Annotated in this window: 33 protein-coding genes, 2 tRNA genes and 5 pseudogenes (1 of these 40 only partly in view); 19 read left to right on the top strand and 21 right to left on the bottom strand. The window is 34.9% G+C overall.

The annotated features are described in order from the left end of the window. Positions 1-100: 100 nt before the first annotated feature. The 7 genes and pseudogenes from ONG75_RS07830 to ONG75_RS03945 form a co-directional block, all read right to left on the bottom strand. Positions 101-750, bottom strand: a pseudogene (locus ONG75_RS07830) (IS256 family transposase). Between the two features lie 34 nt (positions 751-784). Further along, on the bottom strand, positions 785-1,315 hold the full coding sequence (locus ONG75_RS07825; protein WP_405197644.1) for a transposase: 531 nt from the start codon (positions 1,313-1,315) through the stop codon (positions 785-787). A 23-nt stretch (positions 1,316-1,338) separates the two neighbouring features. Continuing rightward, positions 1,339-2,658 (bottom strand): annotated as a pseudogene (locus tag ONG75_RS03965) (IS4 family transposase). Between the two features lie 134 nt (positions 2,659-2,792). Next, positions 2,793-4,031 carry an IS256 family transposase gene (locus ONG75_RS03960; RefSeq protein WP_264375829.1) on the bottom strand — a complete coding sequence of 413 codons (1,239 nt, stop codon included), beginning with the start codon at positions 4,029-4,031 and terminating at the stop codon, positions 2,793-2,795. 140 nt (positions 4,032-4,171) lie between these two features. Then, positions 4,172-4,543, bottom strand: a complete 372-nt coding sequence (locus tag ONG75_RS03955; RefSeq protein ID WP_041582616.1) for a helix-turn-helix domain-containing protein — start codon at positions 4,541-4,543, stop codon at positions 4,172-4,174. A gap of 34 nt (positions 4,544-4,577) precedes the next feature. After that, positions 4,578-4,910 (bottom strand): helix-turn-helix domain-containing protein, encoded by a 333-nt coding sequence (locus ONG75_RS03950; RefSeq protein WP_041582615.1) that lies wholly within the window; start codon positions 4,908-4,910, stop codon positions 4,578-4,580. A gap of 103 nt (positions 4,911-5,013) precedes the next feature. Further along, on the bottom strand, positions 5,014-5,673 hold the full coding sequence (locus ONG75_RS03945) for a JAB domain-containing protein (RefSeq protein ID WP_012673223.1): 660 nt from the start codon (positions 5,671-5,673) through the stop codon (positions 5,014-5,016). 327 nt (positions 5,674-6,000) lie between these two features. On the opposite strand from ONG75_RS03945, the gene ONG75_RS03940 reads away from it, so the two are divergent. Then, entirely contained in the window at positions 6,001-6,837 is an 837-nt protein-coding gene (locus tag ONG75_RS03940; protein ID WP_264375828.1) for a polysaccharide deacetylase family protein, read from the top strand. Beyond that, on the top strand, positions 6,792-8,348 hold the full coding sequence (locus ONG75_RS03935) for a penicillin-binding transpeptidase domain-containing protein (RefSeq protein WP_319606832.1): 1,557 nt from the start codon (positions 6,792-6,794) through the stop codon (positions 8,346-8,348). Before ONG75_RS03940 ends, ONG75_RS03935 begins: the two co-directional genes overlap by 46 nt. Before the next feature lie 99 nt (positions 8,349-8,447). Here ONG75_RS03935 and lon read toward each other — a convergent pair whose 3' ends face one another. From lon to ONG75_RS03910, 5 genes are all read right to left on the bottom strand, one after another. After that, complete coding sequence (gene lon, locus ONG75_RS03930) at positions 8,448-10,904, bottom strand: endopeptidase La (protein WP_264375826.1); 2,457 nt, start codon at positions 10,902-10,904, stop codon at positions 8,448-8,450. A gap of 15 nt (positions 10,905-10,919) precedes the next feature. After that, a complete protein-coding gene (gene clpX / locus ONG75_RS03925) occupies positions 10,920-12,197 on the bottom strand; it encodes an ATP-dependent Clp protease ATP-binding subunit ClpX (RefSeq protein ID WP_010406852.1) in 1,278 nt (425 codons plus the stop codon). After that, positions 12,197-12,823: an ATP-dependent Clp endopeptidase proteolytic subunit ClpP gene (gene clpP / locus ONG75_RS03920; RefSeq protein WP_139686893.1), complete on the bottom strand. Its 627-nt coding sequence runs from the start codon at positions 12,821-12,823 to the stop codon at positions 12,197-12,199. The genes clpX and clpP overlap by 1 nt, the downstream gene beginning before the upstream one ends. 11 nt (positions 12,824-12,834) lie before the next feature. Then, positions 12,835-14,178 (bottom strand): trigger factor, encoded by a 1,344-nt coding sequence (gene tig, locus ONG75_RS03915; protein WP_139686894.1) that lies wholly within the window; start codon positions 14,176-14,178, stop codon positions 12,835-12,837. A 155-nt stretch (positions 14,179-14,333) separates the two neighbouring features. Then, positions 14,334-14,415, bottom strand: a tRNA-Leu gene (locus ONG75_RS03910). Positions 14,416-14,671: 256 nt separating this feature from the next. On the opposite strand from ONG75_RS03910, the gene ONG75_RS03905 reads away from it, so the two are divergent. After that, a complete protein-coding gene (locus ONG75_RS03905) occupies positions 14,672-15,271 on the top strand; it encodes a BON domain-containing protein (protein ID WP_010406846.1) in 600 nt (199 codons plus the stop codon). Positions 15,272-15,482: 211 nt separating this feature from the next. Here ONG75_RS03905 and ONG75_RS07820 read toward each other — a convergent pair. Then, positions 15,483-15,906 (bottom strand): annotated as a pseudogene (locus ONG75_RS07820) (transposase); the annotation flags it as partial. 81 nt (positions 15,907-15,987) lie between these two features. Beyond that, positions 15,988-16,839: a peptide chain release factor N(5)-glutamine methyltransferase gene (gene prmC, locus ONG75_RS03895; RefSeq protein ID WP_139686898.1), complete on the bottom strand. Its 852-nt coding sequence runs from the start codon at positions 16,837-16,839 to the stop codon at positions 15,988-15,990. A gap of 433 nt (positions 16,840-17,272) precedes the next feature. Here prmC and rpsL point away from each other — a divergent pair, with 433 nt between their 5' ends. The 13 genes and pseudogenes from rpsL to ONG75_RS03830 all read left to right on the top strand — a co-directional run. Continuing rightward, positions 17,273-17,647: a 30S ribosomal protein S12 gene (gene rpsL / locus ONG75_RS03890; RefSeq protein WP_010406837.1), complete on the top strand. Its 375-nt coding sequence runs from the start codon at positions 17,273-17,275 to the stop codon at positions 17,645-17,647. 5 nt (positions 17,648-17,652) lie between these two features. Further along, positions 17,653-18,129, top strand: a complete 477-nt coding sequence (gene rpsG / locus ONG75_RS03885) for a 30S ribosomal protein S7 (protein ID WP_264375825.1) — start codon at positions 17,653-17,655, stop codon at positions 18,127-18,129. A 21-nt stretch (positions 18,130-18,150) separates the two neighbouring features. Next, entirely contained in the window at positions 18,151-20,226 is a 2,076-nt protein-coding gene (gene fusA, locus ONG75_RS03880; RefSeq protein ID WP_264375824.1) for an elongation factor G, read from the top strand. A 12-nt stretch (positions 20,227-20,238) separates the two neighbouring features. Continuing rightward, positions 20,239-21,411, top strand: a complete 1,173-nt coding sequence (tuf, locus tag ONG75_RS03875; RefSeq protein ID WP_264375823.1) for an elongation factor Tu — start codon at positions 20,239-20,241, stop codon at positions 21,409-21,411. A gap of 12 nt (positions 21,412-21,423) precedes the next feature. After that, positions 21,424-21,496, top strand: a tRNA-Trp gene (locus ONG75_RS03870). A 10-nt stretch (positions 21,497-21,506) separates the two neighbouring features. Beyond that, a complete protein-coding gene (secE, locus tag ONG75_RS03865) occupies positions 21,507-21,716 on the top strand; it encodes a preprotein translocase subunit SecE (RefSeq protein WP_319606831.1) in 210 nt (69 codons plus the stop codon). Beyond that, positions 21,706-22,542: a transcription termination/antitermination protein NusG gene (gene nusG, locus ONG75_RS03860; protein ID WP_010406831.1), complete on the top strand. Its 837-nt coding sequence runs from the start codon at positions 21,706-21,708 to the stop codon at positions 22,540-22,542. The genes secE and nusG overlap by 11 nt, the downstream gene beginning before the upstream one ends. Before the next feature lie 2 nt (positions 22,543-22,544). Further along, complete coding sequence (locus ONG75_RS03855; protein WP_010406829.1) at positions 22,545-22,985, top strand: 50S ribosomal protein L11; 441 nt, start codon at positions 22,545-22,547, stop codon at positions 22,983-22,985. Between the two features lie 4 nt (positions 22,986-22,989). Continuing rightward, the gene (gene rplA, locus ONG75_RS03850) at positions 22,990-23,643 is read left to right on the top strand and encodes a 50S ribosomal protein L1 (protein WP_264375820.1); all 654 of its coding nucleotides are present in this window, start codon (positions 22,990-22,992) and stop codon (positions 23,641-23,643) included. 12 nt (positions 23,644-23,655) lie between these two features. Next, a complete protein-coding gene (gene rplJ, locus ONG75_RS03845; protein ID WP_007301987.1) occupies positions 23,656-24,174 on the top strand; it encodes a 50S ribosomal protein L10 in 519 nt (172 codons plus the stop codon). 26 nt (positions 24,175-24,200) lie between these two features. Continuing rightward, entirely contained in the window at positions 24,201-24,602 is a 402-nt protein-coding gene (gene rplL, locus ONG75_RS03840) for a 50S ribosomal protein L7/L12 (protein WP_007301986.1), read from the top strand. Positions 24,603-24,660: 58 nt separating this feature from the next. After that, on the top strand, positions 24,661-33,180 hold the full coding sequence (locus tag ONG75_RS03835) for a DNA-directed RNA polymerase subunit beta/beta' (RefSeq protein ID WP_264375819.1): 8,520 nt from the start codon (positions 24,661-24,663) through the stop codon (positions 33,178-33,180). Positions 33,181-33,274: 94 nt separating this feature from the next. Beyond that, positions 33,275-33,820, top strand: a pseudogene (locus ONG75_RS03830) (DUF6444 domain-containing protein); the annotation flags it as partial. 22 nt (positions 33,821-33,842) lie between these two features. Here ONG75_RS03830 and tnpC (ONG75_RS03825) read toward each other — a convergent pair. Then, a complete protein-coding gene (gene tnpC / locus ONG75_RS03825) occupies positions 33,843-35,225 on the bottom strand; it encodes an IS66 family transposase (RefSeq protein WP_264375454.1) in 1,383 nt (460 codons plus the stop codon). Positions 35,226-35,302: 77 nt separating this feature from the next. Between tnpC (ONG75_RS03825) and tnpC (ONG75_RS03820) the strand changes: the two are divergent. Then, positions 35,303-36,094 (top strand): annotated as a pseudogene (tnpC, locus tag ONG75_RS03820) (IS66 family transposase); the annotation flags it as partial. A 45-nt stretch (positions 36,095-36,139) separates the two neighbouring features. Here tnpC (ONG75_RS03820) and ONG75_RS03815 read toward each other — a convergent pair. Beyond that, positions 36,140-37,414, bottom strand: a complete 1,275-nt coding sequence (locus ONG75_RS03815; protein WP_264375732.1) for a M16 family metallopeptidase — start codon at positions 37,412-37,414, stop codon at positions 36,140-36,142. A 1-nt stretch (position 37,415) separates the two neighbouring features. After that, entirely contained in the window at positions 37,416-38,024 is a 609-nt protein-coding gene (locus ONG75_RS03810; protein WP_264375731.1) for a superoxide dismutase, read from the bottom strand. A 134-nt stretch (positions 38,025-38,158) separates the two neighbouring features. Here ONG75_RS03810 and ONG75_RS03805 point away from each other — a divergent pair, with 134 nt between their 5' ends. Next, complete coding sequence (locus ONG75_RS03805; RefSeq protein WP_264375730.1) at positions 38,159-38,692, top strand: hypothetical protein; 534 nt, start codon at positions 38,159-38,161, stop codon at positions 38,690-38,692. 163 nt (positions 38,693-38,855) lie between these two features. Next, positions 38,856-40,238, top strand: coding sequence for an IS66 family transposase (gene tnpC, locus ONG75_RS03800; RefSeq protein WP_264375454.1), 1,383 nt, complete (start codon positions 38,856-38,858; stop codon positions 40,236-40,238). A gap of 428 nt (positions 40,239-40,666) precedes the next feature. Here tnpC (ONG75_RS03800) and ONG75_RS03795 read toward each other — a convergent pair whose 3' ends face one another. The 4 genes from ONG75_RS03795 to ONG75_RS03780 all read right to left on the bottom strand — a co-directional run. Then, entirely contained in the window at positions 40,667-40,813 is a 147-nt protein-coding gene (locus tag ONG75_RS03795) for a hypothetical protein (RefSeq protein ID WP_164819305.1), read from the bottom strand. An 87-nt stretch (positions 40,814-40,900) separates the two neighbouring features. Further along, positions 40,901-41,449 (bottom strand): 16S rRNA (guanine(966)-N(2))-methyltransferase RsmD, encoded by a 549-nt coding sequence (gene rsmD, locus ONG75_RS03790; RefSeq protein ID WP_264375818.1) that lies wholly within the window; start codon positions 41,447-41,449, stop codon positions 40,901-40,903. Positions 41,450-41,553: 104 nt separating this feature from the next. Continuing rightward, the gene (locus ONG75_RS03785) at positions 41,554-42,183 is read right to left on the bottom strand and encodes a WD_0853 family protein (RefSeq protein ID WP_019236666.1); all 630 of its coding nucleotides are present in this window, start codon (positions 42,181-42,183) and stop codon (positions 41,554-41,556) included. Then, positions 42,167-42,593, bottom strand: partial view of a TrbL/VirB6 family protein gene (locus ONG75_RS03780; protein WP_264375817.1) — the 3' portion only. Its footprint extends 3,068 nt past the window's final position; the window shows 427 of its 3,495 coding nt (coding positions 3,069-3,495); the start codon falls outside the window, past its right edge; the stop codon is at positions 42,167-42,169. The genes ONG75_RS03785 and ONG75_RS03780 overlap by 17 nt, the downstream gene beginning before the upstream one ends.

Below are 42,593 nucleotides of genomic sequence, written 5' to 3'. Positions count from 1 at the left end.
ACCGGGAGTGTTCTGTAAACCATACGCGTCAAGTTAAAGCAAATTTAGAGAAGTTAAGGTGGATACGGGAGTGTTAAATAAACTGTGTCAAACCGCATTTTTAGTTCAACTCAATTTTCAATCTGCCAGGAAAGAAAACATCAAGTTGAGAGATAGTTAAAGCCCAATCATGTACAGGCATCGTCCACTTTTCCTCTGCCTTCTTTATAGCACAATATACCTGCTTATACAAGGCATTTATGCTGGTAAATGAGCCTTTGGTCTTAGTGAATTTCCTAATTTGCCTATGTAGCCCCTCTATGGGATTGGTGGTGTAGATTATCCTCCTAACTGGACCAGAATACTTAAAATAACCAGACAAGTTTTCCCAATTATTCTGCCAAAACCATAGGATACTTTGTGCCCCATTTTTCATCCAATTCCAACAGATAATTCTCGGCAATTTCCTTGCTTGAAGCTTGATATACCTTCTTTAAATCGCTCAAAAAACTCTTCGCATCTTTACTGGCCACATACTTCAGTGAGTTGCGTATCTGATGCACTATACACATCTGCACTTCCGCATTAGGAAAGACACTGTTTATAGCTGCAGGAAAGCTTTTCAGCCCATCAACGCAGGCAATAAGGATATCTTCTACTCCTCTTTCTTTGAGGTCATTTAGCACTCCCAACCAGAACTTCACTTTCAGCCAAATAAAAACCTAATACTTCTTTTTTGCCATTTTGATCTATGCCTAATATATTATACATGCATTTACTTACGCAATGCCCGTCCTCTTTGACTTTAAAAAACCATGAAAACTATCGGATATACAGACTGCAGCGGGCGACTACGCCATTCGTTGATTACTGGTAGCAATTTGTCAGTAATACTTGATATCTCTGCCGCCGATATTTTGTGATCATAAATTTCCTCAACATGTGACACTATATCTCTATAGCCCATACCACTGGCAAATGTGCTCAAAATCTTCGTTTCAAGCTCTGGATGTAAGTTTGTTTGCCTTTTTTTGACTATTTGTGGTTCGAAACTTCCTTCCCTATCTCTTGGCGTCAAAAGCTCAAATGACCCTGCGCTTGTACGTAAAGTCTTTGCATTCCTCCCATTTCTTCGATTATTCTCTTCGCTTTCAGCCGACAAGTGGTTTTCTATTTCACCTTCCAGGCTTACCTCCAGCAACTTTTTTATAAACGGTGTTAATGCTCCATCTCTTCCTGTCAACGGTCTTCCTTCTCGTATAGACGACAGGATATTTGTTTCTAATTCTTTATAATCTACCAAACCGGTAGTTCTGTTTACTACTTTCTGACTCATTGTCAAACCTCCATTTTTTTATATCAATTTATTACTTTTTTTTCGGTTTGACACAGTTTATTTAACACTCCCGTGGATTCCCTAGTTTTTCTGTACTTGTCTTTTAATGAAAACTGCGACCAAGTTATGGTAAGCTTTTTGAGAAAAATATTTAAGCCTTTAATTTTATTATTTAGTGCTAAAAATAACTCTCTAACCCGTCTTTTTAGCTCAATAAATGCCTTTGTTAAGCTAAGCTCCGTATTTTTTTTCAGTTCTGTGCAACCCACTATTCCATGAAATATAAGAATTGCACACAATTTGGCATATAGCTCACATAATACTCTGTATGGCTTTCCTCTCAGCTTATCAAGCCTTATATTACTCTTATATAATTTGAACAATAATTCAATTTGCCATCTTATTCGGTAAACTACTAGTATTTGCTCAGCATTAATCTTACTTTTTGGAACATTAGTTATAAATATCGACCAATTTAGTAACTTTTGGTTCCTTTGAGAAGATGTGTATCCATGTGATCTTGCTAACCTATTAGCCTTTCTTCTTCTAGCCATAGCTTGTTCTTCAGTTAGTTTTTTAAATATAATTCTTACTTTAACCCTTGTCTCTTTTCCTAACAATACCTCCTGTTCTAGAAAAGATCGATCTCCCAAATGTTCTAGTAAATCTATTTTTTGACCTGTCTCTATATCATATATGTTAGTATCGACGACTTATGAAATAAGCTCCTATTTCATTGATTTGTTTAAAAGAACTTGGCACAAAATAACCCAAATCAGATATTAGTAAATCGTTGTTCGATATATTGCTTAAATGGCTTCTATAACCCTCTTATTCCTTCAGTTATATTAAGCTGGTCTAATGTCTGGTTTAGGTAGTCAAAAACTAATTGTAACTTTATTCCAGACTTAGTATTGCTTTCATAACCACTGTAGCTGGTACCATAACCTTTATACATGTCTTCCATACTGTTAGGTAAGCTAATGTAGCTGCTGTCTAATAATTTAACACCTCCAAAGTGCTTCAAGATTCTGCAATCAACTTGTAAGGTATTTTTAAGTAACGTTAAAATACATTCTTTTCATAAATTCCACTGCTTCCTTGGTAAATCTAAAGTCCAGACCTTGTTTTGTTATATTTATCGAGTCTTCATTCAATAATTGACACACTGTCTCTATACTACAATTATCAACCCCTATATTACCCAAAACGATGGCTTTTATGAACGACGAGCCTTTTAGCTTCCTCTTTCTTTTTATGAACCCTGTTGTAGCTGAGATTTTATCTGCTTTTTCATTAAAAAATTCTTTGAGCTTTTTTGAGATGCAAACTATTCTTTTCATTGTATAAGTTCTCCGTTTTCTTTGTTAGATTTAAGAGAACTTATATCTTCTTTTTCTCTTCCTTACACTAAGTTTATTACCACAGTTCCTTAACTTGACGCGTATGGTTCTGTAAACTGTGTCAAACCGCATTTTTAATTCAACTCAATTTTCAATCTGTTCGGAAAGAAAATATCAAGTTGAGACACGGTTAATGCCCAATTTTGTACAGACATTGTCCATTTCTCTTCCACCTTTTTTATAGCACAATATACCTGTTTGTACAAGGCACTTATGCTGGTAAATGAGCCCTTGGTTTTGGTAAATTTTCTGATTTGTCTATGCAGGCCCTCAATTGGATTTGTAGTGTAAACCAGCCTTCTCACTGGGTCAGAATACTTAAAATAGCCAGACAAATTTTCCCAATTATTCTGCCAAGACTTTATAACCATTGGATATTTCGTGCCCCATTTTTCATCCAGCTCCAGCAAATAATTTTCAGCAATTTCCTTGTTTGAAGCCTGATATATTTTCTTCAAATCGCTCATAAAACTTTTCACATCTTTGCTAGACACATATTTCAGCGAGTTCCTTATCTGATGCACTATACATAGCTGCACCTCTGCATTAGGGAACACGCTATTTATAGCCGTAGGAAAGCTTTTCAGCCCATCTACACAAGCAATTAGAATATCATCTACACCCCTTTCTTTGAGGTCATTTAACACACCGAGCCAAAAGTTAGCTCCCTCACTTTCAGCCAAATAGAAGCCCAAAACCTCCTTTTTGCCTTCTTGATCTACACCTAATATGTTATACATGCATTTGCTTACACACCGTCCGTCTTCTTTGACTTTGAAGAACATGCCGTCCATGAAAACTATCGGATATACAGACTGCAGCGGTCGACTGCGCCATTCATTTATCACTGGCAGTAATTTGTCGGTAATGCTTGATATCTCTGCCGCTGATATTTTGTGGTCATAAATTTCTTCAACATGCGATGCTATATCTTTGTAGCCCATGCCACTTGCAAACATACTCAGGATCTTTTTTTCAAGCTCAGGATGTAGATTAGTTTGCCTTTTCTTAACCGCCTGAGGTTCAAAACTCCCATTTCTATCTCTTGGCGTGAAGAGTTCAAATGATCCTGAACTTGTATTCAAAGTCTTTGAATTTCTACCATTTCTTCGGTTGTTTTCCTCATCTTCAGACGATAAGTGATTCTCTATTTCACCCTCTAAACTTGCCTCTAGCAGCTTCTTAATTAAAGGCGTTAATGCCCCTTCTTTTCCAGTCAATGGCCTTCCTTCTCGAATAGACGACAGGATATTTGACTCTAATTCTTTATAGTCCACTAATCCAACGTATTTGTTTGATGTTTTTTGATTCATATGTAAAACCTCTATTTATATTTATTATAATATAATTTTTCGGTTTGACACAGTTTACAGAACACTCCCAAATTACCATAAAAAATTTACCTTAACTAGCATTGCTTGTAGAAGTGGATTGAAGATATATTCAGGCAATATTATTTATTGGCAAGCGCTTTTATCACTGAATGCACAATATCACGCAACGTTTCATCCTTAATTTTCCTGTATTCCCTCACTAGCCTTGATATTTCTTCACTACCCACATCGCTACAAAAGGCCTTATCGTGTAAGTCTTCAGAAGCTTTGGTAAAAAAATATGACATATCAACGGACAAAGCTTCTGCCAAATTATACAATCTATCAATTACAAGCCTTACCTCTCCAGTTTCATATCCTTGTATATGCTGAAATGAAATTCCGAGCTTTTTTCCTAAGTCTCTTTGGCTAAAACCGCATATTAACCTTCTCTTCCTTATTCTTTCACCTATTTGTTTATCAATAGGATGTTGTTCATCTTGTACAATCATTTATTAATATATTAACTGAGGTATTGAAGCAATACTAACTCTCATTGTAACTTTGAGAAAAAGATTTTACCAATATATAAACTACGCTACGTAACCTTTTGCTTTTAATTTCATTATATCCTTTGACTAATTTTAGTATTTCTTCATCATAAGTTTCATGTGAGTCGACATGCACATCAGTAAAAAAATCAGCCACATTAATCGATAGTGCTTTTGCTAAGTCGTATAGCCTACTGGCCAAAATTTGGTTTGAACTATTTTCGTACCTTTGTATTTGTCTATACGAAACGCCTATTTTCTTTCCCAACTCAGTTTGTGTTAAACCACAGTATAATCTAAGTTCTTTTATTTTTTTGCCTAATTCCACCTTTCATTACTAATTTTAGCTGCTCAAGCTTATATTGAATTTTTTAATTTATGAAGTAGAAAAAAAGAAGGAAAGTTGGAGAACTTTCCTTCCGGTCTACAGATTACAATAAACCACTATCATAAAAACTAAAGTGGCTCTTCTGTGTTACGATTATGTGATCTATTAATTTCATTCCTACATTTTCGCAGGTTGCAGCTAATGTAAGTGTGTTATCCTCATCCTCCTTTGATGGTTCTGTATCTCCACTTGGATGATTATGTGAAATTGCAATAGATGATGCATCTATCAGTAATCCCTGTTTGATTATTTCTCTCACATATAGAGGTACTCTGTCTATAGTTCCACAGTCTTGAATATACTCGTATATCAAATGACCACTTCGATCTAAGTATATTACTCGCAAGCTTTCCTTTCGTGACTGCCCTATTGCTGTTTTAAAGTATTTTAGTAGCTCTTCTCTGTTATCAAGAATCGACAGCTTTTTTAACTTACCTTTCAGTATCCTATCGAAAATCTCTTTCAGACAAAAGATACTTGCTATTGCTCCATCATTCATTCCTGTAACATTTTTTAGCTCATGAAAGTCAGCGTTAATTACCCTTCCTAAACTACTAAAGAGCTCTATTAGCTTTTTGGCCACTTCTCTTCCTTCTTCACATTCAGATAGAGTACGTTCCAGTAGCTCATGGTCAAGTAAAGACCTGCCTCTACTTGATAAAATGCGAGTTTCCAATTTTTCTTTTCTCTCACTATTATTCATAAAAACCTCCAAGGTCAACATTATATACAAATTCAACGCCAGCTTTCTGACGCAGTAGTTCTCGAGGAATAACCCTTTTGAACTCTAAATTTGCAATGTTGTCCTTGTTGCTTTAAAAGCTGGAATACCATTTGCCATGTGAATTTGTGCATTAACATTTACTGTGCTGGTTCCCTGAAGTGCAACGGTATTTATATTTGCAATCATACTATATTATATAAAGTTATTAATATAATATATTGACAAAGTAACGAAGTAAACAGTAGCTGTTAAAAGTGGTTTAATTTAGCAAAAAAGTGTAGTACTCTATCACTTTGCTGATTATATATGTTTATAAGAATAATCGCTTTTCTTTTGCTATATTCAAGCGCAGTTTTCTGTAGTGATTGTAACTTTAACTTACCATATCGTGGGCTCAATTGTGATTTGGATCTATCATATAAAAATTTAAGTAATATAAAGAAATTATTGAATAACAACGATAAGTTCGTTGCGCTTACGTTTGATGATGGTCCATCTTATAATAGATCAGGAGATATTATTAATATTCTGGAGAGCAATAAAACAAAAGCGACATTTTTTTTGCTTGGTGAACGCATAAATAAAAAAACATCTAAAATAGTAGAAAAGATCCATCAAGCAGGTCATGAATTAGGTAATCATTCTTGGTCGCATAGGAAGTTGACATCACTTTCAAGTGAGGAGCAATTGCAAGAACTGGAAAAGACAAATGTGGCAATTAAAAATGCAACAGAACAGAATGTAAAATGGTTTCGTCCACCATATGGATGTCACAATGATAATTTGATCGAAAATACTAATCGATTAAATATGTATTCCATATTATGGACAGTCGATTCTCTGGATTGGCAAGGTGATAAATCAGAGATTTTGGTTGAAAGAGTTTTAAGCAATGTACATAATGGAGCGATTATATTGTTCCATGATCACGATAACAAATCAAATACAGTTGAAGCTTTACCTCAGATTATTGAAATACTAAAAAAATCGGGTTACAAACTTGTTACCTTAAGTGAGTGGGAAGAAAGGGTTTGTGATGTAGTGAAAGCTAGAAATATGCCAATAAAAGGAGAAGGAGTGCATTCTAAAGGAATTCTATGTGGACAAAAAACAAGGTCTTCAACCGTAGGTCATTCATATTAGGTGGTATTCAGCTTACTATTTCTGCTGTTTTTAGTTATAGGTTGTATACTTTACAAGTACGAGATAGACAAAAATATGAAGTGCTATCCAATAATAATAGGATAAAAGTTGTTACTATTGTGCCTAAACGAGGCAGGATTTTGGATAGGAATAGCGTTGAACTCGCAGTAAACAAAATTTCGTATATTGTTTTATTTGATGGGCAGAAAACCTTTACTAGGGAAGTTGACTTGCAGATGTTATCAGAAATTAAACCTGATGCGACAAAATCATCAGATACAAAAATAACTGCTCTTTATAAACGTTATTACCCGTTTGGTTCGATATGTTCTCATATAATCGGATACACGAAAAGACAGCAAGGCATAAACGAAGCAGGGGTTAGTGGCATTGAATATACATATGATGATATATTAAAAGGCAGGACAGGCAAGTCTGAGCAGGAAATAAATTCTAAGAAGCGTATCATGAGAGAGTTGTCTAGCATACCTCAACAAGACGGACAAGATGTACAGCTGACAATTGATGTTGATTTACAGAAAAAAATCGCAGAGATATTTAAAGACCACCAAGGTTCCACAGTGGTAATTGATGTAAATAACGGAGAAATTTTAGCATTGTATAACTCACCTTCTTACGATAATAATCTTTTCACTAGCAGATTATCAAATGAAACTTGGGAAAGTTTAAATATTCCTTCGTTACCGCTTGTAAACCGTGCATTATCATATCAAATTCCACCTGGTTCAATATTTAAAATAATAGATGCGCTTGCGGGTTTAAAAGATGGAATAATAACACCAGAAGAAAAATTCTCGTGTAGGGGATATATGAAGATAGGTGAGCGGAAATTTCGTTGCATGAAAAGCAAAGTTCATGGATATGTATCTTTAAATGAGGCAATGGCTCTCTCATGCAACACTTACTTTTATAATATAGGAAAAAAAATAAATGTAGATTCTCTACTAGAAATGGCTAGCAAATTTGGTATAGGAAGTGGACCATTAATTGGAATGTTTAAGGAAGAAGCTCCGGGATTGTTGCCTGACATGAATTGGCGTGCACGCAAGCTATATTCAGAGTGGTATTTAGGTGATACCATTAACTTAGTTATAGGACAAGGGTATTTACTTACAACGCCATTACAGCTTGCGGTTCTTGCAGCGAGGGTTGCAACAGGAAAGGAGGTAATTCCCCACATTGAGATGAGTAAATCAGGGCAAGACTTTCTTGATATTGATGTGAATCATGAGCATCTTAGTGTGGTTCGAAAAGCTATGTTTGACGTGGTGAATTCTAACTATAGAAAAGGACTAGGCAGTATACAAATTGCTGGCAAAACCGGAACACCAGAGATAAACTCTAAAGGTGAAAGTCATAAATTGTTTATCGCTTATGGCCCCTACCATGATCCGCGCTATGCAATCTCAGTGTTTATAGAACATGGTAAAACTCCACGCCAAGATGTTGCAATTGCTAGTGAGATATTGCAATATATGCTTGAAAAATGAACTTATGAAATTGCCATATATGTTACTTGTAATTTATATATTCAAATCAGAGCTTTGAGGTTAAAAAAAAGAAACGAAAATTGCATAAACCTTTTCAATTTAGTGCTTTAATGTTTCTGATGAAGGGAAGGTATTATCCTTATTTTCTATGGAGCTAGACACACTAATTTCGTTATTATCATCAACTGAAGTAATAGGGTGCATCAAAGCAACTTTTATAACTTCATCAATATTCTCAGCAAAAATTACATTGATTTCTTCTTTTATATTTGTAGGAATCTCTTGCATATCTTTCTCATTTTCACTTGGTATAATCACAGTTTTGATTGATCCTCTTAGCGCAGCAAGCAATTTTTCTCTCAAACCCCCAATAGCCAACACTCTACCACGCAATGTTACTTCACCTGTCATAGCAACACTTTTGTTAACTGGTATATTTGTCATAAGAGAAACAATAGATGTACATACTGCACTGCCAGCAGAGGGACCATCTTTTGGCACAGCACCCTCAGGTACATGCAAATGTATATCATTATTTTGAAATTTTTCGGGTTTTATACCGAAAAATAAACAATTTGATCGCACATAACTATACGCAGCTTTTATAGACTCTTGCATAACCTCTCCAAGCTTTCCTGTGTATTTTATTTCCCCCTTGCCCGGAATTAGGACTGACTCTATCATTAAAATATCACCACCTGTTTCAGTATAGGCGAGACCAGTTACTACCCCTACCAAACTCTCATTTTCTGCAATGCCAAAGGTATACTTACGTACCCCTAGGTAATCTTGTAAATTACCAACCTCTACGGATATTTTCTTATTTTTATCAGTTAATATTGCTTTAACTGCTTTTCTCATGAGCTTTGCAAGTTCCCTTTCCATGCTTCGCACGCCGCTCTCACGTGTATATAAACGTATCAACTCGTATAATGCTTCATTAGTTATTTTCCACTCCTTCTGATGCAAACCATGCTCTTTTTTTAATTTTGGAATAAGGTGATGCGTAGCAATATTGATCTTCTCATCTTCGCTATATCCAGATAATTGTATAATTTCCATCCTATCACGCAAAGGATGTGGCAAATTTAAGCTGTTTGCCGTAGCTACAAACATTACACTTGAAAGATCAAATTCAACTTCCAAGTAATGATCCGTAAAGTGTTTATTGTGCTCAGTATCCAAAACCTCAAGTAATGCAGATGCAGGATCACCACGCGAATCAGAACCCATCTTATCTATTTCATCAAGCAGAAAAAGCGGGTTGCATGAATTAGCTTTTTTCATGTGTTGAATGATTTTACCAGGCATTGAGCCAATATAAGTTTTTCTGTGTCCTCGTATTTCAGACTCATCACGTATACCACCAAGAGATATGCGAACAAAATCTCTTCCTACTGCTTTTGCCATAGACTTAGCTAAAGAAGTTTTACCAACACCAGGTGGTCCAACTAAGCAAAGTATAGGACCCTTTATCTCTTTTACTCTCTTTAATACTGCTAAAAATTCTATTATTCTATCTTTTACTTTCTCTATGCCATAATGATTTTCATCTAAGATTTTTTTAGCCGCATTTAAGTTAATTTTTGCATCTTTGTACTTTCCCCATGGCAAATCAAGCAACCAATGCAAGTAACTAGATATAACTGTTGCTTCAGGAGAAATGGGATTCATTTTCTTATATCTCTTTAAGTCAGTTATGGCTTTCTTTTTTGCTTCCTCAGAAAGCTTTGTTTCATTTATCTTTTTTTCAAATTCATTGAGTATATTCCCTTCATCTCCATTTTCAAACTCACCTAATTCTTTCTGTATAGCTTTTAATTGCTCATTAAGGTAGTAAACTTTTTGAGTACTTTCAACCTGTGATTTAATTGTCTTATACAAGCGGTTTTGTGCACTCAAAATACTTATTTCTCTCTCAATAAGAGCAAAAACTTTTTTTAAACGCTCTTTTGGGTTATAAACTTCAAGTATGTTTTGCTTATCTGATACCTTTATATTTAAGTGCGAAGCTATCATATCTACAATTTGATTAACCTCTTTAACTTGATCAATGGGGTCAATAATAATCTCGGGTCGACTTTTCTTGCTTAGTTTACACCAATTGTCGAATGCATCTATAACAGAACGCCTTAAAGCTTCTAAATCAATATTATCTTCATTTTCTCCATACTCATAATGACCATCTAACGCTACTCTGGCCTGTAACAAAGTGTGAGAGCTAATATATTCTATAACTCTTCCCCTTCTTACCCCATGAATCATGACTTTTACTGCATTGTCAGGCAGTTTTATTAATGGTTGTATAATGTTTGCTAACACGCCTACTTCATAAAGATTCTCTGGCTCTGGATTATCAATAGAACCATCTTTTTGTGCTATGAGAAAAATCTCGTTTTGGTGACTACTGCTACTTATTGCATATTCTAGTGCATGAACAGATTTTTCTCTACCTACGAATAAAGGCAACATTATATTTGGAAAAATTACTACATCTCTTAGAGGTAATACTGGTAATACAGTAGAATTAAAGTTTACAGCACGTCCAATACTCATAATATATGCCTCAAATTAATCATTAACCGTTATAACACTACCCTTATTATTATGATTAATCGTCGCTTTGCCTAATTCTACCATTTTCTTAGTAACCGTTATAGTGCTACCTTCAAAACCTCCGTTGCCGGATATATACATAACATCAAGCAAAAGTGACTCTAAGATAGCACGTAACATCCTTGCACCTGTTTTATAGCTTATAGCTTTTTTAGCAATAGCTGATATTGCTTCATCTGAAAACTCAAGGTTTACTTTACTAAATGCAAGCAATGCTTTATATTGTTTTACTAGCGCATTTCTTGGCTCTGTCAACACATGTATTAAATCCTCGTGATCCAGCTCATCTAGAACAGCAGTTATTGGAACCCGTCCTACAAATTCGGGTATCAAACCGAATTTGATTAAGTCCTCAGGTTGAGCATCGCGTAAAGCATTTTTTTTCTTTTGTGCTTTAGACTGACTTATATCTGCTCCAAAGCCAACTGATGTTCCCTTTTTTCTTGCCTCAATAATTTTATTTAGGCCTTCAAAAGCTCCTCCACAAATAAATAGTATGTTACTAGTGTCTACTTGTATAAACTCTTGTTGCGGGTGTTTTCGCCCTCCTTGTGGAGGAACATAAGCAACCGTACCTTCCATGATTTTTAGTAGAGCTTGTTGGACCCCTTCACCTGAAACATCACGGGTTATTGAAGCGCTTTCAGACTTTCTTGTGATCTTGTCTATTTCATCGATAAACACTATACCATGCTGTGCCTTTGCAACATCATAATTTGCAGCTTGTAATAGACGTGACAACACGCTTTCTACATCATCACCTACATAACCTGCCTCAGTCAAAGTTGTCGCATCGGCCATAGCAAATGGCACATCTGAAACTTTAGCAAGTGTTTTTGCTAGCAAAGTCTTACCAGAACCAGTAGGGCCAATAAGCATTATATTTGACTTCTCAATTTCAATATCACTTATAGAATGAAGTTGCACCATGGATTGACAATGGTTATACATAGCCACAGATAAAACGTGTTGCGCATGTTCCTGACCTACAACATGCTTACTAAGAAAATTTTTTATATCTTCAGGTTTCTTTAGTAATAGCTTCATATCAGATATATGATCTGAATTAAAAGCTCTCTCTTTCTTTTGACTTATTGCTTTATGGGATAACTCTATGCATTCATTACAAATGAACACCTTTAAACCATCTGAAGAGTTAGTAATCAATTTATCTACTTCGTTTTGTGCCTTGTTACAAAAAGAACAGTAGTGTAAATCATTATTGTTATCCATTAAACTACCTTTTGTTTAACTTTAATATTTTCAATCTTCATATCTTTACGCTCAGCTATTACTTTATCAATCAAGCCAAGTTTCATTGCTTCTATAGGATCCAAAAATTTATCTCTTTCCATCATTCCTTCAATCTTCTTGAGTGAATGCCCAGTATGTTTTTCATAAATTTGATTTAGCTTTTTCTTAATTCGCAAAATTTCCTTAGCATGTATTTCTATATCAGTTGCTTGACCTTGATAACCACCAGATGGTTGATGTATCATAATTCTTGAATGAGGTAGAGAGTGGCGCTTACCTTTCGCACCAGCTGCAAGCAACAAAGAACCCATAGATGCAGCTTGACCTATACATAAAGTTGAAACGTCTGGACTTATGTACTGCATTGTATCGTAGATTGATAAACCAGCAGTTACAACACCGCCTGGCGAATTAATATACATATGAATGTCTTTATCAGGATTTTCCGATTCTAAAAATAAAAGCTGTGCTACTATTACGCTGGCCATGTTGTCTTCAATAGGGCCAGTTACGAAAATTATTCTTTCTTTTACTAGCCTTGAATATATGTCATAAGCCCGCTCACCGCGACTAGTTTGTTCAACTACAATTGGTATAAGAGTCATACCTTTTCCTATCAAATATTATCAAATAATTCCTTTAATTCTTTCACAGAAACAATCTGTTCTTCTTTACTAGCTTTTTCTATCATATAATCTGTCACTTTATACTCAAGCGCTTGCCCTCTAACTAATTCCTGAAATTGTCCGTCTGATTTAAAATGTTTAAATACTCTGTCAAATGATACATCTTTACTGACATATTGATTTACAATAACATTCATAATATCACTTTGAGTTAATGATATTTCATGTTCTTTACTGAACTCCATAAATAGCATTGCAAGCTTTACACGTCTTTCAGCTTCTTTACAAGAATCATCTTTAGCATTCAACTCTCTTTCCACTCTCTGCTGTTCCTGTTTTACTACTTCTATAGGCAAATCAAAACTATAACTAGCATCCAAACAATCAAATAGCTCTTTCTTAATTAAGAGATCTCCCATTTCTTTACACTGATTATCAATTACTTCTTTTACATGATTTATTAGCGAAGAATGATCTTCAAAACCAATTCTCCTAGCTATTTCATTATCACTTTGCAAATCTTCGGCAATCTGAATATCATTAACTCGAACAGAAAAAGCAGCCTCCTGCCCCGCAAGGGAAATTACCTGGTAATCTTCAGGAAATCTCAACTTAAAGCTTTTTGTTTCCCCCTTTTTCATGCCAATTAATTGATCTTCAAAACCATTTATAAATGTTCCAGATCCTAAATTAACAGTAAAATTTTTGCCACTTCCACCTTGAAAGAGCTTATTTCTAATTCGCCCTTCAAAGTCAATTATCAGTTTATCCTCGTTTTTTGCTTGATAAGAAGCATCATCAACAGAGACAAAGTTAGGAAATTTTGTTTTTATAGAATCAATAAATTCTTTTATGTCTCCCTCTTTGATTTTTGCCTTAACTTTCTTCAAATTTATTTTATCAAGATCTATTACTGGCACTTTTGGCATCGATTCAAAAGATAATTTGTACAGAAAGTCGCCTTTTTCATCCTTTTTATCCAGGTTTGGTAATGACATAATATCAACCTTAGGATGGATGTGAGACTTAACTTCGATTTTTTTCATTAAATCACTTGAGCAATAGTCAATCGTATCTTTTATCACATATTCCAAAGCTTCGTTTTTATAATTTGTAACAACAAGATCGTAAGGCATCTTTCCGGATCTAAATCCAGGCAATTTTGCATCCTTCGCTATTTCTTGTAATCTAGAGTTTATCTTTTGTTCTATATAATCACTACTAACTGTGATTTCATACTCATACTTTAGTTTATCTACACTAAGTTCCTTATAGGTATATATATTACTTAATGTATCTGCTTCGACTGCATTTTGAGTTATATTACTAGACATTACAACCTGTTATCAATATTTTATTTATGTTTTAATAAAGCCATTTTACCAGAATTTAAGTTAAATACAATCCTTAAGAACAGGTTCTTATACAAACAAAAGTGTACTTAGTGATTATAAATTTTCTCTTAAAACCTGAGTTACATGACTTTAAGTGCGGATAGAGGGACTTGAACCCCCACGAGCAAGCTCACCAGGACCTAAACCTGGCACGTCTACCAATTTCGCCATATCCGCAAGAACCCTTCATTAACTTATAGATAACCACTTCTGTCATCTTATGCAATTTAAAGATTAGATTTTAGTACCACAGACTGAACTTATAATACTGGTTAACTCCACTATGAATCTAAGCCTGAATTACTTTAACTAACATTATTGAGATAAGTACTGTCTTAGAAATATTCAAGGCTTATTCAATTTATAGTATTTACACAATAAAAAAAGCTTATTAATATTCTTTAATTAAAGCTCTAAACTCTGGAAATTAATAATGAGATTAATAGCAAGCTTCTTACTCGCAATTTTTCTGATTACACAGAGTGGCTGTACGACTCTTGTGAGTGGTATAGTGGTAACAGCAACTGCAGCGGCTACAGCAATAACAATGCAAGATAAATCCTTGGGAAACATTATTGATGATACAACTATAGTAATAAGAATCAATAAGGGACTCTTAAAACACGGACTGTTCTCATCTATAAAAGTTAAAGTGAGTGAAGGAAGAGTATTACTCATTGGAAATGTTGATAATCATGAAAAGCAACTCACAGCAGAGAAAATAGCTTGGCAGCAAAAAGAGATTAAAGAAGTGATAAATGAAATAAGAGTCACACCAATTAAAATGGCTTCTATGCTAGATGTTACTGTAGATGGTATGATAACAGCAGAGATAAGCACGAGGCTTCTGGGAAAAAGAAATATTAAATCAATTAATTATAGCGTTAATACAGTTGATAGAGTCGTTTATTTGATGGGTATAGCTCAAAATAAGGCGGAATTAAAAGCTGTAATAGCAATTGCAAGAAAAGTAAAAGGAGTAAAGCAAGTTGTAAGCTATGTGAGATATAGACATAGCAAATTGCGTCATTGATGAAAATTTACTTGAGTGTTAGTACCATGTAGCTAAGCCATAAAACTCCTTTACAAATTTCGTCAGTTCACTCTTATGGTATGTATAACAATGTTACAAAAAATAATATCATAGAATTCAATAGAATAATTCCTAGAAAATCTCTGCATACTAAAAAAAGTAAAATGCTATTTAACACTCCCAAGCTTAAGAATAAATAGCAAACATCTATATCTCGTGCGATATGGCGTTTTATTCCTGAGATTTTTTTACCAGCGTCATAGCCTTTTTCTTCATCAGTGTCTGCGTTCTTTACACTCTGAGTGTCAATTATGCAAAAGCTGATTTTTTCTTTCCAAACATTGTTTTGTCGGACCACACTAACTATTTTTTTTAACATGCACTCCAAAATACTTTTTTTTATTTCCTTTTACTTTTTCACTCCATTTTTGAAATAATCATAACAATTGCGCCATTTTGGAAACTCTTTTGGTAGCATCCTCCACTGATAACCACTTTTTAGGGCGTACAACACTTCGCAAAATATATCATACAAATCAAGTTTTCTTGGTTTTGTTTTTTCCACAAGACTCCAGATCTGGTGAAATAATCTCAAACTTCTCTCGACTTATGTCACTTGGGTATACACTCCTCATATATCCTAATTTATACACTCTATTTCTTACTTTATGCCTTTCTTGAGATTATGAACAGGTTCTTAGAAAGCTAGCGTTCTACTAGTCATGTTCTTTATCTTGCTTTACAACAATGCATCTTTTCATTCCAGCCAAGTCGTATACGTATTCCTGAAAAGCCAGTCCATATAAGGGTATTATTTTGTCAATATTGCTTTGATCTTCGCCTATTTCCAATATCGCAAACCCATCTTTTTTAAGGCACTTTTTCAATATTGGAAAAATACTCAGGTAACAGCTCAATCCATCGATACCGCCATCAAGAGCAATTCTTGGCTCTTTTTGCACTTCAGCTTGCAGATCTTTTAACTTACTTCTTTTAATATATGGAGGATTGCTTATTATGAGATCAAATAAATCTCTGCATTCTGTCCACGAATTTGGAAATATTTTAGCTCTGTTGAGAAGATTATGTTTCTTTGTGTTCTGGCAGGTAATTTTGTATGCTTCCAGGCTTTTTTCAAAACCAACTCCAATAGCATATTCATACTCACTAAGTACGGAGATCAACAAACAGCCTGTGCCTGTGCCAAAATCTGCAATTTTTATTTTTTGCTTCTTATTTTGGTAATATTTTAACACTGTTGAAATTACTGTCTCACTATCTGGTCTTGGATCTAGAACATGTTGGTTAACTATAAAATTTTTACTCCAGAATTCACGATTACCTATTATTTGCGATATTGGATATCTTTCTGCTCTTTTTTTTGTTAATTTCCAGAATAGAAGTTCTTTGTTTCTTGGTACCTGATTGATGTGATTCATGATTGTGAATGATCTTTCTACTCCAAGTACGTACTGCATGATGATTTCACAATCCAAATGTGGTGATTCAATTCTATGTGATGATAGTAGCTTTGACCCTTCTTTAATTAAAGCGCTGATTGTTTTCATTATTCTAAAAACGTGTTCCTTGCATGCAAGAACAGCAAAATTGAGTATAGAATTTTGAACTTAGGGTAGCTGCATTAAATCTAAGTGTCAAGAGTAGGATTGTAAAAATCATCCGGCTTTACTGGTAATTCGGTTGGTATTTTTGCATTAATGTTAGAAGCTCTTGGCTCTATTATAAGCATTATTTTCTGCATATTCTTTGATAGCCATCACAGTATATTACTTGTTCCATATCTATATTAATTAGACCACAGCAAGTGATAATTTCTTAATATTAAAACCAATATGCGCTTTAGCATATAATTATCAGTAGCTTTCAAAGCAATTAGGCTGAGATTATTAGAGTAGTAATGTTTATTTTTATATTGACTATTGAGGTTTATTATTTTATAACTAAGACTTAGTTATTTTTAGAGTTTTAAGTTTACAGTATATGCCTACGATAAATCAATTAATATGTAAAGGTAGATCAGGGTTAACTCGCAAGAAGAAGGTGCCAGCTTTGGGAAAATGCAATCCTCAAAGAAGGGGTGTTTGCACTAAGGTATATACTACAACTCCTAGAAAGCCTAATTCAGCACTACGTAAGGTAGCTAGAGTAAAGATTAGTGGATACGGTGAAGTGACGGCTTATATACCTGGCGAAGGTCATAATTTACAAGAGCATTCTGTTGTTTTAATACGTGGTGGGCGAGTTAAGGATTTGCCGGGTGTACGTTATCACATAATAAGAGGTGCTCTTGATCTACGTGGTGTGCAAAATCGAAAGAAAGCTCGTTCAAAATATGGTGTAAAGAAATCTGGTTAAAATTTATGGCGCGTCGTAATAAAGCAAAAAAAAGAACAAGCCCTGACTCTCGTTATGATAGTGTCTTGCTTATGCGTTTTATTAATATAATTATGAAATGTGGTAAAAAATCTATTGCAGAAAAGATTGCTTATAGTGCTTTGTCCTTAGCTGAAAAGAAAATAGGCAAAGATGCCTTATCAATTTTTGAAACAGCAGTAGAAAATGTTACCCCTTCTATAGAAGTACGCTCTCGGCGTATTGGTGGTGCAACTTATCAAGTCCCTGTTGAAATTCGTCAAGATAGAGCAATTTCTTTGGCATTAAGGTGGATTGCTAGAGCAACTTCTGCTGCTCGAAAAAAGAGCGGTAGAACTACTGTTTATTGTTTGCAGTCTGAAATATTAGATGCTTATAATAAATGTGGTGGTGCATTTAAGATGTGTGAAGAAAAGTATAAAATGGCTGAAGCTAATAAGGCATTTTCTCATCTTCGTTTTTAATATTAGCTGATTGATTGTGGTATGGAAGTTTTAATATCTAGGTATAGAAATATAGGAATAATGGCTCATATAGATGCTGGCAAGACCACCACAACAGAGCGTATTTTATTTTATACTGGCAAACAAAATAGGATTGGTGAAGTGCACGATGGTGCAGCTTCTATGGATTGGATGGAGCAAGAGAAGGAGCGTGGCATTACAATTACCTCTGCTGCAACAACATGTTTTTGGAATGATCATAGGATTAATATAATAGATACTCCTGGTCATGTTGACTTCACTATTGAAGTTGAGAGATCTTTGAGGGTTTTGGATGGTGCGGTTGCTGTATTTGATGGAGTTGCTGGAGTTGAGCCTCAGTCTGAGACAGTTTGGCGTCAAGCTGATAAATATAACGTTCCTCGTATCTGCTTTGTTAATAAAATGGATAGAATCGGGGCAAATTTTTATCGATGTGTCGATATGATAAAAACGAAGCTTGGCGCATCACCTTTAGTTATTCAGTTGCCAATAGGAAGTGAGAAAGATTTTAAAGGCATAATCGATCTTATTTCTATGAAAGCTATTATATGGCAAGAAGAAACATTAGGCGCTAAATTTTCTTATGAAGATATTCCTTCTGATTTGCTTGATAAGGCTCAAGAGTATCGAAATTTTTTATTAGATGCTGCAGCTGAAATGGATGATGAGGCGATAAATACTTACTTTGAATCTAACGATCTGCCAATTGATTTGTTGAAAAAGTGTGTGAGAAGCGGGACCATTAAAGGAAAATTTGTCCCTGTATTATGTGGGTCAGCTTTTAAAAACAAAGGCGTGCAATCACTTTTAGATGGTGTGGTTGATTTTTTACCCTCTCCTATTGATGTTGATGTAATTATTGGAACTGATCCTAAAGATTCAGAAAAGAAAATTGAGATCAAACCTTCAGAAAAAGAGAAATTCGTTGCTCTTGCGTTTAAAGTGATGACGGATAAATTTGTAGGTAGCTTGACGTTTATTCGTATTTATTCCGGTAAGTTAAAATCTAAATCTGCTGTGTTAAATGCTGGAAAGAATGAGACTGAAGGAATTGGTAGAATGTTGCTTATGCATGCAAATAACAGAGAAGATATAAACGAAGCTAAAGTTGGTGATATAGTTGCCTTAGTTGGATTAAAGAAAACAATTACTGGTGATACTTTATGTTCATCTGATTTTCCTATACTATTAGAGCGTATGGAATTTCCTGATCCTGTTATTGAAATTGCTATAGAACCGAAAACCACCTCAGATCAGGAAAAATTAGGTGTTGCTTTGAATAGATTGGTTGCAGAAGATCCTTCTTTAAGGATGTCAGTAAATGCAGAGAGTGGGCAGACTATATTGAAAGGTATGGGTGAGCTGCATCTTGAGATTATTGTTGATAGAATGAAGCGCGAGTTTAATGTTGAAGCTAACGTTGGTGCGCCTCAAGTTGCATATCGTGAAACTATCACTAAATCTGTTGAAATTGATTACACTCATAAAAAACAATCAGGTGGTGCTGGTCAGTTTGCTAAAGTTAAAATAAAATTCGAACCTCTTGAGCCTGGTTTTGGCTTTCAGTTTGAAAGTAAAATTGTAGGCGGTGCTATTCCAAAAGAGTATATACCTGGAGTGCAAAATGGCTTGGAGTTGATAAAAGAAGGTGGTATAATTTCCGGCTTTCCATTGATTGATTTTAAGGCTACTCTTCTTGATGGTGCTTTTCATGATGTTGATTCTAGTCCTTTGGCTTTTGAACTTGCTGCTAAAGGTGCTTTTAAGGAAATGGCAAATAAAGCTGGTCCAAAAATGCTAGAACCTATAATGAAAGTGGAAATCATTACTCCTGAAGAATATATGGGTGATGTTATGGGTGATATAAATAGTAGAAGAGGCAGTGTTGTTGATATGCTGGATTTAGGTAATAATAGCAAAATAATTACTGCTTCGGTTCCTCTTGCAAATATGTTTGGTTATATAAATGTTTTGCGTTCTATATCTCAGGGAAGAGCTCAGTATAGTATGCATTTTTCTTGTTATGAACAAGTGCCACAATATGTGGTTGATGAGTTAAAGTTAAAGTATAATTAAAGGTTAGTAATTATGACAGCGATAGTAGAAGCATTTGGAAAGCCGCATGTAAACGTGGGAACGATAGGACATGTGGATCATGGGAAGACAACGTTAACAGCGGCGATAACAAAGCATTATGGTAATTTTGTAGCATATGATCAAATAGATAAAGCGCCAGAAGAAAGAAAGAGAGGTATAACAATAGCAACAGCGCATGTTGAATATCAAACAGAAAAGAGACACTATGCACACGTTGATTGCCCTGGACATGCTGATTATGTAAAGAATATGATAGTAGGTGCAGCACAGATGGATGCAGCGATATTGGTAGTGTCGGGGGTTGATGGGCCGATGCCACAAACGAGAGAGCATATATTGCTGGCAAAACAGGTGGGTGTTGGATATATCGTGGTATATATAAATAAAGCTGATGTTGCTGATGCTGATATGATAGATTTGGTGGAAATGGAAGTGAGAGAGTTGCTGAGTAAGTATAAATTTCCAGGTGATGAAGTGCCTGTGATAGTTGGGTCTGCGTTAAAAGCATTAGAGGATGATAGTAGTGAGTATGGAAAGAAATCAATAGATAAATTGATGGAGAAGTTAGATGAGTATGTGGCAGTACCTCCAAGGCCTGTAGATTTGCCGTTTTTGTTGCCAATAGAAGATGTATTTTCAATATCGGGCCGAGGGACGGTAGTAACAGGAAGAATAGAGAAGGGGGAGATAAAGACAGGGGATGATATAGAGATAATAGGTCTGAAAGCGACGCAAAAGACGACATGTACTGGTGTTGAGATGTTTAAGAAGTTGCTAGATAAGGGAAGTGCAGGACTCAATGTAGGAATACTACTAAGAGGAACAAAGAGAGAAGAAGTGGAGAGAGGGCAAGTATTGGCAAAACCAGGGACAATAACCCCGCATAAGAAATTTAATGCGGAGGTGTATATATTGAAGAAAGAAGAAGGAGGAAGGCATACACCATTTTTTGGAAATTATCAGCCACAGTTTTATTTAAGGACAACGGATGTAACTGGGAGCATAAAGTTGCTAGATGGAAAGGAGATGGTAATGCCAGGGGACAATGTAAGTATAGAAGTGGAGTTGCAAGTACCAATAGCAATGGATAAAGGATTACGTTTTGCGATAAGAGAAGGTGGTAGAACTGTTGGTTCTGGCGTTGTTTCGGAAATTTTAGAGTAAACTTTGAATTATAGGAGTGTAGCTCAATTGGTAGAGCGCTGGTCTCCAAAACCAGAGGTTGTAGGTTCAATTCCTATCGCTCCTGCATTAATATTATGGTAGAAATGTTAAAAAACCTGTATGTTTTTTTTTGCGATATAAAGCAAGAAATAAGGAGAATTGCTTGGATAAAAAAACAGCAGGTATTGTCATCTTTGTTTATTGTAATAACTGTTATATTATGCTTTTCGATTTTCTTTTGCTTCGTAGATTTTATATCTCTTTACGTAATTAAGACTTTATTTGGAATTATTTATGGAATATAAGTATAAATGGTATATCATTAAAGTCGATTACGGGTATGAGAAGGATATATGCGAGTTGGCAACCAATACTGTTTACTTTAAGGAGGTGTTTATTCCTTATCAGACAGTATGTGATGTAAAATCTGATATAAAAGAGTTATGTGAAGTATATATATGTATGCATCTGTGTGATGAAAGCAAAAATATTTTGAATCAAATGACTGGGTTTTGTGGTGATGAGTCTGGTCATTTTGAGATGATTTCAGATGATGAGGTAATTTTAAAACGTAAGGAATTTAATAGATATAAGTGGTACATTTTAAGAGTTGCCTCTAATTATGAAGAGAAAGTGCGCCAATATATATTAGAAAATTCTATGAGATTGAATATTAATAATTATTTTAATAGGGTTTTTATTCCTTGTGAAGAATTAAGTGAGATGGATTTAAAATCTAAAAAAAATGCTAAACGAAGGAAGTCCTTTCCTGGTTATGTCTTTTTATACATGAATTTATGCGATGAGGTATTAAATTTTATTAATAATATACCAAAATCTCTTAAGGTTTATGGATTTTTGAAAAATGGTAATGTTCCAAAGGTGATTGAGGATAATGAGATTCGCTCAATGTGTAGTGCGCTTTACAATGCTCAAGAAACGAAAAAGTTGAGTTATGGTTATGAGAAAGGTGAAAAAGTAAAAATTAATGATGGTCTTTTTCAAAATTTTACTGGTAAGGTAGATATGGTAAATGATGAGAAAAAAATTATTAATATTGAAGTATCAATCTTAGGTAAGCCAACAATAATAGAGCTTGATTTGGCTCAAGTAGAGAAAATAGAGGATTAATTATGAGTAATGTAGTTGCTAAGATTAACTTGCTTATGGAAGCTGGAAAAGCAGTTCCAGGGCCGAAAATTGCTTCAGTACTTGGCCCGCGTGGTATACCTGTTCCTAAATTTTGTGAAGCTTTTAATAAAGCTACTAGCGCTGCTAACGCTAGTTATAAAGTAGGTGATTTAGTAACAGTGAGAATTTCCATAAAGGATGATCGCTCTCATGATTTTACTGTCAGCGGTCCGCCTGTGGCTTATTTGCTTAAGCAGGAAGCTAAATTAAGTAAAGGTTCTGGTAATTCTGGTAAAGAATTAGTGGCTAAATTATCTATGTCTGCTATCATTAAAGTGGCAAAGTGTAAGATGGTTGATATGAAAGTGGATAATGAAGATTCAGCAGTGAAGATGGTTATAGGCACTGCAAAATCTATGGGTATAGAAGTTGTGGAAGGTTAGGTAAATGAGTACATATAATGATGATTTTAAGCAGTGTTTGGAGAAGATTGTTGAGTCTGCTTCAGCAAAATTTAATGAATCAGTTGATATCGCAGTCAATTTAGGTGTAGATTCACGTAAATCTGAAGAGCAGGTGCGTGGTACAGTAGTGTTGCCTAAAGGTATCGGGAAGAATATTAAAGTAGCTGTTTTTGCTCAAGATAAACATTTATTAGAAGCTGAAAAAGCTGGTGCTGATATTACAGGAGGAGAAGATTTAATTGAAGAGATAAAAAAAGGTAGAAAGTTGAATGTTGATTGGTGCATCACTACTCCTGATTTCATGGCAAAAATCACTCCTATTGCAAAAGTATTGGGTGCTAAAGGGCTGATGCCTAACCCTAAATTTGGTACTGTGACTTCTAATATTGCTGAAGCTACTAAAACCATTAAGTCTGGTCAAATAAAATTCAGGACGGATAAAAATGGGGTTATTCATGGTAAATTAGGAAGTATTAAATTTGATATTGATGATTTGCTGGAAAATTTAAAAGCCTTTCTTAAAGTAATTAGAGACAATAAACCTGCTTCTGTGAAAGGAGTTTACTTTAAAAGCGTTTTTTTAAATTCAACTATGGGTAAAGCTCATAAAATAAACAAAGTAGAAGATATAATTTAAGGGAGCGAAATTGTGAAGCGTAAAGATAAGGATGAATTTATACAAAACATAATGAATGTGTTTGTAAATAATGATTTCTTAATATTGGTAAATTTCAAGTCTATGAATGTTAGTAATTCATTAATTCTTAGGAATAGTCTAAAATCTGTAATGGGTGGGATGTTAGTAGTTAAAAATACTCTAGCTTGCTTGGCTTTGGAAAGGACTGGTAAATTTTCTTATTTATCAGGTAAATTTTCTGGTTCTGTTGCTATTATATATTCTAGTGCTATAGTAGAAGCTGCAAAGTTAATAGTTGATTTTATTAATGCTAACAAAGAAAAAATGTCTGTGATTTGTGCGGCTCATATAAATGAATTGTTAACAGTGGAAGATGTTAACAAATTGGCTAAGCTTCCCTCTCTGGATGAATTGCGTGTTAAAATTATGCGTTTAATATCTTATGATATTCCTGCTCGGTTAGCATTGTCTATTAATTCATCTTCTATGAGGCTTATGAGAGTTTTGGATTACTATAGTTCTAAAAAATAAATTTGTTGTTAAATAAGGTGGTCAGTATGAATAATGTAACAAGTGATTTGGTTGATAAAATATTATCTTTAAATCTATTAGAAGCTTCTGAACTTGTAAAAGTTCTAGAAGAAAAAATAGGGTTGCCTAGTGGTTCTTTTCTTGGTGGAGCTGTTGGTGCTGGGGTGCCTATTAGTGATAATGCTAATGCTCCTGTTGCTCAAGAAAAAGCTGAATATAAAGTTGTAATCAAAGAGATTGATGCAAGCAAAAAAATAGGAGTGATTAAAGCTATTAGAGAAGTTAATTCTACATTGAATTTAAAAGAAGCGAAAGAATTAGTTGAGTCTTTACCCAAAGATTTGACTGCTAATGTTTCTAAAGACGAAGCAGAAAAAATAAAGCAAAAACTTATTGAAGCAGGAGCAACTAAAGTTGAGCTTGAATAAAATGTTAGTATATTAATTTTATGTTGATATAGCTCTTTTAATTAGTGAAGGTATTTTAATGGTTGATTCTTCTTATATGTGTGCTTCTAGTGCTTTTGTTCCTAGAGTTTCTTATTCCAGGTCGATTGATTTAAAAGATTCTTTGTTGGATTTGGTTAAAGTCCAAAAGGGGTCATATAATTCCTTTACTCCTAATAATGAGAGTAATGAAAGACTTGAAGCTATCTTTCATACAATTTTTCCAATATCTGATCCTTTGCATAGGGCTACTATCGAATTTTTGAATTGTAGGGTAGATGATCTTAAGTATAGTGAGTCTGAATGTATAAAACGTGGTATAACTTTTTCTGCTCAGGTTATTGCTTCTATACGTCTTGTTATTATGCAGGATGGTGTTTCTCTTGAAAAATATCAAGAGATTAAAGAAGATGATGATCATTCTAAGCTTGCAACTGTTATAAAATCTGCTGAAGAGCAGGAGGTTCGCTTTTGTGAACTGCCTATGATGACTGATAAAGGTACTTTCATCATCAATGGCGTAGAGAAAGTTATCGTTTCACAAATGCATAGATCTCCTGGAGTGTTTTTTGATAGTGATAAGGGAAAAACTTACAATTCTGGCAAATTGATCTATTCTGCTAGAGTGATTCCTTATAGGGGTTCTTGGCTTGATATTGAGTTTGATGTTAAAGATCATTTGTATTTTCGTATTGATAAAAAGAGAAAGTTGCCAATATCAGTTTTATTAAAGGCTTTGGGCTTATCAAATAATGACATACTTAATAAATTTTATGAAAAAATAGAGTATATAAAACATAAAAGTGGCTGGAGAGTACCTTTTTCCCCTGATAAATTCAAGGGAGTGAGGCTTCCTTTTGATTTAAAGAATGTTGAAGGCAATGTGTTACTTAAAGCTAATGTTCGTATTACTTCAAAATTAGCTAAAAATCTATATGATAACGGATTGAAAGAGTATCTAATTCCTTATGATTCTATATGTGGTTTATTTCTTGCAGAAGATTTAATAGATAGTGCTAGTTCTACAAAAGTCTTATCTGCTGGTGAATCTATAAAATTAGAGGATATAAAAAAGCTTGAATTATTATCTATAGATAAAATATCAGTGTTGAACATAGATAATGTTTCTGTTGGACCTTACATATTAAACACACTTTTCTTAGATGAAAACATGTCTTATGAGAACGCTCTATATGAAATATATAAGGTTTTGCGTCCTGGTGAAGTTCCTGTTTTAAAGATAGTAGAGGAGTTTTTTCGTAATCTTTTCTTCAGTTCGGAATATTATGATTTGTCTAATATTGGTAGATTAAAACTTAACTCTTGCCTTGGGTTAAATTATGAGGAAAATTTAACTACTTTAACACATGAAGACATTATTGAAATTATAAGAAAAATAGTATTGTTACGTGATGGTCAAGGATCTGTAGATGATATTGATCATTTAGCAAATAGAAGAGTCCGTTCAGTTGGAGAGTTTATAGAAAATCAATTTAGAACTGGATTATTAAAATTGGGACGGGCAGTAGTTGATTCTATGTCTACTTCTAGTTTAGATAAAGTCTCTCCATCTGATTTTATAAATCCAAAAGTGTTAACCAATGTCTTAAGAGATTTTTTCAACTCTTCCCAATTATCTCAATTTATGGATCAGACTAATCCATTATCTGAAATAACACATAAAAGAAGGTTGTCAGCGTTAGGTCCTGGTGGTTTAACAAGAGAGAGGGCGGGATTTGAAGTGCGTGATGTTCATCCAACTCATTACGGAAGAATTTGCCCTATTGAAACTCCTGAGGGGCAGAATATAGGCTTAATTAATAGCTTAGCTATATACGCTCGTATTAATAAATATGGGTTCATTGAAAGTCCTTATAGGAAAGTAGTTAATAAGGTTGTTACTGATCAAATTGAGTATCTGTCTGCTATAGATGAAGGTTTATATTATATAGCCGATACCAGCGCAAAGCTTGATGAGAACAACTGCTTTGTTGATGATATGTTATACTGTAGGTATGCTGGTACCTTTGTAATGGTAAATAGTAATCAAGTAAGTTACATTGATTTATCTCCTAAGCAGGTAATATCGGTTGCTGCTTCTTTAATTCCATTTTTAGAAAATGATGATGCTAATAGAGCGTTAATGGGTTCAAATATGCAGCGTCAAGCTGTACCTTTATTGAAGCCTACTGCTCCTTTGGTTGCTACTGGCATGGAGTCTTTCGTAGCTTCTGGCTCTGGTGCTGTAGTTTTAGCAAAACGTGGTGGCATAGTTGACAGCTCAGATAGTAACTCTATAGTTATACGTGCTTTTGACAAAGGAGGAATTAACTACTTGGATGTAGATATTTATCATCTAAGAAAATTTCAGCGTTCTAACCATAATACTTGTATTAACCAGAAACCACTGGTGCATGTAGGTGATTGTGTTAAGGAAGGTGATGTGATAGCTGATGGTCCTGCTATTAATAACGGTGAATTGGCACTTGGCCAAAACTTGCTAGTCGCTTTTATGTCTTGGCAAGGTTATAATTTTGAAGACTCAATCATTATTTCTAGTGAAGTTGTTAAAAAAGATCTATTTACTTCTATTCATATAGAAGAATTTGAATGTGTTGTACATGACACTCCTTTAGGGTCGGAAAAAATAACTCGTGCCATACCCGGTGTTAATGAAGAAAATCTTTATCACTTGGATGATAGTGGTATAGTAAAGGTTGGTACAAGAGTTGGTCCAGGTTATATTTTGGTGGGAAAAGTTACACCTAAGCATTCTCTTTCATTGCCTCCTGAGACAAAATTGTTAATGACAATTTTTGGTGAAAAGTCATTTGATTGTGTGGATTCCTCTTTATATACATCTCCAGATATTGAAGGGATAGTGATTGATGTGCAGGTCTTTACACGCAGAGGGGAAGAAGAAAACGAAAGGGCGTTTCTTATTAAGCAAAAAGAGGTAAATGATTTTGAGAAAGAGCGGGACCATATAATCAATGTTATTAATCAATATTTCTATGATGAATTAAGAAAAATTCTTATTAATTCTGGCTCGCAAGATCGAGAAAGTATTAATTTTATTGAACGTGAGGGATGGTGGGATATAGGATTGAAAAACCAATCTATTTCTAAGCAAGTTGAGAGCTTAAAAAAAGATTTTGATGAAAAAGTATCACATGCGATAGCAAACTTTAAGCGAAAAGTAGAAAAATTGCATGAAGGATATGATCTGCCTCAAGGTGTGTCGATGTCAGTAAAAGTTTTTATTGCTGTAAAACATAGTTTGCAGCCAGGGGATAAAATGGCTGGTAGACATGGAAATAAAGGTGTGATTTCTCGAGTTGTTCCAGTAGAAGATATGCCTTATTTAGAAGATGGTACTCCTATTGATATTATTCTTAACCCTCTTGGCGTTCCTTCGCGAATGAATGTAGGTCAAATATTGGAAACGCATGTAGGTTGGGCTTGTAAAAAATTAGGAGAAAAAGTAGGCAATATTCTTGATGAGATCAATAAAATCAAACGTGCTTTTTGTGAGGCAATTAGATCTCTCAGTGATGATGATTTTGAAAAATTTGCAGCATTATATCTTGATAATAAAAAATTTGAGGATATTAATGATGATGAAATAACGGCTTCTATTTTAGATACGCCTAATAAGGATGAATTAAATAATGAATTGACTACATTAGTAGAGAATTATTTCAACTCTTGTAAAGATGCACACAGTAGTTTACGTCACTTCCTGATTGAGGTTTATAGTTGTGGCAGTAATTTATCTATTTGTAATAACATTCGCGATATTAATGATAATCACCTCATTGAATTTGCGTATAAGTTGCGTGATGGCATTCCTGTTACTGCACCTGTATTTGAAGGTCCAAAAGATGAACAAATAGTAAAGCTATTTGAACTTGCTGGATTGGATAACTCTGGGCAAGTTGTATTATATGATGGTTGCTCGGGTGAGAAGTTTGATCGCAAAGTTACAGTTGGTTACATGTACATGCTTAAGTTGCATCACTTAGTAGATGGTAAAATTCATGCGCGTTCAGTAGGACCTTATAGTTTGGTTACTCAACAACCTCTTGGAGGAAAGTCTCATTTTGGTGGTCAGCGTTTTGGTGAAATGGAATGTTGGGCACTGCAAGCCTACGGTGCTGCTTACACTTTGCAGGAAATGTTAACTGTGAAGTCTGATGACATTAATGGCAGGGTTAAGATTTATGAATCGGTAATAAAAGGTGACAGTAACTTTGAATGTGGAATTCCTGAATCCTTTAATGTCATGATAAAAGAGTTGCGTTCCTTGTGTTTTAATGTGGATTTGAAGCAAAATGACATAGTAATTGAAGATATATCTCACACTAATATCGCACAATCTTTTAATGAAGTTAGCATTTCCATTGCTAGCCCTGAAAGTATTAAACGTATGTCTTATGGAGAGATAACAGATGTTTCAACTGCAAACTACCGTACATTCAAAGTTGAGAAAGGTGGATTATTTTGTCCTAAAATTTTTGGTCCTGTCAATGATGATGAATGTTTATGTGGAAAGTACAAAAAAAGAAGACATAGGGGCCGTATATGCGAAAAATGTGGAGTAGAAGTTACATCTTCTAAAGTAAGAAGAGAAAGAATGGGTCATATAGAGCTTGCATCTCCTGTTGCTCATATATGGTTTTTGAAGTCACTTCCTTCAAGAATTGGAGCATTATTAGATATGTCTCTTAGAGATATCGAAAGTATTTTATATAGTGATAATTATGTTGTAATAGATCCTCTTGTTTCCTCTTTTGAAAAAGGTGAAATTATTAGTGAGAAAGCTTATAATGAAGCTAAAGATAGCTATGGGGTCGATAGCTTTATAGCTATGCAAGGTGTTGAAGCTATAAGAGAATTGCTAATACGCCTTGATTTACATGAAATTAGGAAGAATTTAAGACAGGAGTTAGAGTCTGTTGCTTCTGAAATGAGAAGAAAGAAAATTATAAAGAGATTACGTATTGTTGAAAATTTTATCAAGTCTGGAAACAGACCTGAGTGGATGATACTTACAGCTATACCTATTTTACCACCTGACTTGCGTCCCTTGGTATCGCTTGAAAGTGGTCGACCTGCAGTTTCTGATTTAAATCATCATTATAGAACTATTATTAATAGAAATAATAGATTGAGAAAATTGTTAAGTTTGAATCCTCCTGAGATTATGATTCGTAATGAGAAAAGAATGTTACAAGAGGCAGTTGATTCTCTTTTTGATAATAGTCGTCGTAATGCTCTGGTAAATAAAGCTGGCGCTACTGGATATAAAAAGTCTATTAGCGATATGCTGAAAGGAAAGCAAGGTCGTTTCCGTCAGAATCTTTTAGGAAAAAGGGTAGATTATTCTGGACGTTCTGTAATAGTTGTTGGTCCAACTTTAAAACTAAATCAGTGTGGATTACCGAAAAGAATGGCCCTTGAGTTATTCAAGCCTTTTGTTTACTCAAGGCTTAAAATATATGGAATGGCTCCAACTATTAAATTTGCTAGTAAGTTAATAAGAGCAGAAAAGCCAGAAGTCTGGGATATGCTTGAAGAAGTAATAAAAGAGCATCCTGTTTTGCTAAATAGAGCGCCTACGCTACATAGGCTTGGTATTCAGGCTTTTGAGCCAGTCCTTATTGAAGGTAAAGCAATACAGCTTCATCCACTTGTTTGTACAGCATTTAACGCTGACTTTGATGGTGATCAAATGGCGGTACATGTGCCAATTTCATTGGAAGCTCAACTTGAAGCTAGAGTGTTGATGATGTCAATTAATAACGTTTTAAGTCCTTCTAATGGAAGACCGATTATAGTTCCTAGTAAAGATATAGTGCTTGGTATATACTACCTAACTTTACAGCAACTTAAGGAGGATGATTTACCACTTTTCTGTTCTTTTTGTGAAGTTGAGCATTCCTTAAACAACGGTACTCTACATATTCATTCTCATATAAAGTACAAAATGGAATACATCAATAGCGATGGAAACATTCAGTATAAAACTATTTGTACAACTCCTGGACGTTTAATATTATGGCAGATTTTTCCTAAACATGAGAATCTAAGCTTCGATTTAATAAATCAGGTATTAACAGTTAAGGAAATAACTAGTATTGTTGATTTAGTATATCGTAGCTGCGGTCAAAGTGCTACAGTGGTATTTTCTGATAAATTGATGACACTTGGCTTTGAGTATGCTACATTTTCTGGTACTTCTTTTAGTCGTTGCGATATGGTCATACCTGAAACTAAAGCTACACACGTTGATTATACAAGGGGTGAAATTAAGAAATTTTCTGCACAGTATCAAGACGGACTAATCACTAAAAGTGAGAGGTATAATAAAGTTATAGATGAGTGGTCTAAGTGCACAGATATAATAGCGAATGATATGTTAAAAGCGATATCTGTGTATGATGAAAATAGTAAGTACAATTCAATATATATGATGGTTAGCTCAGGTGCAAGAGGTTCTACTTCCCAGATGAAGCAGTTAGCAGGAATGCGAGGGTTAATGACCAAACCTTCTGGTGAAATTATAGAAACACCTATAATTTCTAATTTTCGCGAAGGATTAAATGTATTTGAATACTTTAATTCTACTCACGGTGCGCGTAAAGGTTTAGCTGATACTGCACTTAAAACTGCAAACTCTGGATACTTAACTCGTCGCTTGGTTGATGTATCTCAAAATTGCATAGTTACAAAACATGACTGTAAAACGAAAAATGGCCTTATTGTAAGAGCTATAGTTGAAGGTAGTACTATAGTTGCATCTCTAGAGAGTGTTGTACTGGGTAGAACAGCTGCAAATGATATATATAACCCAGTAACCAAAGAGTTATTATTAAAAGCAGGGGAATTAATTGATGAAGGTAAAGTAAAGCAAATCAACATTGCAGGTCTTGATGCTATAAAAATTAGATCGCCTTTAACTTGTGAAATAAGTCCTGGTGTGTGTTCTTTGTGTTATGGAAGAGACCTTGCAACTGGTAAAATTGTTTCAATAGGTGAAGCAGTTGGTGTTATCGCTGCTCAATCTGTTGGAGAGCCAGGTACTCAGTTAACGATGCGTACTTTCCATATAGGTGGGGTAATGACTAGAGGTATTGAATCCTCAAATATTATAGCTTCTATTAATGCTAGAATAAAACTAAACAATAGTAATATAATTATAGATAAAAACGGAAATAAAATTGTGATAAGCCGTTCCTGTGAAGTCGTTTTAATTGATAGCCTTGGTAGTGAAAAATTGAAGCACAGTGTGCCTTATGGTGCTAAACTTTATGTAAATGAGGGTGAGTTAGTAAAAATTGGTGATAAAGTTGCGGAATGGGATCCGTATACACTACCTATTATTACGGAAAAGAGTGGTACAATATCTTACCAAGATTTAAAAGATGGAATTTCAATCACTGAAGTGATGGATGAATCTACAGGAATATCAAATAGAGTAGTAAAAGATTGGAAATTGCACTCTGGTGTAGCTAATTTACGTCCTCGTATTGCACTGCTTGATGATAATGAAAAAGTAATAACACTTTCAAGTGGTGTGGAAGCATGTTACTTTATACCAGTTGGTGCAGTGCTTAATGTACAGGATGGCCAAAAGGTTCATGCAGGTGATGTTATCACAAGAACGCCGAGAGAGTCAGTTAGAACTCGTGATATTACTGGTGGCTTGCCTAAGGTTATAGAATTATTTGAAGCACGTCGTCCTAAAGAGCATGCTATCGTTAGTGAAATAGATGGCTATGTAACGTTCTCTGAAAAAGACCGTAGAGGAAAACGCAGTGTAGTAATTAAACCTGTAGATGAGCAAGCTTCTCAAGTTGAGTATTTAGTATCAAGAAGTAAGCATGTAATAGTCAATGAAGGTGATTTTGTGCGTAAAGGTGATTTATTGATGGATGGCGATCCTGATCTTCATGATATTCTACGTGTGCTTGGGTTAGAAGCGTTAGCACACTATATGATTTCTGAAATACAGCAAGTTTATAGATTGCAAGGTGTGCGCATAGATAACAAGCATTTAGAAGTGATCTTAAAGCAAATGCTACAAAAAGTAGAAATTACCGATCCTGGTGATACTATGTACTTAATTGGAGAAAATATCGACAGGCTGGAAATTGATAGAGAAAATGATGCTATGAATAACTCTGGAAAACGACCTGCTCATTATCTTCCTATTCTGCAGGGAATTACTAGAGCAAGCCTTGAAACTAATTCCTTTATTTCTGCTGCCTCTTTCCAAGAAACAACAAAAGTACTTACGGAAGCAGCATTTTGCGGAAAGAGTGATCCTTTGAGTGGGTTAAAAGAAAATGTTATAGTAGGAAGGTTAATTCCTGCTGGTACGGGTCTGATTATGAATAAGGTGAAAGCACTTTCGCTTTGTGAAAATATAGATAAATATGAAAAATATTTTGATATTGAGACTTATGACGAAAAATTGCTGAGTGATAATAGTTATCAATTACATTCTGATGAAGAAGAGAGTGTGGTGGCATCGCACTATGATCAGTCAAATTGAATATATCTAATGAGGTGTATCCGTTCAGCGGAGTGGCAGAATAAGGTAGACAAGGTGATCTAAAAAGATAATCATAGAGCAAAAGTGAGGTAATGTGGTAAACCTTTTAGAGCTTTGCAAAAATTTACAGCAAAAAATAGAAAAGTTAGAAGCAAAAATAGAAAAGCTGGAAAGGGAGAATGAAAGTTTAAAAGCAGAGAACAAGGCTTTAAAGATAGAGAACGCTGAATTAAAGGAAAGGCTTGGTTTAAACTCGAAAAATTCATCTCTACCAAGCTCTAGAGAGTTGTACAAAATAAAAAAGGACAAGCCAAAGAGCGACAGAAACGTTGGTGGTCAGGTTGGTCATAAAGGAAGTTTTCGCGCCAAAATGGATGCAGATGAGGTGATAAAAGTAAAGTTGTCATCTACTTGTGAATGCGGAGGAGGGATTGCAATATGCAATGGACCGTACATTCATCAAAAAGTTGATCTTCCGGAAATTAGGCCTTATGTAGTGGAATATCAGATGGAGCATGGTCGTTGCCGGAGATGCGGAAAAAGAAGAAGCAGTAAGTTACCAGAAGGTGTTACGTCAGATACATTTGGTCCAAGGGTTAAGTCAATAATTGCAGCGTTCAGCGGATTCTACAAAAATTCAAGTATCCGTTCAGGAGAGTGGTTTAAGAAACAATAGATAAGAGGTTTTGGAAAGGATTGAGACCCCTTTGTTTCCATGTTAAGTATAACGAAATTATCCGTTCAAGGAATGCATTTCCCCGCTTTGATTGTGTAAAATACGAATTTTTGCGGTAAACGACATAATGCCGTATCTGCTGTTCAGCATGGTTGTTTGTCAGCGGAATGTTTTTTGGGTCATCTAAAAAATTCCACATCATTCTTTCAGATTTCAAAATATTTTTCGCAACTCGAGAGGCTCCAATTGCTTCAGGTAAGTAGGATATTTCCTTCAAGTAATACCTTGTACGTTTTCGCAACTTTCTGGCACGTCTGGCAAATCTAAAAACATCTATCTCATTTTTTAGCAAAGCCTTTTTTAGTGCAAATAATTCAGTAGCTACATTTCTTAAGTAACAGCCAAGAACTTTGACTTCAATATTCCAACTATGCGCTAATCTTTCAAAATCCCTTGCTAAGTGTGCCCAGCAGATTTGCCTTTTTTCATCAGCAAAGTAATTGTATACTGCGTACCTGTCGGTTACCACTAAGCTATTATGATTGCAGCATGCGTTATTTTTTAAAACTTTCATTCCTCTTGACTCTGTCAACTTCACAAAACTTGCCGTATTGCTTGCAAACATCCAACACCAAGCGAGTTTACCTTTGTTATAATGGCTCGTTTCATCAATATGTAGAACTTTACTCCTACTTATCTCTTGTTCGATCTGCTCATACATTTTTTTGCATTTTGAAGCAACTCTATGTTCACTATTTGATATGCTAACGACGCTTATGTTCAAATTGAAGATATCATTTACGACACTCGCTATTTCGCGTTTTGAATTTTTGTAGAATCCGCTGAACGCTGCAATTATTGACTTAACCCTTGGACCAAATGTATCTGACGTAACACCTTCTGGTAACTTACTGCTTCTTCTTTTTCCGCATCTCCGGCAACGACCATGCTCCATCTGATATTCCACTACATAAGGCCTAATTTCCGGAAGATCAACTTTTTGATGAATGTACGGTCCATTGCATATTGCAATCCCTCCTCCGCATTCACAAGTAGATGACAACTTTACTTTTATCACCTCATCTGCATCCATTTTGGCGCGAAAACTTCCTTTATGACCAACCTGACCACCAACGTTTCTGTCGCTCTTTGGCTTGTCCTTTTTTATTTTGTACAACTCTCTAGAGCTTGGTAGAGATGAATTTTTCGAGTTTAAACCAAGCCTTTCCTTTAATTCAGCGTTCTCTATCTTTAAAGCCTTGTTCTCTGCTTTTAAACTTTCATTCTCCCTTTCCAGCTTTTCTATTTTTGCTTCTAACTTTTCTATTTTTTGCTGTAAATTTTTGCAAAGCTCTAAAAGGTTTACCACATTACCTCACTTTTGCTCTATGATTATCTTTTTAGATCACCTTGTCTACCTTATTCTGCCACTCCGCTGAACGGATACTAAGCGTCGTTAGCATATCAAATAGTGAACATAGAGTTGCTTCAAAATGCAAAAAAATGTATGAGCAGATCGAACAAGAGATAAGTAGGAGTAAAGTTCTACATATTGATGAAACGAGCCATTATAACAAAGGTAAACTCGCTTGGTGTTGGATGTTTGCAAGCAATACGGCAAGTTTTGTGAAGTTGACAGAGTCAAGAGGAATGAAAGTTTTAAAAAATAACGCATGCTGCAATCATAATAGCTTAGTGGTAACCGACAGGTACGCAGTATACAATTACTTTGCTGATGAAAAAAGGCAAATCTGCTGGGCACACTTAGCAAGGGATTTTGAAAGATTAGCGCATAGTTGGAATATTGAAGTCAAAGTTCTTGGCTGTTACTTAAGAAATGTAGCTACTGAATTATTTGCACTAAAAAAGGCTTTGCTAAAAAATGAGATAGATGTTTTTAGATTTGCCAGACGTGCCAGAAAGTTGCGAAAACGTACAAGGTATTACTTGAAGGAAATATCCTACTTACCTGAAGCAATTGGAGCCTCTCGAGTTGCGAAAAATATTTTGAAATCTGAAAGAATGATGTGGAATTTTTTAGATGACCCAAAAAACATTCCGCTGACAAACAACCATGCTGAACAGCAGATACGGCATTATGTCGTTTACCGCAAAAATTCGTATTTTACACAATCAAAGCGGGGAAATGCATTCCTTGAACGGATAATTTCGTTATACTTAACATGGAAACAAAGGGGTCTCAATCCTTTCCAAAACCTCTTATCTATTGTTTCTTAAACCACTCTCCTGAACGGATACTTTTAGTGAGCATAAGCAACATAATTAAAGTACACTAAGCATAGAAACCACTTTATCGTAACTTGGCAATGAATTAATTTCTCCAATCGCAGCTAAAGTAATTCTTTCATGCTGAGATAGCAATTCTTCTGCTGCTTTTTTTATATCGTAAATAGTAACAGCACTAATTTTTTCTATTAATTCGTTTTTACTGATGTATTTATTATAGTTACCGTAGTAGTGTCCTAACGTTTCAGCACGCGAGCTAACACTTTCGCGTGACATTAAAATTTGAGATTTTACTCGTTCTTTTACTCTATTTACTTCTTCTTCCTTTAAATCATCTGTAGACAATTTCTTCAACTCTGTCGTTATAGCTTTCAAAAGCTTATCTAGATTACTGCTATCTGTACCAGCAAAAATCGAAAGCATTCCTGTATCAGCATAGCTAGAGTTGAATGAGTAAATGGAATAAGCAAGCCCCTGCTTTTCTCTTACTTCCTGAAACAGGCGTGATGACATGCCACTTCCCAGTATGGCATCAAGAACTTTGAATGTGTGATATCTATTATCATCACGAGAAACACTAGGTAGACCAATTAATAAATGTACTTGATCTAATTTACGATGTTCTAAATACTCACCACCGGTATAACTTGCATTCTCGCTTTTTTTCAGCTCTTTTGAATGAATCTTTGAGAGAAAGTCTTTGATTAATTGAACAACCTCCTCATGTTCAACATTTCCTGCAACAGCAAATATAATGTTCTCGCCAAAGTAATGCTCATTTATGTAGTTATCTAGATTAGCTCGAGTAAAAGATTTGACAGTATCTTGCGTACCCAAGATTGACCTACCAAATGGTTGATCTTTATAAGCTGCTTCAAAATACTTATCAAAAATGATATCACTCGGTGAATCATTAGTTTGAAAAATCTCTTGTATTACAACACCCTTTTCGCGTTCCAATTCATCCTCTGGAAATGTAGAATTCATTAATATATCTATTAATATATCAATACCAGTCTTTATATCTTTTTTAAGAACCTTTGCGTAATAACTTGTACTTTCTCTACCGGTGCAAGCATTGAAAGCTCCACCTATGTCGTCAAAAGCTTTTGCAATTTCAAAAGCAGTTCTTGTCTTTGTTCCTTTGAAAGCCATGTGCTCTAGGAAATGAGATATTCCATTTTGGCTTGCACTTTCAGCTCTACTGCCAACACCAACTCGTATATTTAAAGCTACGGAATCAACTTCATGCACTCGCTCAGTTATTATGCACAGACCATTATCTAGTTTTGTTACTTGTGGTATATTCATCTTATATATTCTTCTTTAAATTCTCTTCTACAAAATCCCAATTGATCAAATGATCAAGAAAAACTTTTATGTAGTCAATTCTGCGATTTTGGCAATCCAAATAGTATGCATGCTCCCATACATCCATAGTAAGTAGTGGCACCTGGCCATAAATTAGCGGTAGATCCGCATTTGGAGTTTTAGTGATTTTGAGTTTTCCTTTTTCAAGCACTAACCACACCCATCCACTGCCAAATTGGCTTACTCCATAATTTGAAAATTCTTCACAAAATTTGTCAAAGCCACCAATATCATCTTGAATTTTTTTTGCTAGAAGACCATCATCTTTAGGCTCACCACCACCATTTTTTTTCATTGAATTCCAATAAAAAGTGTGATTCCAAACTTGTGCTGCATTGTTAAAAATAGGAACTGTATTATTATTTCCATGAACTTTCGTTACTAATTCCTCAATTTCCATATGTTGATAATCTGTGTTTTCAACCAGTTCGTTGAGTTTATTTAAATATCCCTTATGGTGCTTATCATAATGAAAATTCAATGTATTTGCAGATATGTAAGGTTCTAAAGCTGCTTTATCATATGGCAGCTCAGGTAAAGTAAAACTCATGCTGACCTCTTTATTTTCGATGGTATGGTAATATGTGCTTTTGCGCAACAGATAATTTAGTGATGTTTGTTGCAGTTATTCTAAAATAATCTATACTGATAAGGTAACTATTTTTTTATTTTTAGAGGGTTAATATGCCAAGTTCATATAGTAATTTTAAGAAATATGTTAAATTCGGAGATGTTCCTACCAAAAGTGTTGGATGTAACAAAATTCCACAAAATAGTTTCTATAAATCCGTTTACCTTATCAACAGTGTTGTTGGGCCAGTGAAAAATGTAGCTCTTGGTAGTTACAAAAAAAATCCTTCTATGATTGGGATTATTACTTTTGCGTTAGCTAGTGTAATTCTGCAACCTTTATATCTAGCATTGGCGTATTTGTCATACTGGCCGGCAAAAGGATTAGCGAAAGTAGTAGATAGTTTTGATCTTAAGCGTAACACAAAATCGTTAATAGATTATTCATTCATGTTGTCATGTAAGGCATGGGACCATAGTAGTGCATTATCTAAATTTGTTAACACAGTTTTGAGTTATGTTGTTAGTGCTGTTATTTGGGCTGCTGCGCTCGTTGTTACGCCACTCGTTTGGACTATTGATAAAGTAGCAAGTAAGTTTAGTGATGCAAACGCTGAAGGTGTTGGTAGTCCTTCTTTGTCAAAATAGATAGCCTACCAAGTACATGTGAAACCATTGTATCTGTGTGGCAAAATAAAGTAGACGAGATAAAGACACCTATAGAAACAAGAGGGTATCCGTTCAGCGGAGTGGCAGAATAAGGTAGACAAGGTGATCTAAAAAGATAATCATAGAGCAAAAGTGAGGTAATGTGGTAAACCTTTTAGAGCTTTGCAAAAATTTACAGCAAAAAATAGAAAAGTTAGAAGCAAAAATAGAAAAGCTGGAAAGGGAGAATGAAAGTTTAAAAGCAGAGAACAAGGCTTTAAAGATAGAGAACGCTGAATTAAAGGAAAGGCTTGGTTTAAACTCGAAAAATTCATCTCTACCAAGCTCTAGAGAGTTGTACAAAATAAAAAAGGACAAGCCAAAGAGCGACAGAAACGTTGGTGGTCAGGTTGGTCATAAAGGAAGTTTTCGCGCCAAAATGGATGCAGATGAGGTGATAAAAGTAAAGTTGTCATCTACTTGTGAATGCGGAGGAGGGATTGCAATATGCAATGGACCGTACATTCATCAAAAAGTTGATCTTCCGGAAATTAGGCCTTATGTAGTGGAATATCAGATGGAGCATGGTCGTTGCCGGAGATGCGGAAAAAGAAGAAGCAGTAAGTTACCAGAAGGTGTTACGTCAGATACATTTGGTCCAAGGGTTAAGTCAATAATTGCAGCGTTCAGCGGATTCTACAAAAATTCAAAACGCGAAATAGCGAGTGTCGTAAATGATATCTTCAATTTGAACATAAGCGTCGTTAGCATATCAAATAGTGAACATAGAGTTGCTTCAAAATGCAAAAAAATGTATGAGCAGATCGAACAAGAGATAAGTAGGAGTAAAGTTCTACATATTGATGAAACGAGCCATTATAACAAAGGTAAACTCGCTTGGTGTTGGATGTTTGCAAGCAATACGGCAAGTTTTGTGAAGTTGACAGAGTCAAGAGGAATGAAAGTTTTAAAAAATAACGCATGCTGCAATCATAATAGCTTAGTGGTAACCGACAGGTACGCAGTATACAATTACTTTGCTGATGAAAAAAGGCAAATCTGCTGGGCACACTTAGCAAGGGATTTTGAAAGATTAGCGCATAGTTGGAATATTGAAGTCAAAGTTCTTGGCTGTTACTTAAGAAATGTAGCTACTGAATTATTTGCACTAAAAAAGGCTTTGCTAAAAAATGAGATAGATGTTTTTAGATTTGCCAGACGTGCCAGAAAGTTGCGAAAACGTACAAGGTATTACTTGAAGGAAATATCCTACTTACCTGAAGCAATTGGAGCCTCTCGAGTTGCGAAAAATATTTTGAAATCTGAAAGAATGATGTGGAATTTTTTAGATGACCCAAAAAACATTCCGCTGACAAACAACCATGCTGAACAGCAGATACGGCATTATGTCGTTTACCGCAAAAATTCGTATTTTACACAATCAAAGCGGGGAAATGCATTCCTTGAACGGATAATTTCGTTATACTTAACATGGAAACAAAGGGGTCTCAATCCTTTCCAAAACCTCTTATCTATTGTTTCTTAAACCACTCTCCTGAACGGATACACAAGAGGATGTCATGCAAGTAGCTGACACTGGCATCCCGATACAATGTTGAACACTTTTTTTTGCCTTTCGAGAGTAAGTTCTTTCAATCGAAACACTATATGTACGTTATCATCGTCAATTTCAATGCGTTGAACTAACTTTCTTATTATATCAAGTTTAGTTTCATAGTCTGCTTGATTAAGCTCTCTCAGAGGAAAAACTTTCTACACTGTTTGTGATAAAATCTAATTCTCTCTGTAGCCTCTTTTCATCGATAGCTTCTTCCCTTTGATCTCTGATTCCTTTAACTCCTTTTCCATGCTCTCAACTTCTAAGTCATACTTTTCCTTCGTTATATGACCCCTTGCATATACATAAGCTAATTTTTCTATACCTTGTTCTATTTTACTTGCACGCTTTTCAAGTTAATCCTTTGCTTGCGTACTTTCATGTTTTACGAGTCTGAGCTGATATTCCTTAGTCATTGCCTCTGGTTCTTTGAGTACCATCTTCATTTCTTTCCATACTGCTTCTTCTAGTATATCAACTCGTATTGATTTGCTGTTACACACCCTATTCCCAACAAAACGAATTGATTTTTTCTTTCAGTCCTCGGAAAAATCTTACTTAGCTTAGCTATAGATGTTTACAAAAGAAATTCAAGTGAGTGAAGAAAGAAAAATTATTTTTGCAATACCGTAGGTACGCTCCACAATTATATTGAAGTTTTTATTGCACTCAAAACCTTCATTTTTCCTCATTTCTAGAATTATTAACGCATTATCATTTAACCAGCCTGAGTGAGCTAACTCGTCTAAAGTTGAGTTAACCAGATTGATATTATAAGGTGGGTCCATAAAAACTATATCGCACTTTGAAATAGGTCTTGGTAATCCGTTAGCATTGCAACAAATTAACGTGATATCGCTCGTAATTCCAAAATCTTCTGCTGTTTTTTTAGGCAGTTGCAAATTGTAATAATCTGAATCTACCATGAATGCATGTTTAGCACCTCGAGAAAGTGCTTCAAATGAAAAAGAGCCACTTCCGCAGAATAAATCAAGTACATTTAGGTTATAAATAGGTTTTCTTGAAGAAAGTATACTAAATATTGCTTCTCGGACACTACTCATAGTGGGCCGTGCAGCTAAATTCTTGCCTGTAGTTATTTTTCTTCCACGATATTTACCCGCAATAACACGTAACATATAAAACAAGTTCGAAGTTAACTAATTATTTATAATACACATTTAATGTCAACATAGCTTCAGCAGTCTAATAGAAAGAAGGTTGCTTGTGGAGGAACGCAAGATCAATCGCTTTTCTTTGATTTATTTTCTATACTGATTGCACGACCAATCTCGTCTTGTAAATCATCATGGTTGTTTTTTTCATCATGACCCATCCCTTCAATTCTACTTTCTAACTCTAACTTAATTAAAGTATTGATTTTCTCTATACTATCGAGGAAATTGTGACACTCTTCATCACTATATTCCTCACCAGATGCTTTTTTTTCTATAAATAGACTTTTGAACCCTATTAGATCAGAACTCTGATCGGCATTCAACACAATATTTCTCTCTATAAAACTAAGATCTGATAGTAACAAACTAACCTCTAATAGATCTTCACTTTCAATGTTTGCAAGATTATCAAGATCGTCTAAAATAGAGAACATCTTAAGCTCCTTCTGTGCAATTTCTTTGTCTTCTTTGTCAAATTCTGACGATAGCCCTTTATCATCTATAAGTCTCTCATTCAGAGCTTTATTTAGCTTTGAAAGACTAACATCACCTTGCTTAGTGCTATCTAGTAACAAATCTACCCTCGCTCTGCGCGCATTTAAAACATCATTGTAATCGTTTAACTTGATATTACCATCTTCGTCTTGCTGAAGACCATAATAACTTAGTCCTTTAAAATTAAGATTCCTCGTCATTATCACCTCTGCTATCAGCTCTTTCACTACCCTCACGTTCTCTGTCTTCTCCAAAAAGTGATGAGGTATCATAACTTTTGTCTTCCTGATCTCTTTCTTCTTTTTTTCTAGCTCTCTCAGAACGTTTTTCTATCGCTTCTGGAGTATTCATCTCAAAAAGTGATAAAGGACTGTAAACCTCATTTTGCTTTCTTCTTCCTTCTCTTTCAGTACGCTTTTCCATACCTTCAAAAACAGACCCAAAATCATCAACATCATTCTGATCTCTTTCTTCTTTTTTTCTAGATCTTTCGGCACGTCTTTCTATAGCTTCTGTAGTGTTTTTTAGGGTTTCTGGTTCCGTACCTAATTTTCGATTTGATTGATTAGGCTTATTTTCTTTTGATGATTCATCTTCTTCTGGTTCTCTC

The organism is Wolbachia endosymbiont (group B) of Sphaerophoria taeniata, assembly GCF_947179355.1.
In the GTDB taxonomy this organism is placed as follows: Bacteria; Pseudomonadota; Alphaproteobacteria; order Rickettsiales; family Anaplasmataceae; genus Wolbachia.
This window is presented reverse-complemented; position numbering and strand designations above follow the sequence as displayed.

Bases quoted from the DNA above. Each gene is read 5' to 3' on its own strand.
- ONG75_RS03835 (WP_264375819.1), top strand. From the start codon at position 24,661: ATGGTTGATTCTTCTTATATGTGTGCTTCTAGTGCTTTTGTTCCTAGA.
- clpP (WP_139686893.1), bottom strand. From the start codon at position 12,823: ATGACTCTTATACCAATTGTAGTTGAACAAACTAGTCGCGGTGAGCGG.
- ONG75_RS03935 (WP_319606832.1), top strand. From the start codon at position 6,792: ATGTGGACAAAAAACAAGGTCTTCAACCGTAGGTCATTCATATTAGGT.
- tig (WP_139686894.1), bottom strand. From the start codon at position 14,178: ATGTCTAGTAATATAACTCAAAATGCAGTCGAAGCAGATACATTAAGT.
- rpsL (WP_010406837.1), top strand. From the start codon at position 17,273: ATGCCTACGATAAATCAATTAATATGTAAAGGTAGATCAGGGTTAACT.
- rplL (WP_007301986.1), top strand. From the start codon at position 24,201: ATGAATAATGTAACAAGTGATTTGGTTGATAAAATATTATCTTTAAAT.
- fusA (WP_264375824.1), top strand. From the start codon at position 18,151: ATGGAAGTTTTAATATCTAGGTATAGAAATATAGGAATAATGGCTCAT.
- prmC (WP_139686898.1), bottom strand. From the start codon at position 16,839: ATGAAAACAATCAGCGCTTTAATTAAAGAAGGGTCAAAGCTACTATCA.
- clpX (WP_010406852.1), bottom strand. From the start codon at position 12,197: ATGGATAACAATAATGATTTACACTACTGTTCTTTTTGTAACAAGGCA.
- secE (WP_319606831.1), top strand. From the start codon at position 21,507: ATGGTAGAAATGTTAAAAAACCTGTATGTTTTTTTTTGCGATATAAAG.
- ONG75_RS03905 (WP_010406846.1), top strand. From the start codon at position 14,672: ATGAGATTAATAGCAAGCTTCTTACTCGCAATTTTTCTGATTACACAG.
- nusG (WP_010406831.1), top strand. From the start codon at position 21,706: ATGGAATATAAGTATAAATGGTATATCATTAAAGTCGATTACGGGTAT.
- ONG75_RS03815 (WP_264375732.1), bottom strand. From the start codon at position 37,414: ATGAATATACCACAAGTAACAAAACTAGATAATGGTCTGTGCATAATA.
- ONG75_RS03855 (WP_010406829.1), top strand. From the start codon at position 22,545: ATGAGTAATGTAGTTGCTAAGATTAACTTGCTTATGGAAGCTGGAAAA.
- ONG75_RS03805 (WP_264375730.1), top strand. From the start codon at position 38,159: ATGCCAAGTTCATATAGTAATTTTAAGAAATATGTTAAATTCGGAGAT.
- tuf (WP_264375823.1), top strand. From the start codon at position 20,239: ATGACAGCGATAGTAGAAGCATTTGGAAAGCCGCATGTAAACGTGGGA.
- ONG75_RS03785 (WP_019236666.1), bottom strand. From the start codon at position 42,183: ATGACGAGGAATCTTAATTTTAAAGGACTAAGTTATTATGGTCTTCAG.
- lon (WP_264375826.1), bottom strand. From the start codon at position 10,904: ATGAGTATTGGACGTGCTGTAAACTTTAATTCTACTGTATTACCAGTA.
- rplA (WP_264375820.1), top strand. From the start codon at position 22,990: ATGAGTACATATAATGATGATTTTAAGCAGTGTTTGGAGAAGATTGTT.
- ONG75_RS03810 (WP_264375731.1), bottom strand. From the start codon at position 38,024: ATGAGTTTTACTTTACCTGAGCTGCCATATGATAAAGCAGCTTTAGAA.
- ONG75_RS03940 (WP_264375828.1), top strand. From the start codon at position 6,001: ATGTTTATAAGAATAATCGCTTTTCTTTTGCTATATTCAAGCGCAGTT.
- rsmD (WP_264375818.1), bottom strand. From the start codon at position 41,449: ATGTTACGTGTTATTGCGGGTAAATATCGTGGAAGAAAAATAACTACA.
- rpsG (WP_264375825.1), top strand. From the start codon at position 17,653: ATGGCGCGTCGTAATAAAGCAAAAAAAAGAACAAGCCCTGACTCTCGT.
- ONG75_RS03955 (WP_041582616.1), bottom strand. From the start codon at position 4,543: ATGATTGTACAAGATGAACAACATCCTATTGATAAACAAATAGGTGAA.
- ONG75_RS03945 (WP_012673223.1), bottom strand. From the start codon at position 5,673: ATGAATAATAGTGAGAGAAAAGAAAAATTGGAAACTCGCATTTTATCA.
- ONG75_RS03960 (WP_264375829.1), bottom strand. From the start codon at position 4,031: ATGAATCAAAAAACATCAAACAAATACGTTGGATTAGTGGACTATAAA.
- ONG75_RS07825 (WP_405197644.1), bottom strand. From the start codon at position 1,315: ATGAGTCAGAAAGTAGTAAACAGAACTACCGGTTTGGTAGATTATAAA.